Raw genomic sequence first — 56,367 nt, forward strand, 5'->3', positions numbered from 1 at the left:
TCCTCGACCAGTACGAACGTCATCGGCACTACCTGCACGTCGTCCGCTAAGGCTTTCGCCGCTCTGCCGGGCAGCGCTGCCCGGCACTTCTCCCTGCTCTTCGCCCAACGGCTCTGCGCCGCGCCATGCCAGGCACGACGCAGGGTTCAGGCACGTCTCACCACCCCTCGTTTGGCTCCAGCATCCGTGACCGTTTGGTCCTAACTCTGACCAGATCACAGGACTACGTTCGCCGGGCAGCATATTCCGAATAAAAACAATTAAGGGGGATGCATGTCCATGCACGCACTATCCAAAGCGGCCGCAGACGACAACCTCGCCGAGTACGTTACGGCGATGATGCACAAGGCCAGACAGGCCATGGAGGTATTCGCCGATGCCGATCAGGCGCGCGTCGACGAAGCGGTCACCGCAGTCGCCTGGGCCTTGTACAAGCCCGAAAACGCCCAGCACCTCGCCCGTCGCGCCGTCGAAACCACCGGCATCGGCCGGGTCGACAGCAAGATCATCAAGAACCAGCGCAAGACCTTCGGCGCCCTGCGCGATCTGCTCAGGGTGAAATCCGTCGGCGTCATCGAGGAGCTGCCCGAACGCGGCCTGGTGAAGTACGCCAAGCCGGTTGGCGTGGTCGTCGCCATCACCCCCTCCACCAACCCGTCCGCGACCCCGGTGAACAAGACCATGTTCGCCATCAAGGGGCGCAACGCGATCATCATCTCGCCTTCGCCGTCCGGCGACGATGTCACCGTTGAGACGGTGGACCTGGTGCGCGCCGAGTTGCGCAAGATCGGCCTGCCGGAAGATCTGGTGCAGGTGCCGGACATGCCGCCGTCCAAGGCACTCACCGCCGAGCTGATGCGCCAGGCCGACCTGATCGTCGCCACGGGTTCGCAGAACAACGTGCGCCAGGCCTACAGCAGCGGTACGCCGGCGATCGGCGTCGGGGCTGGCAACGTGCCGGTGATCATCGACGAGAGCGCCCGAATGGACGAGGCGGCGGAAAAGATCTGCGCCTCGAAGACCTTCGACAACTCCACCTCCTGCTCCTCGGAAAACGCGCTGGTGATCCTCGACGCCGTCTACGACCAGGCGATGGCGGCGCTGCACAAGGCCGGTGGCTACCTGGCCAGCGCCTCCGAAGCCGAGGCGATCCAGGAAAACCTCTGGCAGCACGGCAAACTCAACCGCGACCTGATCGCCCGCGACGCAGATGTCTTCGCCACCCGCATCGGGCTGCCGGACGCGGCACGGGGTTCGAAGTTTTTCATGGTCGAGCAGCAGGGCATCGGCCCCGGCTACCCGTTCTCCGGAGAAAAGCTTTCGCTGGTACTGAGCGTCTATCGCGCCCGCGATTTCGATGACGCCTGCCGCCTGGTGCAAACCCTGCTCGCCCACCAGGGCCGTGGCCATTCCTGCGGCATCCACACCCAGGACCTCGACCGGGCGCGCCAGCTCGCCGAGCAGACCGACGTGGTGCGGGTGCTCGTCAACCAGGCGCACACCTTCGGCAATGGCGGAAGTTTCGACAACGGGCTGAATTTCACCCTGAGCATGGGCTGCGGCACCTGGGCCGGAAACAGCATCAGCGAGAACCTCAACTACCGGAACTTCATCAACGTCACCCACCTGGTCCAGACCATTCCCAAAGACGAGCCGACGGCGGAGGAACTGTTCGGTTCCTATTGGTCCCGGTACGGCAAATAGGAGCGAATCATGGATTTCGTCGAATACGCGGGTAAGCAGATCCTGGCCGACGCGGGGCTCGCCATACCCCGAGGCATTCACTGCACGACGGCCGAGGACGTGGTGGATGCGGTGCGCATCCTCGGCCCCAGCGCGATCAAGGCACAGGTGCCGATCGGCAAGCGCGGCAAGGCCGGCGGCATCAAGCTGGTCGGCGATGAGACCGAGGCGCGCAGCGCCGCCGGACAGATACTCGGCATGAGCATCGGTGGGTACAGGGTTCCCAGCGTGCTGGTCGAGCAGAAGGCGGCGATCAGCCGCGAGTTCTATGCCGCGGTGATGAACGACACCGCCGCGCGCCAGCCGCTGGTCCTGTTCTCCGCCGAGGGCGGGATGGACATCGAGGAGCTGGCGGAGAGTCGGCCGGAGGCGATCTGCCGGATCGCCGTGGATATCGAGAAGGGCCTGGATGCCCGCCAGGTCGGCGCCGCGCTGGCGGCGGTCGACCTCGGTACGCAGCGCGACGCGGTCGCGGAGCTGCTGGTGCGCCTCTATGAGGTCTATCTGCAGCGCGATGCCGAACTGGTTGAAATCAACCCGCTGGCGGTATTGGCCGATGGTTCCCTGGTGGCGCTGGACTGCAAGTTCCGTATCGACGATTCGGCCGGCTTTCGCCAGACCGAGCAGCTGGCGCAGGGCACGCCGGAGCCGCGCAGCGCACTGGAGCAGCGCGGCGCAGAACTGGGCTTCAAGTACATCGAGCTGGACGGCGAGGTCGGCCTGCTGGCCAACGGTGCCGGGTTGACCATGACCACCATGGACGTTATCGCCCACTGCGGAGGCCGTGCGGCGAACTTCCTGGAAATCGGCGGCGACGCCTACACCAAGGCGACGCCGGCCCTGGAACTGGTGCTGGCCAATCCGAAGGTGAAGAGCCTGGTGGTGAACTTCTGCGGGGCCTTCGCGCGCACCGACGTGATGACCCAGGGCGTGGTGGACGCCTGGGCGACGCTGCGGCCGACGGTGCCGGTGTTCTTCTCGATCCACGGCACCGGCGAGGAGGAAGCGGTGGCGATCCTTCAGCAGCACCTGGGTATCGAGCCCTATGACCGGATGGAAGACGCGGTACAGGCCGCGGTGGAGGCTGCCCGATGATTCTGAGAAAACAGCATAGCGTTCTGATCCAGGGGATCACGGGCCGTCAGGGCCGTTTCTGGAGCGCCAAGATGCAGGAGTACGGCACCCGTATCGTCGGCGGGGTCAATCCCAAGCAGGCCGGTGAGACCTGCTGCGACGTACCTGTGTTCGCGTCGGCCAGAGAGGCAGCCGATGAACTGGGCGGCATCGACATGTCGGTGATGTTCATTCCACCAGTGTCGGCCAGGGACGCCGCCATCGATGCCATCGAGGCCGGGGTTCGCCAGCTGGTGGTGCTCACCGAGCACATTCCCTCGCAGGACGTGATGCGCATCCATGCCGCCGCGCGTCACCACGGCACACGCATCGTCGGGCCGAACACCGCGGGCATCGTCACGCCCGGCGAGGCGTTCGCCGGGATCATGCCGGCCTTCAATCGGCGCGTATTCATGCCCGGCGACATCGGCGTGATCTCGCGCTCCGGCAGCCTTGGCACGCTGATTTGCCTGAACCTGGTGAATGCCGGTTTCGGCCAGTCCGCGTTTCTCGGCATCGGCGGGGACCCGATGCTTGGCACGACCACCGTCGAGGCGCTGCGTGCGCTGCAGGCCGACGAGCGCACTCGGGCCATCGTCATCGTCGGCGAGATCGGCGGCGCGATGGAGGAGGAGGCTGCCGACGCGCTGCGCGAGGTCGGCAAGCCGGTGGTCCCCTTCATTGCCGGCCGCGCCTCGCCACCGGGCAAGAAGATGGGGCACGCCGGCGCCATCGTGATGGGCAACCAGGGCAGCTACCGCTCCAAGCGCGAACGCCTGGAAGCCGGCGGGGCGCAGGTGGTCGATACCCCCGGCCAGATCGCCGACGCGCTGCGGCAGGCGCTGGCCAGCGCATGAACCAACGTCTGCAAGGAGATCGTTGAACGGAGTCAGCAACCGGGGAAACCCTCGCCCCGATCGGCCTGAAGATCAATAACAAGACAGGCGGGACCGTGCATGCGGTTCCCGCGCAGGAGAATACCGATGCCCGCTGAAAGCAACCGCTTCACCGTCATTCCACGTCCTGCCTCCTCTTCCCCGCAACGAACGCCATTGCCCCGTCGCCTGCGTCTGCTATGGGCGACGTTCGCGGCCGCACTGATCGGCGCGTCCAGCCATGCGCTGCTGCCGCCACCCTTGCAGGACAGTCCCTCGCACCAGCCTTGAGTTGTAACCCGGCGCCTGCGCGCGCCGGGTGTTCCCGGCTTTTTCTTTCGGCACTCACAGGTGAAAACAACAATGAACACCACACCTACCTCGGCGGCCGTAGGGCCGCGCGTGAAGAATCCTGCTACCCACACCGGCCTCGACGGCTTCCGCGGTCGCGTGCGCGGGCGGGTCCTGCTGCTGCTCTGCGCGATGTACTTCATTACCTACGTCGACCGGGTGAACATCGCCACCGCGGCGCCGTTCATCAAACATGACCTGGGGCTTTCCAACAGCGAGCTGGGCATGGTGCTCTCGGCCTTCGCCATCCCCTATGCGTTCTTCCAGATCTTCGGCGGCCTGCTCGGCGACCGTTTCGGCCCGCGCAAGGTGCTCACGGTGGTCGGCATCATCTGGGCGATCGCCACCGCCGCCACCGGCTTCTCGATCGGCCTCGCCTCGCTGTTCGCCGCGCGCCTGGCGCTGGGCTTCGGCGAGGGAGCGACCTTCCCGACCGCCACCCACGCCATGGCGAAATGGATGCCGCCGGATCGTCGCGGCTTCGCCCAGGGCATCACCCACGCCGCGTCGCGCTTGGGTAACGCCGTCACGCCGCTGCTGGTCGCCGGCTGCATCGCGCTCTACGACTGGCGCCTGAGCTTTTGGCTGTTCGGCGCCATCAGCCTGATCTGGGTGTTCTTCTGGAACCGCGAATTCCGCGATTCGCCCTCGGACCACCCCAAGATGACCCAGGCGGAGCTGGATGAACTGCCGCGTGAGCAGTGGAAGCACGAACACAAGCGTGTGCCCTGGCGGATGCTGCTCAAACGCATTCTGCCGGTGACCTTCGTCGACTTCTGCTACGGCTGGTCGCTGTGGGTGTTCCTCACCTGGATTCCGTCGTTCTTCGAGAAGAGTTACGGGCTGGACCTGAAGAATTTCGCGCTGTTCACCACCCTGGTGCTGTGCGCCGGAGTGGTCGGTGACACCCTCGGCGGCATGCTCTCCGACAGCCTCCTGCGCCGCACCAACAACCTCAAGCTCGCGCGCCGCACCAACCTGGTAGTCGGCCTGCTCGGTTCGCTGGTGTTCATCATGCCGGTGCTGTTCATCCACGACCTGTGGGTCGCGGCGATCTGCCTGTCGCTGTCGTTCTTCTTCCTGGAACTGACCAACGCGGTGCTTTGGGCCATACCTATGGATATCGCGCCGCGGCATTCGGGTGTCGGCGGCGGGCTGATGAACACCGGCTTCGGCATCGCCGGAATCCTCTCGCCGATGCTCTTCGGTTTCATGCTCGATCTCACCAGCAGCTGGACGATTCCGTTCGCGGTGTCCGCCACGCTGCTGTTCATTGGCGCCATGGTGTCGCTGGGGATCGATCCGCGACCGATGGCCGAGGAGCCGCAGCAGGCGCCCGCCTGATTCTCGCCCGGCGTCGGCGAGCGTGCCGGCGCCGGGCGTTTCCCGATAACCCGAACAAGGAGAAACAGATGGAACATGACCAGGCCGCACCGGCCCCGGACGCCTCGCGTCGACGCCTGCTGAAAGTCCTCGGAGTGGCGGGCGCCGGCGCGCTGGCCGGAGCCCCGGCATTGTCTGCGCTGGCCGCCGGCGCCAAGGTGGCGCTGCCCTTCGATAACGGAGAGCGCGATCTGCTCAGCTTTCCGCAGAAGCGTCCGCTGATTGTGCTGACCAGCCGGCCGCCGCAACTGGAAACACCGTTCTCGGTGTTCAATCAGGGGCTGATCACGCCCAACGACGCCTTCTTCGTGCGCTACCACTGGGCCGCGCTGCCGACATCCATCGACCCGCAGGCCTACCGGCTGAAGGTCGGCGGCAAGGTCGAGACGCCGCTCGAGCTGTCCCTGGACGAGATAAAGAAGCTGGTTGATCCGGTCGAGGTGGTGGCGGTGAACCAGTGCTCGGGCAACAGCCGCGGGCACTTCCAGCCACGGGTGAATGGCGGACAGCTGTCCAATGGCGCGATGGGCAACGCGCGCTGGACCGGCGTGCCGCTCAAGGCGCTGCTGGACAAGGCGGGCGTACAGGCCGGCGCGCGGCAGGTGGCGTTCAACGGCATGGACAAGCCGCCGCTGGGCAACGGGCCGGACTTCATCAAGGCGCTGGACCTGGACCACGCGCTGGACGGCGAGGTAATGCTCGCCTGGGCGATGAACGGGGAGGATTTGCCACTGCTCAACGGTTACCCGCTGCGCCTGGTGGTGCCCGGCTATTACGGCACCTACTGGGTGAAGCACCTCGACGATATCCAGGTGATCGACGGGGTGTTCGATGGGTTCTGGATGAGCAAGGCCTATCGTATTCCCGACAATGCCTGTGGTTGCGTGCCGCCCGGCACCGCGCCGGAAAAGACCATTCCGATCAACCGCTTCTCCATCCGCTCGTTCATCACCAGCCTTCAGGACGGAGAGAGGGTGCCGGTCGGACGCGCGACCGAGGTTCGCGGCATCGCCTTCGACGGCGGCTATGGCATCACCGAGGTGGCGTTTTCCGCCGACGGCGGCGCGTCCTGGCAGAAAGCCCGGCTGGGCAAGGACCTCGGTCGCTATTCGTTCCGCGAATGGACGGCTAGCTTCACGCCGCCCAGGCAGGGCGACTATGCGCTGAAAGTGCGCGCGCTCAACCGGATAGGCCAGCAGCAGCCGCTGGAAGCGCAGTGGAACCCCGCCGGCTACCTGCGCAACATGGTGGAAACCACCCGGGTGGTGGCCGCATGAGGAGTACCGCCATGAGTTCACGATTCCTCGTCGCGCTGGCATTCGTATCCGCCTGCACGCCGCTGACCGCTACCGCGTTACAGGTCGAGCTGCCGGCGGAAACCGCCAGTTACGTGGCCAGCGATTTGCCGGGCTATCAACTGGTGCAACAGAACTGCCTGATCTGTCATTCGGCGCAGTACGTCCTGACGCAGCCGCGAACGTTGCCACGCAGCTACTGGGAGGCCACCGTCGGCAAGATGAGCAAGGTCTTCGGGGCCCCCTTTCCCGAGCAGGACACCGCCGCCATGGTGGATTACCTGAGCAAGACCTACGGCGCGGAACGCCCGACACCTGCAGCACCCTAGAGCGGTGGCAGTAGCGTAGGCCGACATGCGGCATCGGCGCGCAGAGGGCGTCTGCCAATAGGAGCGGCGCCCCGAGCCCGAGCGGCCAGACGTCCTGCCGACCGCCGCGGGCCCCGCGTTTGGCGCAGATGAGGTCTTGCGTACGGCCGCGCGCAATGGACAAAAAAACCGTAACTCTTGTTGCGAATCAAGTGCAGTTGCCAGTGGCATGCCCGTATAATTCTGCCGCGAATCTTCGACGACGAGAGGAACGGCTAGATGACGGTACGGTTTTCCACGGCACTGACACGGCTTTGCAGCGCAAGCGTCCTGAGCATCGGCCTGTCCGCCGCCACGGGCGCCTGGGCCGACGATCCGGTCACGCTGACGCTCTATAACGGCCAGCATGAAGCGACCGGCGTCGCCGTCGCCGAGGCCTTCGAGAAGAAGACCGGAATCAAGGTTCAGATTCGCAAGGGTGGCGGTGGCCAGTTGGCCAACCAGATCGCGGAAGAGGGTTCCCGCTCGCCCGCCGACCTCATCTACACCGAGGAAGCGCCGCCGCTGATCAAGCTGGCCAATCAGGGGCTGCTGGCGAAAGTCGACGACGCCACCCTGGCGCAGATCGACCCGCAATTCTCCGACAAGAATGGCAACTGGCTGGGCATCACCGCCCGCGTCCGCGTCATGGCTTACAACCCCAAGGAAATCAGCGAGCAGGACCTGCCCGCCAGCGTGCTGGACGTCGCCGGCCCCGAGTGGAGCGGCAAGATCGGCTTCGTGCCGAGCAGCGGCGAGTTCCTCGGTCAGGTCGCGGCGATCATCAAGCTCAACGGCCGCGAAGCTGCCGAGGATTGGTTGACCGGCCTCAAGGCGTTCGGCGCCACCTACACCAACAACGTGGTGGCGATGAAGGCGGTGGAGAACGGCGAAATCTCCGCGGCGCTGATCAACAGTTATTACTGGGCGGCGCTGAAGAAGGAAAAGGGCGAGCTCAACACCAAGCTCTACTACTTCGACAACGGCGATGCGGGCGGGCTGGTCAGCGTGTCCGGCGCGGCCGTGGTGAAAGCCAGCAAGCATCCGAAGGAGGCCCAGCAGTTCCTCGAATTCATGGTCAGCGAGGAAGGCCAGAAGGCCATCCTCAGCAAGTCGGCAGAGTACCCGATGAACAGCAACGTGCCGGTCGATCCGCTGCTCAAGCCGTATAGCGAACTGCGCCCGCCGAAACTGACCGCTTCCGACATCGGCCTGGCCGAGGACGCCCTCGAACTCGAACGCGAAGTCGGGCTGAACTGAACATGCAGGTCGAAGCGGCGGATGGCCTGGCGACTCCCGTGAGCGTCCGCGCGGTGTCGCGCCATCGGGCGCCGCCGTTCTGGCTGCAGGTGCCGGTGCTGCTACTGGTGCTGGTGGCGGCGCTGCCGCTGTTCTACGTCGCGGTCAAAAGCTGGGAGTCCGGCTGGCACGCCGCCTGGCAACTGCTCTGGCGACCCTTCGTCTTCGGCCTGCTGGCCAACACCCTGAAACTGATGGTGCTGGTCACCGTCGGCTGTGCGCTGCTCGGTCTGCTGCTGGCCTGGTGCATCGAGCGCAGCGACCTGCGCGGCAGCCGCCAGTGGAACGTACTGCTGTGCCTGCCGTTCGCCATTCCCGCCTTCGTCAGCGGTTTCACCTGGATTTCCATCAGCCCGATGTTCGAGGGCCTGGGCGGCACCGTCCTGGTGATGATTCTGTCGAAGTACCCGCTGATCTACCTGCCGGTGGCGGCGACCCTGCGCAGCCTCGATCCGGCGCTGGAAGAATCGGCGCGGATGCTCGGCTACAGCCGCGCCCAGGTGTTCTGGCGGGTGACCCTGCCGCTGCTGCGGCCGACCCTGTTCGGCACCAGCCTGCTGGTGGCGCTGCACATGCTGGTGGAGTTCGGCGCGCCGTCGATCATGCGCTACCAGACCTTCACCACGGCGATCTATCAGCAGTTCGAGCTGGAGTTCAGCAACACCAACGCGGCGATGCTGTCGGCGCTGCTGCTGGCGTTGTGCATGGTCCTGCTGTGGCTGGAGTTCCGCCTGCGCGGTCGCGGCTACGCGCGGACCGGGCAGGGCGTGGCGCGGCGTTCGACGCCGGTGCTCCTGGGTCGTTGGGGCCTGCCGGTGCAGGCGATGATGCTGGGGCTGGTGGTGATCGGTTGTGGAACGCCGCTGGTGATGCTGGGTTTCTGGATCATCGAGGGCAGCTCGGCCAGTTTCCCGCTCATGAAAATTCTCGAAACGCTCGGCTCGTCGCTCTCGCTGGCTTTCGGTGGGGCGCTGATCAGCGTGCTGCTGGCGGTGCCGATCGGCCTGCTGGTGGTGCGTTATCGCGGCCGCCTGGCGACGCTCGGCGAGCGCCTGCCGGTGCTGCTGCACGCGCTGCCCGGCCTGGTCATCGCGCTGTCGCTGGTGTTCTTCTCGCTGCGCTACCTGCCGGCGTTGTACCAGACCACCAGCCTGCTGCTGATCGCCTACGCGCTGCTGTTCATGCCGATGGCGCAGTCGCCGATCCGGGTGGCGCTGGAGAAAGCCTCGCCGCAGCTGGAAGAGGCCGCACGTACGCTCGGCTACACGCAATTGCTGGCCTTCCTCAAGGTGACCCTGCCGATCATCTTCCCGGCCATCGCTGCCGGCTTCGTGCTGGTCTTCCTCGATACCATGAAGGAGCTGACCGCCACGCTGGTGCTCGGCCCCACCGGGCTGGACACGCTGGCGACGGCCGTCTGGTCGCACACCGGCAACCTCGAGTACGCGGCGGCGGCGCCTTACGCGGCGCTGATCGTGCTCTGCTCGGGCCTGCCGGTCTATCTGATGACCACCCGCGCCTATCGCGGGCGGAGCAGCGATGCGCGCTGAGTCGGCGTTCGCTGTCGATCCCCGTTTTTCCGCCGATCGCCACTTGGCGCCGGCCTGCGAAGCCTGCCCGGACGCCGCGGCGGGTCGCCTGCATCCACGCCTCCGTCAGAGTGGCGGCCACGGCAATCGCTCCCGCGACTGCTGCATGCCCGGTGTGTCAGCGACGTCCTTCTGACTGGAGTTTCGAACATGTCCTTCACCCGTAGACAGATTCTTGGCGGCCTCGTCGGCCTTGGTGTGGTCGGTCTCGGCGCCGGTGGCGTGCGCTACTGGCTGGGCAAGCCGATGTTCGCCGACACCCACGATTACGAGCTGATCGCCGCGCCGGTCGACCTCGAGCTGGTCGCCGGGCACAGCACACCTGCCTGGGGCTACAACGGCCAGGCGCCGGGCATGGAGCTGCGCGTGCGCCAGGGCGACTGGCTGCGGGTGCGCTTCATCAACCAGCTGGAGCAGGACACCACCATTCACTGGCATGGCATGAGAATCCCGCTGGAGATGGACGGCGTGCCCTACCTGTCGCAGCTGCCGGTGAAGAAGGGCGAGTACTTCGACTACCGCTTCCTGGTCAAGGACGCCGGCAGCTACTGGTATCACCCGCACACCAGCAGCAGCGAGCAGCTCGGCCGCGGGCTGGTCGGCCCGCTGATCGTCGAGGAGCGCCAGCCGAGCGGTTTCCAGCACGACCACACCCTGGTGCTGAAAACCTGGCACATCGACGAGGAGGGCGCGTTCACCTCCTTCAGCGTGCCGCGCGAGGCGGCCCGCGAGGGCACCCGCGGACGCCTGACGACGATCAACGGCAAGCCGGCGCCGACCCTCGAGCTGCCTTCCGGCCAGGTGGTGCGCCTGCGCCTGCTGAACCTCGACAATACCGTCACCTACCGGCTGAACATGCCGGAGGCCGACGTGCGTATCTATGCGCTGGACGGCCACCCGGTCGAGCCGCGCCCGCTGGGAAAGGAGTACTGGCTCGGGCCTGGCATGCGTATCGACCTGGCACTGAAGGTGCCGGAGGCCGGCGTCGAGTTGCCGCTGCGCAACGGCCCACTGCGCCTCGCCACCTTCAAGGGGCTGGCCAGCGAGCAGCCGGCCGGCGAATGGCCCGCGGCGCTGCCGGCCAACCCGGTTCCGGAGCCGGACCTGGAAAAGGCCGAGACCATCGGCTTCAACTTCGAGTGGTCGGCGACGCTGGCCAAGCCCAACGACAAGGGTCCGGCGAAGTACTGGCAGATCAACGGCCAGGCCTGGGACATCAGCGACAAGACCTGCACCGACCGGCCGATCGCCACGTTGAAAAAGGACGGGCACTACATCTTCGAGCTGCGCAACATGGCCCAGTACCAGCACCCGATCCACCTGCACGGCATGGCCTTCAAGGTGATCTCGTCGAACCGGCGCAAGATCATCCCGTACTTCACTGACACCTTCCTGCTGGGCAAGAACGAGACGGCGCGCGTGGCGCTGGTGGCCGATAATCCGGGAACCTGGATGTTCCATTGCCATGTCATCGATCACATGGAAACCGGCCTGATGGCCGCCATCGCCGTGGTGTGAGCCGCCCATGAAGAACCCGATCATCGTCGACCGCAGCCAGGACCAGCGCTTCATGGGCGAGGCCCTGGCGCTCGCCGCACAGGGCGCGGCCCTCGGCGAGGTGCCGGTGGGCGCGTTGCTGGTGCGGGACGGCGAGGTGATCGGCAGCGGTTTCAATTGCCCGATTTCCCGTCACGACCCCAGCGCCCACGCCGAGATGGTGGCCATCCGCGCCGCCGCCGAGGCCGCGCAGAACTACCGGCTGCCCGGCAGCACGCTGTATGTGACGCTGGAGCCGTGCAGCATGTGCGCCGGGTTGATCGTGCACGCCCGCATCCAGCGCGTGGTGTTCGGCGCCAGCGAACCCCGCGCAGGCATGGTAGTGAGCCGCGGCCAGTTCTTCGACCAGGCCTTCCTCAACCACCGTGTGCTGGTCGAGGGCGGGGTGCTGGCCGAGGAGTGTGGCGAGGTGCTGAAGGCGTTTTTCAAGGCGCGGCGCAAGTAGCAGGCGGATACTTCGGATGGCTCGCCCCAGGGGACAAGCGAATCCGCGTTTTACAGGCCAGCCAGTACAGGCTCAGCAGTCATGCCATTGATAAAAACAGGGATGTTTGCGGTAGGAGCACTGCTGAGCGCGTCCGCTCAGGCGGCGGAGCGCCAGATTTACCTGGTGGCCACGGCGCAACTGGACGGCTCCAGTCTGGCGCAGAGCATTTTCCTGCATGAGCCGCAGATCACCGAGTTGCAGGGCTGTCTCGATGCCGTGCGCAAGGGGCAGCGCGAGCGCGACTGGCAGCAGTATCACCATATCTTCCGGCGCGATGTGTTCAAGGGCTTCACCGGCCATATGCGTTACCGCTGCGTTTACAGCGATCTGCAGATCAGTGGCTGGTACGACAAGATGCGTTACAACCAGCCCTATCTGATCAGCATCGATGATGATTCGGTGCTGAGCGTCAGCCGCTCTCCGAGCCAGGCGCAATGCTCCACGCAACTGCGCGCCCTACCTGCCGAGCAACAGGTGCAGAGCTTCTGCGCCATGGGCAACCAGACCGTCGCCCGTTGAGTCGTTTGTCAGCGAGCGCGCTGGAAAACCAGGCTGACTTTGGCGCCACCAGGGCGCTGGAAGCGTTCGATCATGCGCTCGCCTTCTACCTCCATGCGCAGTTCCCGGGTGGTGCGCACGTCGCCGGTCCAGTTCGGGAAGGAGGAGCCTTCCACGGTGTTGCCACTGAAGTTGCCCAGGGCATCGACGGTGTAGCGTCCGTACAGCGCGAGGCTACCGGCCATCACGGCGCGGTTCTCCGCGTCGGTACCGCCGCCCCGCTCATTGGATTGAAAGCGTGGGATGCGCGGGTCGTGCAGAAACTCCACAAAGTACAGATCCGGCGTAAATACCAACCGGCCCTGCGGTTCGGGGCCGTAGGGATAGGACGTCACGCCGTCGTTCTCCACCGTGGCGGCGATCAGGTTCCAGGTGCCGGCCACCTTGTTCGGCACCCCGGCTGCCAGGCTGCTCGCCGCGCCCAGCAGCAGCGCCGCGGCGGCCAGGCGTATCGAGGGCGGGCTCATGTCAGCTCCCGTCGGCCGAGAAGGCCACATCACGCTGTGCTTCGAGCGATTCGAGTCGCTGGTTCAGGGCGGCGTGGATGTTTTCATAGGCGGTGCTGCCCAGGGGCAAACGTAGCGGTGGGTGAGGCATGTCGGCCGCCTGGATGATCGCCCCGACCGTGTTGGCAGCGTCGCCGCGAATCTCGAATTCGCCGCTGGCGATCATCGCGTGAACCTGGCCGGCCGGCGTGTCTCGGTAAGCGCCGGAAGGTGGCGCCAGGTCGATAGCGGCGGCGAAGTTGGTACGGGTCGGGCCCGGCTCGGCGAGGATGAAGTCGATTCCGAAGGGCGCGACCTCCTGGGCCACGGCTTCGACGAAGCCTTCGATCCCCCATTTGCTGGCGTGGTAGAGGCTGAAGCCGGGGTAGACGATCTGCCCACCCTCGGAAGACACCTGAACGATGCGCCCGCCGCCCTGGGCACGCAGGTGGGCCAGGCTGCGGCGGATCAGCTGGATCGAGCCCGTCAGGTTGGTGGCCAGCACCCGCTCGATCTGCGCGTCGCTTACCTCCTCGGCAGGGCCGACCAGGCCGTAGCCGGCGTTGCTGACGATCACGTCGATGCGGCCGAAGTGCTCGAAGGCATGGTCGATCACGCGGCCTATCTGCGCGGTTTCGGTGACGTCCAAAGCGAGCACCTGCAGGCGGTCGCCATATTGGTGTGCCAGTTCCCGCAGTGTTTCCTGGCGGCGTGCCGTGGCGATCACCCGATCACCGCGCTCCAGCAATCGGGCCGTCATGATCTTGCCGAGCCCGGACGATGCCCCCGTGATAAGCCAGGTCTTGTTCATGCTGTGCTCCTCGATCATTGCTTGAGGCATTCACTCTAATCAGATTTTTTGTTGTGATAATCGGCTTTAATTCGCATGAGCTGGTGAATGGAGATGAACAATGGGCAGGCCAACGTTAAGCGATCTCAGTGCCCTGATGGCGGTGGCGCAGCACCGCAGCTTTAGAAAAGCTGCGGATGAGCTGGGGATGTCCCGCTCCGCACTTAGCCACGCGATCGCCGCGCTGGAGCGCCAGCTGGGTGTGCGCCTGCTCCACCGCACCACGCGCAGCGTGGCGCCGACCGAGGCCGGCGAGCACTTCTTGCTGCGCCTGGCGCCGGTGCTGCAGGGCCTCGATCAGGCTATCGATGCGTTGACCGAAGAGGGCGGCCATCCCACCGGGACCCTGCGCATCAATGGTGGCGAGGAGGCCATGCGTGTGTTGCTCAGGCGCGTGGTGCCGGCCTTTCTGGAGCGCCACCCGCAGGTTTCGCTGGACCTGGTCAGTGACGGCCATCTGGTGGATATCGTGGCCGACGGTTTCGATGCCGGCATCCGGCTGGCCGAAGCCGTGCCCCAGGACATGATCGCCGTGGCTCTGAGCGGGGATTTCCGTTTTCTAGCCGTGGCATCGCCCGAGTACCTGGCCCACGCTGGACGGCCCGTCATGCCGGAGGATCTGCGAGCCCATCGCTGCATCCGCCAGCGCCTGCCCAGCGGCAAACTCTACCGCTGGGAATTCGAGCAGCGCGGGCAGGAAGTCACCGTCGATGTGCCGGGCAGCATGACCCTCAACCATACGCAATTGATGATCGAGGCGGCCGTGGCCGGGATGGGCATCGTCTATGTGCCGGACATGGCGGCGCAGCGCTGGCTGGAGGAGGGCAAGCTGGTCGCGGTCCTGGAGGACTGGTCACCGCCGGTGGGTGGATTGCGGCTGTATTACCCCAGTCACTGCCACGTTTCTGCGGCGCTGCGTGCGTTTATCGAAGTGATCAGGAGCGTTCGCTGACACGCGGATACTGTGGCTGGATGGGACCTTTAGAGCGGCGCCTTTTCCTGCTGAGCGGGCTGATCCTCGGCTATGCCCGGCACGTGCAGGCCGCTTTCGACGATCTGGTTGGATTCCATCTGCGGCTGGGTCACCCAGGTGAGGATGTCGTAGTAGCGGCGGATGTTGGCGACGAACTGCACCGCCTCGCCGCCGCGGGCGTAGCCGTAGCGGGTCTTGCTGTACCACTGCTTCTGCGCCAGGCGCGGCAGCATCTTCTTCACGTCCAGCCACTTGTTCGGGTCCAGCCCCTCGGCCTCGGCGAGCTTGCGCGCGTCGGACAGGTGGGCGATGCCGACGTTGTACGCGGCGAGCGCGAACCAGGTACGGTCGGGTTCGGTAAGGTCGTCGGCGAGGCCCTCGTGGATCTGCGCGAAGTACTTGCTGCCGCCGATGATGCTCTGCCGCGGGTCCAGGCGGTTGGCGACGCCCATCGCCTGGGCGGTGCCGAGGGTCAGCATCATCAGGCCACGCACGCCGGTCTTGGAGGTGGCATCGGGCTGCCACAGCGACTCCTGGTAACCAATCGCCGCCAGCAATCGCCAGTCGACCTTTTCCGTCTGCGCCGCCTTGCGAAAATGCTGCTCGTAGCGCGGCAGGCGCTGCTGCAGGTGCGTGGCGAAGGTGTAGGCGCCGACGTAGCCGAGCACGTCGACATGGCCGTAGTAGCGCTCCTTCAGGCGTTGTAGGGTGCCGTTCTTCTCTACCCGGCCGATGAACTGGTCCACCTCGTCGAGCAGGCTACGGTCGCCGCCGCCGGCCACCGCCCAGGCCAGGCTGCGCGCATCGCCGAGGTCGAAGGCCACGCGCACGTTGGAGAAATACACCTGGTTCATCGCCAGCTCGTTGGAATCGACCAGGGTCAGGTCGATCTGCCCCTCGTCGACCATCCGCAGCAGGTCGACCACCTCCACCGCGTCGGAGACCTCGTAGTTCAGCTCCGGATACTGCAGCTTCAGCTCGCCGAGCTGCTCGGCGTGGCTGCTGCCCTTGAGCACCAGGATCCGTTTGCCGATCAGGTCCTCGGGGCGGGTAGGGCGTTGCTGGCCGTTGCGGTAGATGACCTGCGGGGTGACGGCGAGGTAGGGCACGGAAAAGCTGGCCTGGCCCCGGCGGCCCTCGGTGGCGACCAGGCCGGCGGCGGCCAGCTCGGGGCCGGCGGGGTTGTTCAGGCGGATGAACAGGTCGTCGAGGTTGTCGGCGGTCTCGATCTGCAGCTTGACGCCGAGGTCCTCGGCGAAGCGCTTGACCAGCTCGTACTCGAAGCCGGTCTCGCCGTTGCGGTCTTCGAAGTAGGTGGCCGGGCTGTTGCGGGTGACCACCCGCAGCACGCCTTCATCCTTTATACGCTCGAGCGTCGACGGCCTGGGAGCCGGCGTGTCGTCGTCGCTGCAGCCCGTCAGCGACAGGACGATACCCGCCGCCAGGAGCCCGATGAGACAGCGTGTGCGCAACGCCAGGAATGAAAACATCGGCGCAGTATACGCAATGGCGTAGCGCCGCCATATCTGGACAGGCAGCAGGCGCTCTGCTAGGCGCAAGTGCCGGTCGCCGGCGGCTTTGCGAGCGCCGGCTTTGGCCTCATGCGGCTGGTATAGGGTAGAATGCGCGCCTCCCAACGCTCCCCCTTCCGAGGCTGTCCCGACGATGTTGATTCTGCGCGGCGCTCCCGCCCTTTCTGCCTTTCGCCACGGCAAATTGCTCGAGCAACTGACCTCCAGGGTCCCCGCCGTGACCGGGTTGTATGCCGAATTCGCGCATTTCGCCGAAGTGTCCGGCGCATTGACCGCGGACGAGGAGCAGGTTCTGGCGCGCCTGCTCAAGTACGGGCCGAGCGTGCCGGTGCAGGAGCCCAGCGGGCGGCTGTTCCTCTGCGTACCGCGCTTCGGCACCATTTCGCCCTGGTCGAGCAAGGCCAGCGACATCGCCCGCAACTGCGGCCTGGTGAAGATCGAGCGCCTCGAGCGCGGCATCGCCTACTACGTCACCGGCGAGCTTGGCGAGGCCGAGATCGAGCAGGTCGCCGCGCTGCTGCACGACCGCATGACCCAGTTGGTGCTGGGCCGCATGGAAGACGCCAGCAACCTGTTCAGCCACGCCGAACCCAAGCCGCTGACCGCCGTGGACATCCTCGGGGGCGGCCGCGCGGCGCTGGAGAAGGCCAACGTCGAGCTGGGCCTGGCCCTGGCCGAGGACGAGATCGATTACCTGGTCAACGCCTTCCAGAACCTTGCGCGCAACCCGCACGACATAGAACTGATGATGTTCGCCCAGGCCAACTCCGAGCACTGCCGCCACAAGATCTTCAATGCCAGCTGGGACATCGACGGCGAGAGCCAGGAAAAGTCGCTGTTCGGCATGATCAAGAACACCTACCAGATGCACCGCGAGAACGTGCTGTCGGCCTACAAGGACAACGCCTCGGTGATCGTCGGCCACACTGCCGGGCGCTTCTTCCCGAACCCTGAAACCCGCCAGTACAGCGCGGTGCAGGAGCCGGTGCACATCCTGATGAAGGTGGAAACCCACAACCACCCGACCGCCATTTCGCCGTTCTCCGGCGCGTCCACCGGTTCCGGTGGCGAGATTCGCGACGAGGGCGCCACCGGTCGCGGCGCCAAGCCGAAGGCCGGCCTGACCGGCTTCACCGTTTCCAACCTGAACATCCCGGGTTTCGAGCAGCCCTGGGAAGTGCCCTACGGCAAGCCCGAGCGCATCGTCACGCCGCTGGACATCATGATCGAAGGCCCGCTGGGCGGCGCCGCGTTCAACAACGAGTTCGGCCGTCCGGCGCTGACCGGCTACTTCCGTACCTTCGAGCAGTCGATTACTACGCCCCACGGCGACGAAGTTCGCGGCTACCACAAGCCGATCATGCTCGCCGGCGGCATGGGCAACATCCGCGAAGACCACGTGCAGAAGGGCGAGATCACCGTCGGCGCCAAGCTGATCGTGCTCGGCGGCCCGGCCATGCTGATCGGCCTGGGCGGCGGCGCTGCCTCGTCGGTCGCCACCGGCGCCAGCTCGGCGGACCTGGATTTCGCCTCGGTGCAGCGCGAGAACCCAGAAATGGAACGCCGCTGCCAGGAGGTCATCGACCGCTGCTGGCAGCTGGGCGACGCCAACCCGATCGCCTTCATCCATGACGTCGGCGCCGGCGGCATCTCCAACGCCTTCCCGGAACTGGTAAACGATGGCGGCCGCGGTGGCCGTTTCGAACTGCGCAACGTGCCCAACGACGAGCCGGGCATGGCGCCGCACGAAATCTGGAGCAACGAGTCCCAGGAGCGTTACGTGCTGGCCGTCAGCGCCGAGAACTTCGAACGCTTCCAGGCCATCTGCGAGCGCGAGCGCTGCCCGTTCGCGGTGGTCGGCGAGGCCACCGAGGCGCCGCACCTGACCGTCACCGACCGCCATTTCGGCAACACCCCGGTGGACATGCCGCTGGAAGTGCTGCTCGGCAAGCCGCCGCGCATGCACCGTTCGGTCACCCGTGAAGCCGAGCTGGGCGATGACTTCTCCGCCGCCAGCGTCGCCCTCGAGGACGCCGTCAGCCGTGTGCTGCACCACCCTGCGGTGGCCAGCAAGAGCTTCCTGATCACCATCGGCGACCGCAGCATCACCGGCCTCGTCGCCCGCGACCAGATGGTCGGCCCGTGGCAGGTGCCGGTGGCCGACGTCGCCGTGACCGCTACCAGTTTCGACGTCTATACCGGCGAAGCCATGGCGATGGGCGAGCGCACCCCGCTGGCGCTGCTCGACGCCGCCGCCTCCGGGCGCATGGCGATCGGCGAGACGCTGACCAACATCGCCGCCTCGCGCATCGAGAAGATTTCCGACATCAAGCTGTCCGCCAACTGGATGGCCGCCGCCGGTCATCCCGGCGAGGACGCGCGTCTGTACGACACCGTGAAAGCGGTGGGCATGGAGCTGTGCCCGGCCCTCGGCATCACCATTCCGGTGGGCAAGGACTCCATGTCGATGAAGACCAGGTGGCAGGATGAGGGCGCCGAGAAGAGCGTGACCTCGCCGCTGTCGCTGATCGTCACCGGCTTCGCCCCGGTCACCGACATTCGCCAGACCCTGACCCCGCAACTGCGCCTGGACAAGGGCGAGACCGACCTGATCCTGATCGACCTCGGCCGCGGCCAGAACCGTATGGGCGCCTCCATTCTCGCCCAGGTCTACGGCAAGATCGGCCGCCAGGCGCCCGACGTCGACGACGCCGAGGACCTCAAGGCGTTCTTCGCGGTGATCCAGGGCCTCAACGCCGATGGCCACCTGCTGGCCTACCACGACCGCTCCGACGGCGGCCTGCTGGCCACCGCGCTGGAAATGGCCTTCGCCGGCCACTGCGGCCTGCAACTTACCCTCGATGCCCTCGCCGACAGCGCCGATGGCCTCGCTGCCGTGCTCTTCAACGAAGAACTCGGAGCCCTGATCCAGGTTCGCCAGGACGCCACTCCGGACGTGCTGGCGCAGTTCAGCGCGGCTGGCCTGGGCGACTGCGTGGCGGTGATCGGCCAGCCGGTCAACGGCAGCAGCGACGTGACCTTCACCTACGACGGCGAGCCGGTCTACAGCGGCGACCGTCGCCTGCTGCAGCGCGAGTGGAGCGAGACCAGTTACCGCATCCAGCGCCTGCGCGACAACGCCGACTGCGCCGAGCAGGAGTTCGACAGCCTGCTCGAGGAGGAGAACCCCGGCCTCACGGTAAAGCTCGCCTTCGACGTCAACGACGACATCGCCGCGCCCTACATCAAGAAGGGCGTGCGGCCAAAGGTGGCGGTGCTGCGCGAGCAGGGGGTCAACGGCCAGGTGGAAATGGCCGCGGCGTTCGACCGTGCCGGCTTCGCCGCCCTCGACGTGCACATGAGCGACATCCTCGCCGGTCGCGTTGACCTCGAGGAGTTCAAGGGCTTGGTGGCCTGCGGCGGCTTCTCTTACGGCGACGTCCTCGGCGCCGGCGAGGGCTGGGCCAAGTCGGTGCTGTTCAACAACCGCGCGCGCGACGCCTTCCAGGGCTTCTTCGAGCGCAAGGACAGCTTCGCCCTGGGCGTCTGTAACGGCTGCCAGATGATGTCGAACCTGCATGAGCTGATCCCCGGAACCGAGTTCTGGCCGCACTTCGTGCGCAACCGCTCTGAGCAGTTCGAGGCGCGTGTGGCGATGGTGCAGATCCAGGAGTCGGCGTCGATCCTGCTACGCGGCATGGCCGGTTCGCGGATGCCCATCGCCATCGCCCACGGCGAAGGTCATGCGGAGTTCGAGAGCGAGGAAGCGCTGCTCGAGGCCGACCTGTCCGGGTGCGTGTCGATGCGTTTCGTCGACAACCACGGCAAGGTCACCGAGCGCTATCCGGCCAACCCGAACGGCTCGCCGCGCGGGATCACCGGCCTGACCAGCCGCGACGGCCGCGTCACCATCCTCATGCCGCACCCGGAGCGGGTTTTCCGTGCCGTGCAGAACTCCTGGCGCCCAGACGACTGGCAGGAAGACGGCGGCTGGCTGCGCCTGTTCCGCAACGCGCGGGTCTGGGTCGACTGACACTGGCAGGGGGAGTACCGCGTACTCCTTCCGTTCCACCACGGCGACGACGGTATCCGGCATGTACAAGCTGTGCTTTTACGTTCCAGACACTCACCTGGAGAGCGTCAAGCAGGCGGTTTTCCAGGCCGGCGGTGGACGTATCGGCGATTACGACCAGTGCTGCTGGCAGGTGCTGGGCGAGGGGCAGTTCCGTGCCTTGCCGGGCAGCGCGCCGTTCATCGGCGAGGTCGACCGGCTCCAGCGGCTCCCCGAATGGAAGGTCGAACTGGTGGTGGCCGATGCCTCGATCCGCGCCGTGGTCGACGCGCTGAAAAGGGCGCATCCCTACGAAACGCCGGCGTTCGATGTCTGGCGCCTGGAAACCCTGGATTAGACGCCCTGACGTCGGACCTGCATGCCGTGGTGGCATAATGGCCATCTCAGCATTCGCGTGTCGGTAGTTACGATGCCCCAACTGCTCAGCCCCAGCGAAGCTCGCGCCGAGATCCGCCGTCTGCGCGAGATGATCGCCCACAACACGGACTGGCTCTGGGAAGTCGACGCCCAGGGTCGCTACACGTTCAGCTCCGAACATTGCCGCACGCTGCTCGGCTACACGCCGGAGCAGATGCTCGGGCGCACGCCCTTCGATTTCATGCCGGCCGACGAAGCGGCGCGGGTCGGCCAGATGTTCCTCGAAATCGTTGCCGAGCGGCGGCCGTTCTCCGGCCTGGTGAACCGCAACCTGTGCGCCGATGGCAGCCTGGTGGTGCTGGAAACCAGCGGCATTCCGCTGTTCGACGAGCACGGCGAATTCCGTGGCTACCGTGGCATCGACCGCGACATCACCCAGGGCATCGGCCTGCTCGGCCAGCGCAGCGTGCAGCTGGAGGCGCTGTATGCCGCGGCCCCGGTCGCGCTCGGCCTGATCGACCGGCAAGCCCATGTGGTGATCGCCAACCGTGCGCTGGCCGCGCTGCTGGGCGATTCGCTGAATCGGCTGGTGGGCCGGCCGATCGCCGATTTCCTCCCGGAGGATCAGCTGGATGTCGCGCGCTGCTTCGTTCGCCTGGATGCCGGCGAGACGCTGGCGGACCTCGAGCTGGACTGGCGCGAGCGTCATCATCAGGTCGGCCTGCAGGGCGTGCGCGACCCGGCGGGGCAGGTAATCGGCCTAACCCTGGCGCTCACCGACGTCACCGAGCAGTACCGGATGCGCGAGCAACTGGCGGCGGCCAACGCGCGGCTGAGCGAGGTCGCCGAGAAGGATTACCTCACCGGCCTGCCCAACCGCCGTCGCTTCGACGAGGCGCTGACGCAGGAGATCGCCCGCGCGCGCCGCGCCGGCCTGCCGTTGTCGCTGCTGATGCTCGATGTCGACCTGTTCAAGCCGTTCAACGATCACTACGGCCATCCTGCCGGGGACGAATGCCTGCGCCGGCTGGCCGAGCTGTTTCGTCAGGTGGTGCGTCCGGGCGATCTGGTCTGCCGGTACGGCGGCGAGGAATTCAGCGTGATCCTGCCGGGCACCTTGGCCGAGGAGGCGCGGCGGGTCGCCGAGCGCTTGCGTGAGCGGGTCGAGCAGGCCGAGCTGGAGCACGCCTACGCACCGCTCGGCCGGGTCACCGTGAGCCTCGGCGGCGCCTGCCTGCCGGCAGGTGGGGAGTGGCCCGCGGCGACGCTCACCGATGCCGCCGACCGCGCGCTCTACGCGGCGAAGGAGGGCGGACGCAACCGCGTGTGCATCGTCGCCTGCACAGGCGACGACTAAGCCCGGCGTTCGGCCAGCCAGATTTCCAGCTGCGCGGCGGGCAGCGGGCAGGAGAACAGATAGCCCTGGGCGACGTGGTAGCCCTGCTGCCTGAGAATCTCGAACTGGCTGACGCTCTCGATGCCCTCGGCGACCACCGTAAGCTCCAGACTCTGGCCGATGTTGATCACTGCATCGCTGAGGGCGCGACTGGACGCGTCGTTGTCGAGGTCGTCGACGAAGCTCTTGTCCAGCTTCAATTCGCTGATCGGCAGCCGGCGCAGGTAGCTCAGGCTGGAATAGCCGGTGCCGAAGTCGTCCATCGCCAGGCGCACGCCGAGGCTGTAGATGTCGTCGAGGGTCTGCAGAATGCCCGGGTTCACGTCCACCAGCACGCCCTCGGTGATCTCCACGGTGAGGTCGCGCGGCACCAGCCCGTGCCGGCGCAGCGCATCGGCGATGGTCTGCGGCAGGGTCAGGTTGTGGAAATTGGTCGGCGACAGATTTACTGCGATCGACGGAATCGACAGTCCCTTGCCGCGCCAGTCGGCCAGCTGGCGGCAGGCCTCGTTCAGCGCCCAGTCGCCCAGCGCATCGATCAGCCCGCATTCTTCGGCCAGCGGAATGAAGTGCGCCGGCGATACCTCGCCGAGCTGCGGATGGCACCAGCGTGCCAGGGCTTCGACGCCATGCAGGTTGCCATCGGCGAAGCTCACCTGCGGCTGATAGTGCAGGTGTAGCTCGCCGGCCAGCAGCGCGGCCTTCAGCGCCGCTTCCAGCGCCATGCGTTCCTGGGCGAGGCGGTTCATCTCGTGGCTGAAGAAGCTGAAACAGCCGCGCCCGGCCGCTTTCGCGTGGCCCATGGCGAGGTCGGCATGCTGCAGCAACTGCTCCATGTCGCGGCCGTCCTCGGGATACAGGGCGATGCCGATGCTCGCCGAGGGGGTCAGGCTGCCGCCGCCGACCAGGCAGGGCTCGGCGAGGCGTTGCTGCAGGTCCTCGGCCAGGTCGGTGGCCTGCGCGAGGTCGTGGAAGGGGCAGACCAGGACGAATTCGTCGCCGGACAGGCGACCGACGATGTCGCCGCTGCGGCGCTCCTGCTTCAAGCGCTCGGCGATGATCCGCAGCAGCTCGTCGCCGCAGGGATGGCCGAGGCTGTCGTTGATCTGCTTGAAGCGATCCAGGTCGATGAACAGCACCGCCAGCGACCCACGTGCCTGCGCAACGCCATCGATGGCGTGTTCGGCCTTGGCTTGCAGCAGGCTGCGATTCGGCAGGCCGGTGAGGCTGTCGTAGGAGGTGATCTGGCGGATTCGCGAGCGGGTTTCCTCGCGCTCCAGGGCCAGCGCGCAGAGGTGCGTGCTGACCTCTACCAGGCGCCGGTGCAGCGCGCTCGGCTCGCGGGATTCGCGGTAGTAGAAGGCGAAGGTGCCGATCACCCGGTCGTCGCTGGACATGATCGGCGTCGACCAGCAGGCGTGCAGCTCCGCTGGCACCATATGCCGGTAGTCGGCCCACAACGGATCGCTGCCGATGTCCCTCACCAGCACGGGCTGGCGGCGAAACGCTGCGGTGCCGCAGGACCCTGCGAACGGCCCTATGGCGGCGCCTTCCAGCGCCTGCGAGTAGGCGGCGGGCAGGCTCGGCGCGGCCAGCGGGTGCAGTTTGCCGTGCTCGTCGACCTGCTGGATCGAGGCGACCACCTGCGGCGCGATGTGCTCCACCTCGCGGCAGACCAGCGCCATCAGCTCGCCCAGCGGCATCTCGCGGACCATCGCCTCGAGCACCTGATGCTGCAGCACCTGATGGATCTTCGAGTCGGTGATGTCGGTCAGCAGGCTCACGCTGTTGATCAGCCGGCCGTTCTCATCGAACACCGGGTTGCTGGTCACGCTGCACCAGATGCGCTGGCCGTGGCGGTCGTGCACCAACTCCTCGGCGTGATAGGACAACCCGCTGGAAAGGCGCTCGCGCAATGCCTCGATCATCGTCTGCAACTGGTGCGTAGCGATCAGCGGTGCCGGCGTGCGGCCGAGGCTTTCCGCCTGCGAATAGCCGAACAGGGTGCTGAAGCCGTTGTTCACGTAAAGGATGCGCCACTGGCCGTCGGTGATGATCACCGCGCTGTCGGTGCGGTCGGCGGCGAGCGAAAGCAGGTGGGTGCGCTCGACCTCGCGGCGCTGTTCGGTGATGTCCCTGATGAAGGCGGTGTAGAACACGTTCTCGGCGATCTCGAGGCGGGCGCAGTTCATCGATCCCCAGCGCCGGCTGCCGTCGTGGCGTTCGATCAGTACGTCCTGGGTAAGTGGCGCGGAACCCTCCGCGCGGCGTTGCAACAGGTGCGGCAGCAGGCCGCTCACCGGCCGCCCGAGCACCGTCTCGCGCGGCCGGCCCCAGAGCTGCTCGGCGGCAGCGTTGAACATCACGATGCACCCTTCGGGGTCGATGGTGAGCACCGCGTCGGGACCGCGTTCGAGGGTCTGGGTGCGAATTTCCGCAAGGTGCCGGTCAGTCATCACGGCTCTCGTCGTCGGGCGGAACCTCGGTCATGGCGTGCCCCTAAGGCGGGCGTTTTCCCAGGCTTCCACGCAGGATTAGCAAGGATAGACGGCGACGGCCTGCCGGTCAGGTTTTGAAGTGCAGGACCATCCCATTGAGTTCTACGGCCAGGCGCGACAGTTCGTGGCTCGCCGCCGCGGTCTGGTTGGCGCCGGCCGAGGCCTGGGTGGAGAGGTCGCGGATGTTCACCAGATTGCGGTCGACTTCACGGGCGACCTGCGCCTGCTGCTCGGCGGCGCTGGCGATCACCAGGTTGCGCTCGGTGATCTGGTTCACCGCGGCGAAGATCTCCTCCAGCGTGCGGCTGGTCGCCTGGGTGTTGTGCAGGGTCGAATGGGCGCGCCTGCTGTTCTGCTCCATCGAATTCACCGCGGTATCGGTGTTCGCCTGGATGCCGCCGATCATCTCCTCGATCTCGCGGGTCGACTGCTGGGTGCGGTGGGCGAGGCCGCGCACCTCGTCGGCTACCACCGCGAAACCGCGCCCGGCCTCGCCGGCGCGGGCGGCCTCGATGGCGGCGTTGAGCGCCAGCAGGTTGGTCTGCTCGGAAATCGCGCGGATCACCTCGAGCACCTTGCCGATGTGTCGGGTCTGTTCGGACAGCTCGCGGATCAGCTGCGAAGTCGCCTGCACGTCCTGCGACATGCCGTTGATCTCGTCGATGGTGCACTGCACCTGGTCGCGGCTATGCCGGGCCAACTGGTTCGAGGCATTCGTCGCCTCCGAGGTGGCGACCGCGTTGCGCGCGACTTCCTCCACCGCGGTGGTCATCTGGTTGACCGCGGTGGCCGCCTGCTCCAGCTCCTGATGCTGCTGGTGCAGGCCGCGATTGCTTTCCTCGGTCACCGCGCTGAGCTCTTCCGCCGCCGAGGCCAGCTGGTTGGCCGAACTGGTGATCTGGCCGATGGTTTCACGCTGGCTGTGCTGCATGTGTTGCAGCGAGCGGAACAGCACACCGATCTCGTTGTTCGAGCCGGTGGCGATGTGGGTGGTCAGGTCACCGTCGGCGATGTGCTCGAAATGCCGGCTGGCTTCGCGCAGCGGCTGGAGAATCTGCCGGGCGATGAACAGCCAGCAGCCGATGGCGAGCAGCAGGCCCAGGCCGATCAGCACGACGGCCTGGATGCGCGCGACTTCGTAGCGCCCGCTGGCGGTCTGCATGATGGCCGCGGTGCGTTTGCCGACGTGCTCGCTGAAGGTGGAGATCGCCTTGTCGAACGCGCCGTTCGCCTCGCGGGCCTTGAGGTTGACCTCGACGTAGCGCGTCGCCGAGCCGCCGCTGAGCGCCTCGAGCTGCTCATCCAGTGCCGCGCTGTAGGTGCTGAAGCTCTGCTCGATGGCCCTGGCCAGTTGCTCGCCTTTCGGGCTCTTTTCCATGCCGATGAATTGGCCGAAGGCTTCGCGCGCCTTGGCCGACAGGCTTTTGGTCAGTTCCAGGCTCTGTTTCGCCCTGTCGGTTTCGCCCGCCTGCATTTCCAGGAAGGCGCCCGCCATCGCCAGGCGAGTGCGCAGGAAACCAACGTAGGTTGCGTCGATCAGACCGAGCTGGCGGATGCCGACATCCTCCAGCTCCTGGATCTGCCGGCTGCTGTTGTGCGCATCGTTCCAGGCTGTGGCGGTGGAAACCAGCAGTGCGGTCAGCAGGGCCGTGAGTACCAGCAGCATGCCCGTGCGGACCTTCAGATTCTTCAGCATGCGATTCCTCCCTGAATGTGCCATTTAGTTGGCATCCAATTGCTGCCGCCATACGGCTATTCTTTAAATCGCTATCGAGAAAAGTCAATCTTTAATAACGTAATGCGTCATTTCTTAATGCCTTCCACGTCATTCGCTTGAACCCCTGGCGCCTTGAAAATGTCCGGTTAATAGGGACTGATGCGTCGAGGTAGCAAATTTGAAAGACAAGGGAATCGCATCGGAAGTGGGCGCGGCCATCGCGGCGCTGCGCAAGCAGCAGCGCCTGACGCAGGCGCAGGTCGCCGAGTCGATCAACGTGGAGAAGGAGACGGTCAGTCGCATCGAAACCGGGGTGATTTCCCCGAGCCTGGCGCGCCTTCGGCAGATTGCCGACGTGCTCGGCTGTACGCCGGCGGACCTGTTCCGCCCCGGCTCGCCGGATGCGCTGGATCAGGCGCATAAGATCGTAGAGCTGCTGCAGGGGTTGAACGAAAACGAGCGGGCGATGGTGGTGAGGGTGGTGGGTGAGGTGGCCGGGGCGCTCAGGCAGCGCCCGTGCAAGGAGGCCTGAGCGAAGCGTGGCTCAGGGGCGGATTTCGATCAGCGTGCCGTCCTTGACCAGCGTCCAGATCTCGCGCATGTCATCGTTGGTCAGGGCGATGCAGCCCTCGGTCCAGTCGAGGCTGTTGAAGTACCACTCGGGGTATTCCTCGTCGATCGGCGTTCCGTGCAGCATGATCATGCCGCCGGGTTTGACCTTGAGCTCGGAGGCGCGGTCCTTGTCGCGGGCGTTGGGGTAGGAGATGTGCATCGCCAGGTTGTAGCGGCCGCTGGGTTTGCGCCAGTCGATCCAGTAGAAGCCTTCCGGGGTGCGCTTGTCGCCTTCCTGGATCTTCGGGCCGGTGGGTTTCTTGCCCAGCGAGATGCGATAGGACTTGAGGGTCTCGCCCTTGCTGATCAGGTGCAGCCGGTGTTCGGACTTGAGCACCAGCACCTTGTCTACCTGCTTGCCGTCCAGCGTCGAGGTGACGTTGCCCAGGGCGAGGGTGGCGAAGGACAGACAGACAAAGGTGAGCAACCAGCGCATCGACGACGAGACCTAGAGAAAGGGGTATTCAAGCTTTTCGGAAGCGCGCCAGCAAGGGTTCCAGCGGCTCGTTACGTACCGGAAACAGGGCGTTCGGGCGGTCCGCGAAGAACCATTCTAAGGTACGCCCGATGGTCGGAAAAGCCAGCTCCGACCAGGGGATTTCCGCTTCGTGGAAGAGTTTGACCTCGAGGCTTTCGTCGCCGGCGGCAAAATCCAGATCGACCAGTTCCGCGCGGAACAGCATGTACACCTGGCTGATGTGCGGCAGGTCGAACACGGTATAGAGCTGCAGGCCGCTGACCCGCGCGCAGGCTTCCTCCAGGGTTTCCCGGGACGCCGCCTGTTCAGTGGTTTCGCCGTTCTCCATGAAGCCTGCCGGCAATGTCCAGAAGCCACGGCGCGGCTCGATCGCGCGACGGCAGAGGAGCACCTGTTCGCCCCACACCGGCAGGCAGCCGGCGACTATTCGCGGGTTCTGGTAATGCACGAGCTGGCATTGGTCACAGACGAAACGTGGGCGGTTGTCGCCGGCGGGAATCCGCTCGCTGACCGTACCGCCGCACTGGTTGCAGAATTTCATCCGGTCTCCGGCGTGTTGTTGTGGTGATGCATGGCATCAGGCCCGGAGGGAAAAAGCAACGCCCGCCCGGCGTGGCGTCGCCCGGGTCTTGGGCCGATGCGACAGTTCGTGCCATGATGCCGTCAAACGAAAAAACCGAGAGCGCCCATGCAGGACGAACTGCTCCAGAAGGTAAGGAGCTATACCCCGCTTATTCTGCCCCCTGAGCAGAATTTCCCCGAAGCGGCGGTATTGCTGCCGATCACCCGCAGCGACGAGCCCGAACTGGTGCTCACCTTGCGCGCCAGCGGGTTGTCCACCCACGGCGGCGAAGTCGCCTTTCCCGGCGGTCGTCGCGACCCCGAGGACCAGGACCTGGTCGCCACCGCGCTGCGCGAGGCCGAGGAGGAAATCGGCCTGCCGCCTGGCCTGGTGGAGGTCGTCGGCCCGCTGAGCACGCTGGTCTCGCGCCACCGCATCAAGGTCACGCCATACGTCGCGGTGGTTCCGGATTACGTCGAGTATGTCGCCAACGACGGCGAGATCGCCGCGGTGTTCAGCGTGCCGCTGAGCTTTTTCCGCGAAGACCCGCGCGAGTTCACCCACCGCATCGACTACCTCGGGCAGAGCTGGTACGTGCCCAGTTATCGCTTCGGCGAGTTCCGCATCTGGGGGCTCACCGCGATCATGATCGTCGAGCTGATGAACCTTCTGTACGACGCCGGTATCGACCTTCACGAGCCGCCGGACACCTTCCTCACCTTGCGCTGAGCCTGGAGAACAATGATGAAGTACCGCCTGGGAGATTCCCGCGTCGACGCTCACCCGCAAAGCTGGGTCGCGCCGAACGCCTCGCTGATCGGCAAGGTCCGCCTGGATGCCGGCGCCAGCGTCTGGTTCGGCGCCGTGCTGCGCGGCGACAACGAGCTGATCCACATTGGCGAGAACAGCAACGTGCAGGACGGCACCGTGATGCACACCGACGCCGGCGTGCCGCTGAACATCGGCAAGGGCGTCACCATCGGCCACAACGCCATGCTGCACGGCTGCACGGTCGGCGATTTCAGCCTGATCGGCATCAACGCGGTGCTGCTCAACGGCGCCAGGATCGGCCGTCACTGCATCATCGGCGCCAACGCGCTGATCCCCGAGGGCAAGGAAATCCCCGACGGTTCGCTGGTCATGGGCTCGCCCGGCAAGGTGGTGCGCGAGCTCAGCGAGCAGCAGATGAAGATGCTCGAAGCCAGCGCCGCGCACTACGTGCACAACGCCCAGCGCTACGCGCGCGACCTGGTCGAGCAGGACGACTGATGCAGGAGCGCCCGCTGAAGTCGCCCTGCGTGAACATCTGCGCGCTCGACGAAGACGACCTCTGCAGCGGCTGCCAGCGCTCGGCGGCGGAAATCACCCGCTGGTCGCGGATGGACAACGACGAGCGCCGCCAGGTGCTCGCTCGCACCGTCGAACGCGCACGAGCCAAAGGCCTGCTGATCTCGTAAAATCCGCCTCCTTTTTTTCACTCCACGCGCCGCTGGCGCCTGCCTGCAAGGAAATCGACATGCCCCGTCTCGGAACCCCGCTCTCGCCGAGCGCCACCCGCGTCCTGCTCTGTGGCTCCGGCGAGCTCGGCAAGGAAGTCGCCATCGAACTGCAGCGTCTGGGCGTCGAGGTGATTGCCGTCGACCGTTATGCCAACGCCCCGGCGATGCAGGTCGCGCACCGCAGCCACGTCATCGACATGCTCGACGGCGCGGCCCTGCGCGCGCTGATCGAGCAAGAGAAGCCGCACTACATCGTTCCCGAGATCGAAGCCATCGCCACCGCGACCCTGGTCGAGCTGGAGGCCGAGGGCTTCACCGTGATCCCCACCGCGCGCGCCGCGCAGCTGACCATGAACCGCGAAGGCATCCGTCGCCTGGCCGCCGAGGAACTTGGCCTGCCGACCTCGCCGTACCGTTTCGCCGACAGTTTCGAGGAATTCCGTGACGCCACCGTGGCGCTCGGCTTCCCGTGCCTGATCAAGCCGATCATGAGTTCCTCGGGCAAGGGCCAGAGCGTGCTGAAGAGCGCCGATGACCTGCAGACCGCCTGGGACTACGCCCAGGCCGGCGGCCGCGCCGGCAAGGGTCGGGTGATCGTCGAGGGTTTCATCGATTTCGACTACGAGATCACCCTGCTTACCGTGCGCCACGCCAACGGTGTGACCTTCTGCGATCCGGTCGGCCATCGCCAGGCCAAGGGCGACTATCAGGAATCCTGGCAGCCCCAGGCGATGAGCGAGGCCGCGCGCGCCGAAGCCGAGCGTATCGCCCTGGCGGTGACCGGCTCGCTGGGCGGCCGCGGGCTATTCGGTGTCGAGCTGTTCGTGAAGGGCGACATGGTCTGGTTCTGCGAGATTTCCCCGCGCCCGCACGACACCGGCCTGGTCACGCTGATCTCCCAGGACCTCTCCGAATTCGCCCTGCATGCGCGGGCGATCCTCGGCCTGCCGATTCCGGCGATCCGCCAGTTCGGCCCGTCCGCCTCGGCGGTGATCCTGGTGGCCGGCGAGTCGCGCGAGATGAGCTTCGGCAACCTCGGCGCCGCGCTGAGCGAGCCGGACACCGCGTTGCGCCTGTTCGGCAAGCCGGAAGTCTCCGGCCAGCGCCGTCTCGGCGTGGCATTGGCGCGCGACGAGTCGATCGAGGCCGCCCGCGCCAAGGCGACCCGTGTCGCACAGGCGGTCGACGTCACGCTCTGAGTCCACCGGCCACAAAAAATGGCCTGGAGCCATTTTTGACATCGCCCTGCGACTGCCCGGAGGGTAGTGGCCATGGAGGGCAAACCACAAAAAAAGCCGGCGCTTTTGGCGCCGGCTTTTTCATGTTCGTCAGTGGGGCGACTGCGGGCCAAGGCTCTTGACACCTCGTAGGGTGGGCTGAAGCCCACCCTGTGCGACCGCTTACAGATCCGTTTCGCGCGTTTCGCGCATCAGCAGCACCGCCAGCAGGCTCAGCCCGGCCGCCACCGAAACATAGCCGCCGACCCAGCCCAGCCCGCCGGCGGCCACCAGTTTCTGCGCCACGTAGGGGGCCAGCGAGGCGCCGAGGATGCCGCCCAGGTTGTACGCCGCGGACGCACCGGTATAGCGCACGCGGGTCGGGAAGAGTTCCGGCAGCAGTGCGCCCATCGGGGCGAAGGTGACGCCCATCAGGAACAGCTCCAGCGACAGGAAGATCGCTACGTCCACCACCGAGCCGCTGCTCAGTAAGGGTTGCATGGTGAAGCCGGACGCCACCGCGGCCAGGCAGCCGACGATCAGAACCGGGCGGCGCCCGAAGCGGTCACAGGCGAGCGCCGATACCGGCGTGGCGGCGCCCATGAACAGCACGGCGAAGCACAGCAGGCCGAGGAATTCCTCGCGGGTGAAACCCAGCGAGCTGACGCCGTAGCTCAGCGAGAAGACCGCCGAGATGTAGAACAGTGCATAGCACACCACCATCGCCAGCGAGCCGAGCACCACGTTGCGCCAGTGCCGGGAGAACATCTCGGCGATCGGCAGGCGTGCGCGATCGTGCTGCTGCAGCGCCTTGGCGAACACCGGGGTTTCGTGAAGCTTGAGGCGCACGTAGAGGCCGACGATCACCAGCAGCGCGCTGAAGAGGAACGGGATACGCCAGCCCCAGGCGCGGAACTGCTCTTCGCTGAGGGTCATCGCCAGAGTCAGGAACAGCCCGTTGGCGGCGAGGAAGCCGATCGACGGGCCCATCTGTGGGAACATGCCGAACCAGGCGCGGCGGTGCTTGGGTGCATTCTCCGTGGCCAGCAGCGCAGCGCCGCCCCATTCGCCGCCCAGGCCGAGGCCCTGGCCGAAACGCAGCACGCAGAGCAGGATCGGAGCCCAGGCACCGATGGCGTCGTAGCCCGGCAACAGGCCGATCAGCGTGGTGGACAGGCCCATCAGCAGCAGCGACGCGACCAGCGTCGACTTGCGCCCGATGCGGTCGCCGAAGTGGCCGAACAGCGCCGAACCCAGCGGTCGGGCGAGGAAGGCGATGCCGAAGGTGATGAAGGCGGAGAGCGCCTGGGCGGTGCCGGAGGTCTGCGGGAAGAACACCGGGCCGATCACCAGCGCGGCGGCGGTGGCGTAGATGTAAAAGTCGTAGAACTCGATGGCGGTGCCGATGAGGCTGGCGACGGCGACGCGCGCGGTCGAGTTGGCCTGCACGGGGGCGTCGGCATCGGCCTCGCGCGCAGCGGTATAGGTGGCGGTATTCATGCACGGATCCCGTTATTGTTTGGCCGGCCTTGGCGGTGGCCGGTTGGCTTTCGTCGTGCCGCCTGGGAAGCGGGCGCCCGGGTCGGGCGAGGAGGGCGCTGTCGCGGCAGGGTTGGCGCGGCAGCGAGAACTTCGGTGCACCGGCGGACCGGGCGGGAAGCGGCAGTGGCGGGCCTGCGTCGGCATCGCGGATGGCAAGCGGACGAAGGCAGGGGCTGGGTAAGCTGACGGCGATTATACGGGGGACGAAGGGGCGCCGGGCAACCCCTCCGATCGTCTCAGCCCTGGTTCGGGCGCGGCGCGAGCCAGACACGCACGCGGGTCGCGCGGTTCTCCGCGGCCTGCAGGATCTCCAGGCGATAGCGACCGATCTTCAGGCACACGCCGCTGTCGGGGATGCCTTCCAGCGCCTCGGTGATCAGGCCGTTCAGCGTGCGCGGGCCTTCCACCGGCAGTTGCCAGCCAAGGGCGCGGTTGATGTCGCGGACATGGGCCGCACCGTCGATCACCTGGGTGCCGTCCGGCTGGGTCTGGATGTCGGCATCCTGGCTGTCGTCGCTGCTGTGGAACTGCCCGACGATCTCTTCCAGGAGGTCTTCCAGCGCGCAGATGCCAAGCACTTCGCCGTACTCGTCGACGACGATGCCGATGCGCCGCTTGTGCTTCTGGAAGTTCATCAGCTGCACCGACAGCGGCGTGTTTTCCGGCACGAAGTACGGCTCGTGGCACACACCACGCAGGGCGTCCTTGGTCAACTGGTCGTGGGTCAGCAGGCGGGCGATCCGGCGCATGTGCAGGATGCCTTCGATCTGGTTGATGTCGCCGCGGAATACCGGCAGGCGGGTATGCGAGGTGCTGCGCAACTGGGCGACGATCCGCTCGATGTCGTCGTTCAGGTCGATTCCCTCGACCTCGTTGCGCGGAATCATGATGTCATCGACGGTCATCTTGTCGAGGATGCCAAGCAGCAGGTGCTGGCGCTGCTCCGGCAGGACCTCGTCGATTTCCTCGGGCGGACTTTCTTCGCCGGACAGGTTCTCGCCCTGTGGCGGTGGCCGGATGCCAACCAGCCGCAGCAGCGCGCCGGCGATGCGGTCGAGCAGCCAGAAAGGCGGGTAGAGCAGCTTGACGGCAATCTTCAGCGGCCCGGCGCAGGCGAATGCCAGTGCCTGCGGGTGGCGGGCGGCGATGCTGCGCGGCAGCAGGGTGGCGACGATCAGCCAGGCGATTAGCAGGGCGGCCACCGCGCCGAACAGGCCGGGCTCGCCGCGCAGACGCAGACCGAGCAGTCCGGCTACCGCCGCGCCGAACATCAGCGCCAGGCTGTTGCCGAGCAGCAGGCTGCCGAACAGGCGTTGCGGACGTTTGAGCAGGGCGTTGATGCGCTTGGCGCCGAGCGAGCCCTGGCTGGCCAGCTCGCGCAGTTGCTGCCGGTCGAGCCCGAGGACGGCGCTCTTGCTCGCCGAGAAGAACGCCGAGGCCAGCGCGAGAAAAACCAGCAGGCCAATCAGCGAGCCTTGATCGAGAGTGTCCACGGCAACCTAGGGTCAGATGTGCAGGATGAATTCGCGGACCAGCTTGCTGCCGAAGTAGGCCAGCATCAGCAGGCAGAAACCCGCCAGGGTCCAGCGGATCGCCTTGTGCCCGCGCCAGCCGAGCTGGTGGCGGCCCCAGAGCAGCACGCCGAAGACCACCCAGGCCAGGCACGAGAGCAGGGTCTTGTGCACCAGGTGCTGGGCGAACAGGTCCTCGAAGAACAGCCAGCCGGAGAACAGCGACAGCGAGAGCAGGACCCAGCCCGCCCAGAGAAAGCCGAACAGCAGGCTTTCCATGGTTTGCAACGGCGGGAAGTTCTTGATCAGTCCGGAAGGGTGCTTGTGTTTCAGTTGGTGGTCCTGGAGCAGCAGCAGCAGCGCCTGCAGCACGGCGATGGTGAGCAGGCCGTAGGCGACGATGGACAGCAGGATGTGCGCGAGAATCCCCGGCTCCTCGTCGATCGGCTGCACCGTACCGGCCGGCATCAGCTGCGCCAGCATGGCGGTCAGCGCGCCCAGCGGCATCAGCAGCAACAGCAGGTTCTCCACCGGAATGCGCAGGCAGGCGAGCAGGGTAATAAGGATCACCGCGAAGGCGATCAGGCTGGACGCATTGAAGAAGTCCAGCGCCAGGCCCTGGGTCGCGTGCAACTGCATGAACAGGCTGCCGCCATGGAAGAACAGCGCGAGCGCGCCGAATACACCGATCAGCAGCTTGTTCGGCTTGACGCGCTGGTGAACGCGCAGGCCTTGGTAAGCGGTGACACCAAGATAGAGGAGGGCGGCGGCGAGGCTGGGCAGCAGAGGGTGCATAGATCCTTGAGGCATGGGCCCGAAAGGGCGTGAGTGTGGCATACAAGCAGGCGTCCACGAAAGTATCGGCCCCGCCGGGAGGCGCTCCGCCACGGGGTCGACGCTCATTTCGCGGGCGGCGATCGGCTGTTGCTATGCTGTGGCGCCGGTCAGGAGTCCGCCATGTCCGCAAGCGTTGTATTGATGGTGCTGTTCGCCGCGCTGCTGCATGCCGGCTGGAACACGGCGGTGAAGTCCGGTCACGACAAGTCGCTGAATGCCGTACTGGTCAGTGCCGGCGCCGGCGCCATCGCGGCGCTCGGGCTGTGCTTCGTCGAGGCGCCCTCGCCGGCGAGCTGGCCGTACCTGGCGTGCTCGGTCTGTGCGCAGGTCATCTACTACCGGCTGGTCGCGGCGGCCTATCGGCACGGCGACCTGAGCCAGGCCTACCCCTTGATGCGCGGCACTGCGCCGCTGCTGGTGGCCCTGGCGAGCGCACCCCTGCTCGGCGAATCGCTGTCGCTCACCGGCTGGGGCGGTGTGCTGCTGATCTGCTCGGGCGTCCTCGGCCTGGCGGTGGATGCCTGGCTGCGTGATGGCGTGAGCGCGAGAGCCACCGGGCTGGCGCTGCTGAATGCCTGCGTGATCGCCAGCTACACGCTGATCGACGGGGTGGGCGTGCGTCTGTCGCAGGCGCCGGTCGGCTACACGCTGTGGATCTTCTTCCTGACCGCCATTCCGTTGCTCGGCTGGACGCTGTTTCGCCGGCCGCGCGAGCTGCTGCGCTACGCCCGGTCGCGGCCGGCGTTGCCGCTGGTGGGCGGCAGCGGCACCCTCGGCTCCTATGGCATCGCGCTGTATGCGATGACGCTGGCGCCGGTGGCGAGTGTCGCGGCCTTGCGGGAAACCTCGATCCTGTTCGCCACGCTGCTCTCGGTGCTGCTGCTCGGCGAACGCATCGGCCCGCGACGTGGCGTGGCGACGGCCTTCATCGCGGCGGGCGCGATGGTGATCCGTCTGGCCTGAGAAGCCATTCGCCAATGCTGTTGATATACTCCCCGGCCTTGCCGCCAGCCCGCATTTTTCAAAGGAACGCGCATGTTCGAAAACTTGACCGACCGTTTGTCCCAGACGCTTCGCCATGTCACCGGCAAGGCCAAGCTGACCGAGGACAACATCAAGGACACCCTGCGCGAAGTGCGCATGGCGCTGCTCGAGGCTGACGTCGCACTGCCGGTGGTGAAGGACTTCGTCAACAAGGTCAAGGACCGCGCGGTCGGTACCGAGGTGTCGAAGAGCCTGACGCCCGGCCAGGCGTTCGTGAAGGTGGTGCGCGCCGAGCTGGAAGAGCTGATGGGCGCGGCCAACGAGGACCTGGTCCTCAACGTCACACCGCCCGCGGTGGTGCTGATGGCGGGTCTGCAGGGCGCGGGCAAGACCACCACAGTCGGCAAACTGGCGCGCTTCCTCAAGGAGCGCAAGAAGAAGTCCGTGATGGTGGTGTCGGTCGACGTCTACCGCCCTGCGGCGATCAAGCAGCTGGAAACCCTGGCGGGGGAAGTCGGCGTCACCTTCTTCCCGTCCGACATCGGCCAGCAGCCGGTGGCGATCGCCGAAGCGGCGATCCGCGAAGCCAAATTGAAATTCATCGACGTGGTGCTGGTGGATACCGCCGGCCGACTGCACGTCGATGCCGAGATGATGGCCGAGATCCAGGCCGTGCACGCGGCGGTGAAACCGGCCGAGACGCTGTTCGTGGTCGATGCCATGACCGGCCAGGACGCCGCCAACACCGCCAAGGCCTTCGGCGAGGCGCTGCCGCTCACCGGCGTGGTGCTGACCAAGGTCGACGGTGACGCCCGCGGCGGCGCGGCGCTGTCCGTGCGCCACGTGACCGGCAAGCCGATCAAGTTCCTCGGCATGGGCGAGAAGAGCGATGCGCTCGAGCCGTTCCACCCGGACCGTATCGCCTCGCGCATCCTCGGCATGGGCGATGTGCTCAGCCTGATCGAACAGGCTGAGCAGACCCTGGATCGCGAGAAGGCCGAGAAACTCACCAAGAAACTGAAGAAGGGCAAGGGCTTCGACCTCGAAGACTTCCGCGACCAGTTGCAACAGATGAAGAACATGGGTGGCCTCGGCGGCCTGATGGACAAGCTTCCGCAGATGGGCGGGGTGAACCTGGCGCAGATGGGTAACGCCCAGGGCGCGGCAGAGAAGCAGTTCAAGCAGATGGAAGCGATCATCAACTCGATGACCCCGCACGAGCGCCGCGATCCGGACATCATCAGCGGCTCGCGCAAGCGCCGCATCGCCATGGGTTCGGGGACCCAGGTGCAGGACATCGGTCGGCTGATCAAGCAGCACAAGCAGATGCAGAAGATGATGAAGAAGTTCACCGCCAAGGGCGGCATGGCCAAGATGATGCGCGGGATGGGCGGTATGCTTCCCGGCGGCGGCATGCCCAAGCTCTGAGAGACTGCCCGCGATGGCCCGCTGGGTAAGTCGTGAGCGGGTTTCGAGGCGGCGAGTCGGGTGGCGCGAGCAATTCGTGCCGTCCGGCCGTTACAGCCGCCCATTTTGAAAAAGCCATTTGCAAATATCCGGATAATCCTTAGAATATGCGGCCTTTCGGGCCCCTATGGCCCATTGCTTGTTTTGATTTGAAGCACCGACTACAGGAACGAAGTTCAATGGTAACCATCCGTCTTGCCCGTGGCGGCTCCAAGAAGCGCCCCTTCTACCACCTGACCGTGACCAACAGCCGCAATGCGCGCGACGGTCGCTTCGTCGAGCGTATCGGCTTCTTCAACCCGGTTGCTTCCGGCGCTGAAGTCAAGCTGTCGGTCGATCAGGAACGCGCCAGCTACTGGCTGAGCCAGGGCGCACAGCCGTCCGAGCGCGTTGCACAACTGCTCAAGGAAGCTGCCAAGGCTGCGGCCTAAGCCTCCATGAATACGTTGCCGGCGCCCGCCGAGGATCTGATCGTTCTCGGCAAGATTTTCTCGGTGCACGGCATTCGCGGCGAAGTGAAGGTGTATTCCTTTACCGACCCGGTCGACAACGTGCTGGACTATCGCCGTTGGACGCTCAGGCGTGACAACGAGGTCAGGCAGGTTGAGCTGATTGGCGGACGGCCACAGGGCAAGTTCCTGGTGGCGAAGCTGAAGGGGCTCGATGATCGCGATGTCGCTCTGACCTTCGCGGGCTTCGAAATCTGCGTTCCCCGCAGCGAGTTGCCGGCACTCGGCACCGACGAGTACTACTGGCACCAACTGGAAGGCTTGAGGGTCATCGATCAGCTCGGACAACTGTTCGGCGTGATCGACCACTTGCTGGAGACCGGTGCCAACGACGTGATGGTGGTCAAGCCCTGCACCGGCAGCCTCGATGATCGCGAACGCCTGCTGCCCTACACGGAGCAGTGCGTGCAGTCGATCGATCTGGTCGCCGGAGAGATGCGGGTCGACTGGGATGCGGACTTCTGATTTGCGTGAATGCCATGCGGGTTGAAGTCATCAGCATTTTCCCGGAGATGTTTTCCGCCATCAGTGGATACGGCATCACCAGCCGTGCGGTGAAACAGGGTCTGCTCGCGCTGACCTGCTGGAACCCGCGGAGCTTCACCGAAGATCGCCACCAGACGGTGGACGACCGACCGTTCGGTGGCGGCCCAGGCATGGTGATGAAGATCGAGCCTCTGGAACGGGCGCTGGCAGCTGCCAGGCAAGCCGCCGGAGAGCGGGCGAAGGTGATCTACCTGTCGCCCCAGGGTCGCCAGCTGAAACAGGCGGTCGTACAGCAACTGGCGCAGGAAGAGTCGTTGATCCTCATCGCCGGACGCTATGAAGGTATCGACGAACGCTTCATCGAAGCGCACGTGGATGAAGAATGGTCGATTGGCGATTACGTGTTGTCCGGCGGTGAGCTGCCGGCGATGGTGCTGATCGATGCGGTGACCCGCTTGTTGCCCGGTGCATTGGGGCATGCGGATTCCGCCGAGGAGGACTCGTTCACCGACGGCCTGCTCGATTGTCCGCACTACACTCGACCCGAAGTGTATGCGGATAAAAGTGTTCCGCAGGTGCTGCTCAGCGGCAACCACGAACACATCCGGCGTTGGCGTTTGCAGCAGGCCCTAGGGCGGACCTTCGAACGACGTGCCGATCTTCTGGATAGCCGCTCGCTTTCTGGAGAAGAGCAAAAGCTGTTGGCGGAATACCTTCGCCAGCGGGACGATAGTTAACGTATCGATGGCAGGCCCAGAGGGTTTGTCTTAGGAGCGCACGACATGACCAACAAGATCATCCAGCAGATCGAAGCCGAACAGATGGGCAAAGAAATTCCGCCCTTCGCCCCGGGCGACACCGTTATCGTTCAAGTCAAGGTGAAGGAAGGCGACCGTCAGCGTCTGCAGGCCTTCGAAGGCGTAGTGATCGGCAAGCGTAACCGCGGCCTGAACAGCGCGTTCACCGTTCGCAAAATCTCCAACGGCGTTGGCGTCGAGCGTACTTTCCAGACCTACTCGCCGCTGGTCGACAGCCTGAGCGTGAAGCGTCGTGGTGACGTTCGCAAAGCCAAGCTGTACTACCTCCGCGAACTGTCCGGCAAGGCAGCGCGCATCAAGGAAAAACTGGTCTAAGACCGGTCGCCTTGACGAAAAAAAGCAGCCCGCGGGCTGCTTTTTTATTGCCTGCGATTCGTCCACGGTGGAAGCCCTTTTTGCTGCGAGCCGTGATCGTCCGTCTCTTCGGTTTCCCGCCGTGCAAGCGCGGCCTCATTCCGCCGCCGAGCGATCCTGCCCCGTGCTTTGCGCCAGCCCGCCGCTGTGAAAGACTGCCGGTCCGTTCCCGTCGTGTTCGCCCCATGCCCGCCAAAGACCATCCGCTAATCGATCGTTTCCTTGATGCCCTGTGGCTGGAGAAGGGCCTGTCGCCGCACACCCGTTCGGCGTACCTAAGCGATCTGACGCATTTCAACGGCTGGCTCGATGAGCGTGGCGTCGAGCTGCAGCTTGCCGGCCGCGAGGCGGTTCTTGATCATCTGGCCTGGCGTCTGGGCGGGGGCTACAAGGCCCGCTCGACGGCACGCTTTCTCTCCAGCGCGCGGGGCTTCTACCGCTATCTGTTGCGCGAGGGGTTGATCGACAGCGACCCGACCCTGCTGGTGGAGCTTCCGCAACTGGGCCGGCCGCTGCCCAAGTCGCTGTCCGAAGCGGATGTCGAGGCGCTGCTGGCGGCGCCAGACCTGGAAACGACGATCGGCCTGCGCGACCGCGCCATGCTCGAAGTGCTCTACGCCTGCGGCTTGCGGGTCAGCGAGCTAATCGGCCTGACGCTGGAACAGGTCAACCTGCGCCAGGGCGTGGTGCGGGTGTTCGGCAAGGGCAGCAAGGAGCGCCTTGTACCGCTGGGAGAGGAGGCGATGCTGTGGATCGAGCGCTACGTGCGCGAGGCGCGCGGGGCGCTGCTCGATGGCCGGCCAAGCGATGTGCTGTTTCCCAGTTCGCGCGGTGAACAGATGACCCGGCAGACCTTCTGGCACCGGATCAAGCTGCAGGCGAAAGTCGCCGGAATCGCCAAATCGCTGTCGCCGCACACCCTGCGGCACGCCTTCGCTACCCATCTGCTGAACCACGGCGCCGACCTTCGGGTGGTGCAGATGTTGCTAGGCCACAGCGACCTTTCCACCACGCAGATCTATACCCACATCGCCCGTGCGCGTCTCCAGGAGCTGCACGCCCAGCATCATCCACGCGGCTGACGGCCGGCGTCTCTCACGGCAAACGGCGAAGGAAGGCGCCGGCGTGCCTGTGGTAGTCTTTTCGCACCCATTCAGGAGTGTTCCATGCGCAGTATTCGTTTTCTCATCGGGGCCTGTTTCGCCCTCGTCATCGGTGCCGTACACGCGGACGATGCGGAAAAAACCATTCGCCAGTCCCTCGGCGGTCTGGGTCAGGACCTGCCCATCGAGAGCATCGCCAAGAGCCCGCTCAACGGTCTGTATGAAGTCCAGCTCAAGGGCGGTCGTGTGCTCTACGCCAGCGCCGACGGCAAGTACCTGATGCAGGGTTACCTCTATCAGATGCAGGCCGGCGCCGACCCGGTCAACCTGACCGAGCAGGCCGAGAGCCGTGGCATCGCCAAGGTGATCGCGGCGGTGCCGCTGGAACAGATGGTGGTCTACCCGGCCAAGGGCGAGACCAAGGGCCACATCACGGTGTTCACCGACACCACCTGCCCGTACTGCCACAAGCTGCACGGCGAAGTGGCCGAGCTGAACCGGCAGGGCATCGAAGTGCGCTACCTGGCGTTCCCCCGGCAGGGCCTGGATTCTCCCGGCGACCAGCAGCTGCAGGCGGTCTGGTGCTCCAGCGATCGTCGTGCGGCGATGGATCAGATGGTCAGCGGCAAGAAGGTCAGCGCCGCCAAATGCGCCAACCCGGTGTCCGAGCAGTTCGCCCTCGGTCAGTCGATCGGGGTCAATGGCACACCGGCCATCGTGCTCGGCAACGGTCAACTGATCCCTGGCTATCAGCCGGCGCCAGAGCTGATCAAGCAGGCGCTCGCGGCCCAGTGAGGGCTGACGGACGGCGCGAGCGATAGCGTTCCAGTCGGGTCACATGCAGACATGACCCGACCTGGAGCGAGCGATGAAACTCGAAGGTTCCTGCCATTGCGGCAGCGTGCGTTTTTCCGTCGAATCGGCACAACCCTATCCCTTCATGCGCTGCTACTGCTCGATCTGTCGCAAGACGGCGGGCGGGGGCGGCTTCGCCATCAACCTCGGCGCCGACAACCGCACGCTTGAGGTCCAGGGCAGGCAGCACCTCGGCGTCTATCGGGCGAAGATGGAGGGCGGCCAGGTAAGTTCCGGCGAGCGCAATTTCTGCCGCGAATGCGGCAGCGCGCTCTGGCTCTGGGACCCCAGCTGGCCGGACCTGATCCACCCTCACGCCTCGGCCATCGACACCGAGCTGCCGGTGCCGCCGCAGCACACCCACCTGATGCTCGGCTCGAAGGCCAGCTGGGTCGAGGTGCAGCAGGGCGCCGGCGACCGGCTGTACGACGAGTACCCCGAGGAATCCCTCGCGCAGTGGCACGAGCGGCTCGGTCTGACCCGATAGTCTCCTTTCGCCCCCGCGCCACGCCGGCAGCGGTTTTCCGCTCGCCGGGCGCGATTGACTAAAGCCCCCTCGGTTTCTAAAGTGCGACTCTTTTTATGCGCCCGTCAGCCGGGCGCGGTCGCGGTAATGGGGAGTACAGCGTGAAACCGGTGAAAGTGGGAATCTGTGGGCTGGGGACCGTCGGCGGCGGCACCTTCAACGTACTCAAACGCAATGCCGATGAGATTTCCCGCCGTGCCGGGCGGGGAATCGAGGTCGCCCAGATTGCCGCGCGTCGCCCCAACCCGAAAGTCGATACCGGTAGTACCCCCATTACCGCCGATATCTTCGAGGTCGCCAGCAACCCGGACATCGACATCGTCATCGAACTGATCGGCGGCTACACGCTGGCGCGCGACCTGGTGCTCAAGGCCATCGAGAACGGCAAGCACGTGATCACCGCGAACAAGGCGCTGATCGCCGTGCACGGCAACGAGCTCTTCGCCAAGGCGCGCGAGAAGGGCGTGATCATCGCCTTCGAAGCGGCGGTGGCCGGTGGCATTCCGGTCATCAAGGCGATCCGCGAGGGCCTCGCCGGCAACCAGATCAACTGGCTCGCCGGGATCATCAACGGCACCGGGAATTTCATCCTCAGCGAGATGCGCGAGAAGGGGCGTACCTTCGAGGACGTGCTCCAGGAAGCCCAGGCGCTGGGTTACGCCGAAGCCGACCCGACCTTCGACGTCGAGGGCATCGACGCCGCGCACAAGCTGACCATCCTCGCGTCCATCGCCTTCGGCATCCCGCTGCAGTTCGACAAGGCCTACACCGAAGGCATCACCAGGCTGACCACGGCCGACGTCAACTATGCCGAAGCGCTGGGCTATCGCATCAAGCACCTCGGCGTGGCGCGTCGCACTGCGGCCGGCATCGAGCTGCGCGTGCACCCGACGCTGATCCCGGGCGATCGCCTGATCGCCAACGTCAACGGCGTGATGAACGCGGTGATGGTCAACGGCGATGCCGTCGGAAGCACCCTCTATTACGGTGCCGGCGCCGGCATGGAACCGACCGCTTCGGCGGTGGTGGCCGATGTCGTCGACGTGGTTCGCGCGCTGACCACCGACCCGCACAACCGCGTGCCGCACCTGGCCTTCCAGCCAGATTCGCTGTCCGATCACCCGATCCTGCCGATCGCCGAATGCGAGAGCGCCTACTACCTGCGCATCCAGGCGAAGGACCTGCCCGGCGTGCTGGCACAGGTGGCGAGCATCCTTTCCGATCGCGGCATCAACATCGAATCGATCATGCAGAAGGAAGCCGAGGAGCAGGACGGCCTGGTGCCGATGATCCTGGTGACCCACCGCGTGCAGGAAGCGCGTATCGACGACGCCATCACCGCCCTCGAGGCGCTGGAAGGCGTTTCCGGCGACGTCGTACGGATTCGCGTCGAGCAACTGAATTAATCCAGCCACGCGCCTGGGGCCAGACGCACCGGGACGCGGCTCACAGTGAAGGTTTGTCGAAATGCGCTATATCAGCACCCGCGGCCACGCACCTGCCCTGAACTTCGAAGACGTCCTGCTCGCCGGCCTGGCCAGCGATGGCGGCCTCTACGTACCGGAAAACCTGCCGCGCTTCACCCAGGAGGAAATCGCTTCCTGGGCCGGCCTGCCTTACCACGAGCTGGCCTTCCGGGTGATGCGCCCGTTCGTGGCCGGCAGCATCGAGGATGCCGACTTCAAGCGCATCCTCGAAGACACCTACGGCGTGTTCGCCCATAGCGCCATCGCGCCGCTGCGTCAGCTGAACGGCAACGAGTGGGTGCTCGAGCTGTTCCATGGCCCGACGCTGGCGTTCAAGGATTTCGCCCTGCAACTGCTCGGCCGGCTGCTCGACCATGTGCTGGCCAAGCGCAACGAGCGCGTGGTGATCATGGGCGCCACCTCCGGCGATACCGGCTCGGCGGCGATCGAGGGCTGCAAGGCCTGCGACAACGTCGATATCTTCATCATGCACCCGCACAACCGCGTGTCAGAAGTGCAGCGCCGGCAGATGACCACCATCTTCGGCGAAAACATCCACAACATCGCCATCGAAGGCAACTTCGACGACTGCCAGGAAATGGTCAAGGCCAGCTTCGCCGACCAGGGCTTCCTCAAGGGCACGCGCCTGGTGGCGGTCAACTCGATCAACTGGGCGCGGATCATGGCCCAGATCGTCTATTACTTTTACGCCGCGTTGCAGCTCGGCGCGCCGGCGCGTTCCATCGCCTTCTCGGTGCCGACCGGCAACTTCGGCGACATCTTCGCCGGCTACCTGGCGCGCAACATGGGCCTGCCGGTCAGCCAGCTGATCGTCGCCACCAACCGCAACGACATCCTCCACCGCTTCATGAGCGGCAACAGTTACGCCAAGGACACCCTGCATCCGACTCTCTCGCCGTCGATGGACATCATGGTTTCGTCCAACTTCGAGCGCCTGCTGTTCGACCTGCACGGGCGCAACGGCGCGGCCATCGCCGGGCTGATGGACACTTTCAAGCGGGGCGGCGGTTTCAGCGTCGACGAGGACCGCTGGAGCGAGGCGCGCAAGCTCTTCGACTCGCTGGCGGTGGATGACGAGCAGACCTGCGAGACCATCGCCGCGGTATTCGCCGAAACCGGCGAGGTGCTCGACCCGCACACCGCCATCGGCGTGCGTGCCGGTCGTGAATGCCGTCGCAGCCTGAGCACGCCCATGGTGGTGCTGGGCACCGCGCACCCGGTGAAATTCCCCGAAGCGGTGGAGAAGGCCGGCATCGCCAAGGCCATCGAACTGCCGGCGCACCTGGCCGACCTGTTCGTCCGCGAGGAGCGCTACAGCGTGCTCGCGAACGACCTGAAGGCCGTGCAGGCCTTCGTCGCCGGGCACGGTAACCGCGGCAAACCTCTCTGAGCGAACGCCTCGCCGGCTTGCCGGCGCGTTTTCGCCCCTCCGTTCAGGCCGGCCTCGTTGTGCCGGCCTGTTCGCATCCGCGTCACGCCACTGCAACGAACCCTGCTTACCCTGAGGTTGCCCTCGCGCCGGCGTTTCTCCACGCGGGGCGATCACGAACTTTCCTTGCGCTTATCGAGTCTTTGCTACACCTCCTTTATTTTCAGAACCTTAAGTGGAGATGGACATGGAAAGCACAACGGAATTGCTGGAAGGCGCCCTGGCGCCGTACAAGGTGGTGTTGGGGCCTGACCGTGCCGACGGTAGCAGGTTGATGACCCTGACCAACGAGGCGGGAGAACCCGTCCTCCAGCGCACGCTGAGCAAGGGGCAGCTGAGCGACCGCTTCACCCTGACCGATGTGGTGGATGGCATCCTGCGCGACCTCTTGCTGATCGAAGGCCGTATCGCACCCGAGGTGATTGCCCATCTGCACGGCAATAGCCGGGTGAAAAACTACGCCTCGCTGTGATCCGCGCCTGCCCGACGACCGGTTGAACGATTGGGCTTTTTCGCCGGTCAGTAGTTACACGGCACATGAAACCTTACCGCTCCCAGGTCCATGTGCCGGCCGCCTGGCCCTCGTGGCTGGCGTTGAACCCCGAGCATCTCCCCCAAGGCTCGGGGTTTCTTTTTTTCGGCGTATGGCAGCCGCTGCCGTCGGACCACTGGTCCACCCGAGGAACCCGGTTAGCCCCCCCCGCGCGGCGCCGGTACAGCGCCTTCGCCGCGTTCCTTTTCCGAACAGGAGGACTTCATGAAGCCCAATCTTCGTCCGCTCGCCCAGCAGGTCATCGTCATCACCGGCGCGTCCAGCGGCATCGGCCTCGCCACCGCGCGCGCCGCCGTCGCCAAGGGCGCCCGCCTGGTACTGGTGGCCCGCAACGAACAGGCGCTGGAGCAGATCGCCGGCGAACTCGGCGGCAGCGCCCAGGTGGTCACGATGGCCGCCGACGTTGGTGACCGCCAGGCCATGCAGCGGGTCGCCGACCTCGCCATCGAGAAGTTCGGCCGTTTCGATACCTGGGTGAACAATGCCGGCATCGCGGTGATCGGCAAGATCGAGGACGCCAGCGACGCCGATCATCGCCGTCTGTTCGAAACCAATTTCTGGGGCACCTACTACGGCTCGACCATCGCGGCCAAATACCTGCGCGAGCACGGCGGGGCGATCATCAACCTGGGCAGTTCCGAATCGGCCGCGCCGATTCCGGTGCACGGCATGTACGCGGCGTCCAAGCATGCGGTGAAGGCCATGACCGATGTGTTGCGGGTCGAGCTGCGCAAGGATGCCGCGCCGGTATCGGTAACGTTGATCCGGCCAGCCGCCACCGACACGCTGTTCACCGACCACGCCCGGGATTACACCGCCAGCGCGCCGGTCCTGCCGCCGCCGCTGTATGCGCCGGAAGAGGTCGCCGAGGCGATCCTCCATGCGGCGGTGCATCCCACCCGCGACATCTACATCGGCGCCTCCAAGGCCTTCACGGTGATCGCGCAGAACTTCCCGCGCTTCTACGACTGGCTCAGCGAGAAGGTCATCTACGACCGCCTGCAGAATGGTCAGCCGGACGCCAACTGGCAGGGTGCCCTGCACGGCCCGAACGGTGGCCGCCTGACCGGTCGTACCCGTGGCTACTATCCGGGGCGCGTGCTGCGCCACAGCCTCTACACCCACGCCAGTCTGCACCCGGTCGCCACCGTGGCGTTGCTCGGTCTCGGCGCCGTGGCCATTGGCGCGCTGCTCTGCAAGGGCTGCGCACGCTAGAGGCCGCGGCGCTTCCCATGTCCCTCGCGCACGCCGCCAGGCTCCCGGCGGTGGTCGTGCCGCGAGGGCATTCGCGCTAGACTTGCCGGCTTCCATTCCGCCAGGAAGCCGTACATGGCCCTGCAAGCGACAACCTACAAAGTCGAAATAAACCTCACCGACCTCGACCGTTCGGTCTACGACACCGCGCGCTTCACCGTCGCCCGCCACCCCTCGGAAACCGAGGAGCGCCTGGTGGTGCGGCTGATCGCCTACCTGCTGTGGTACGGCGAGCTGCTGTCCTTCGGCCGTGGGCTGTCCGACGTCGACGAGCCGGCGCTGTGGGAAAAGAGCCTCGACGACCGGGTGCTGCACTGGATCGAAGTCGGCCAGCCGGATGCCGAGCGCATCACCTGGTGTTCGCGCCGCGCCGAGCGCTTCAGCCTGGTCGCCTACGGCAACCTGCGCGTGTGGCAGAGCAAGGTGCTCGATGGCGTCAGGAGCCTGAAGAACATCAACGTCGTCGCCGTGCCGCAGGAAGCGCTGGAAACCGTGGCGCGCGACCTGCCGCGCTCGATCAACTGGGCGGTGATGATCAGCGAAGGCACGCTGTTCATCACCGACGAGAACGGCCAGCACGAACTGCAACTGGAATGGCTGGCCGGCGAACGCTGAGCATCTTCGCCAGCGTTCCGATGGCGTGCCATCAGGGCCTCCAATGAACGTTGACCGCCTTGGGCTGCCTGCTCAGGCTGTCGATTCGCACGAGAAGGAGCGCCCCATGTCCACCCTGAATCCCAGCGCCGAACAACTGGCCGAGTTTGTCCGCAGCATGCCCTCCGCCCAACCGATCCTGATGCTCAACCTGCTGCGTTACCGCGAGCAGGCCAACTACCCGGCCGGTAGCGGCGAAAGCCCCTGCACCGGGCGTAAGGCCTACGCCCGCTATAGTCGTACCGCACTTGCCAAGGTGCAGGGCGCCGGCGGCGCGGTGGAGATACTGGTGCAGGCCCACGCGGCGTTGATCGCGCCGCCCGGCGAGCGTTGGGACGACGTGCTGCTGGTGCGTTATCCGAGCAAGGAGGCGTTCCTCGGCATGCTCGCCGATGCCGAGTACCAGGCAGCGACCGTGCATCGCAGCGCGGCCCTGGCCGATTCGCGGCTGATCGGCTGCAGCGCACCCGGTTGAAGGTGTGCGGACCGTCCGCCGCCTTCGTTCATCTTTCGTTTCAGTAGACCAGAATCCCATGCGCATCGAACCCCGCCCGCTACCCGAAACCCTGCCCGACCTCGGCGAGCTGCCGCCGCTGCTGCGCCGCCTGTATGCCGCGCGCGGCGTGCGCTCCCCGGCGGAGCTGGACAAGGGCCTGGCACGCCTGATTCCGTATGGGCAACTGAAGGGTATCGAGCGCGCCGTCGAACTGCTGGAGGTCGCCCTGGAGCGGCGCCAGCGGATTCTCTTCGTCGGCGACTTCGACGCCGATGGCGCCACCGCCAGCGCGGTGGGCGTGCTGGGTTTGCGTCTGCTCGGCGCAAGCCACGTCGACTACCTGGTACCCAATCGCTTCGACTACGGCTACGGGCTGACCCCGGAAATCGTCGCCGTGGCGCTGCAGCGCAACCCCGACCTGCTGGTGACCGTGGACAACGGCATCTCCAGCGTCGAGGGCGTGGCGGCGGCGAAGGCGGCCGGGCTCGGCGTGGTGATCACCGATCACCACCTGCCGGGCCAGGAATTGCCGGTGGCGGACGCCATCGTCAACCCGAACCAGCCCGAGTGCAGCTTCCCGAGCAAGTGCATCGCCGGCGTCGGGGTGATCTTCTACGTGTTGCTGGCGCTGCGCGCCAGACTGCGCGAGAACGGCTGGTTCGCCCGCCAGTCGCTGGCCGAGCCCAACCTCGCCGAGCTGCTCGACCTGGTGGCGCTGGGTAGCGTCGCCGACGTGGTGCCGCTAGACGCCAACAACCGCATCCTGGTCCACCAGGGCCTGGCACGCATCCGCGCCGGTCGCGCGCGGCCCGGGTTGCGCGCGATCCTGGAGGTCGCCGGTCGCGATGCGCGCAAGATCACCTCCACCGACCTGGGCTTCATCATCGGCCCGCGGCTGAACGCGGCGGGGCGGCTGGACGACATGAGCCTGGGCATCGAATGCCTGCTCTGCGACGACGAAGCGCTGGCCCGCGACATGGCGGTGCAGCTCGACCAGCTCAACCAGGACCGCAAGTCCATCGAGCAGGGCATGCAGCGCGAAGCCCTGGCGCAGCTCAAGGATCTGGCGCTGGACGACCTGCCGTTCGGCCTCTGCCTGTTCGATGCGGACTGGCACCAGGGCGTGATCGGCATTCTCGCCTCGCGTCTGAAGGAGCGTTACCACCGCCCGGCGATCGCCTTCGCCGACGCCGGCGACGGCCTGCTCAAGGGGTCGGCGCGCTCGGTGCAGGGCTTCCACATCCGCGATGCGCTGGACGCCGTGGCGGCGCGCCATCCGGGGCTGATCAGCAAGTTCGGCGGCCATGCCATGGCGGCCGGGCTGTCGTTGCCGCAGGCCAACCTCGGGGCGTTCGCCGCGGCCTTCGACGCCGAGGTGCGCAAGCAGCTGGACGAGGACGACCTGACCGGACGGATGCTCTCCGACGGCCAGCTGGGCATCGAGGAGTTCCATCTGGAGCTGGCCAAGGCACTGCGCCAGGCCGGGCCCTGGGGCCAGCAGTTCCCCGAGCCGATGTTCCACGGCGTGTTCCAGGTGGTTCAGCAGCGCATCGTCGGCGAGAAGCACCTCAAGCTGGTGCTGAAGACCGAGTGCGGCGGTCGCACCCTGGACGGCATCGCCTTCAACGTCGACAGCGAGCTGCTGGCCAATCCGAAGCTGGGCTGGGTCGACGTGGCCTACAAGCTCGACGTCAACGAGTTCCGCGGCCAGGAAAGCGTGCAACTGCTGGTGGCCCACCTCGCGCCACGCTGAGGCGGCGCGTCAGGCGTGGCGGGTGGCCGGAAAGCGATCCAGCAGGCTGTGCAGGACGAATACCACCAGCAGGGTGACGAACACCGACAGGCACACCGAGCTGAGCCGGTAGAGCACGCTGTACATCATGTCGTGGGTCGGCGTGAGGTACTGGCCGAGGACTATGGCCAGTGTGGTGAGGGCGCCGAAGCCCTGGCCCGGCATGCCGTTCTCCAGCATGTGGATGCGCGCGCAGTGCATCGCCGCGATCCACAGCAGGATCGCCACGAAGGGCAGGATGTCGTAGTGGTCGTAGAGCACCAGTTGCAGCGCCAGCGCCATCAGGCAGCCGCGCAGCGTGCCCAGGGCGCGCACCCGGCCAGCGAAGCGCACGCCGTTCCAGTGCATCGGGAACAGCACCAGGATCGAGGCGATCTGCGCCGACAGCGAGTCGCGCAGATCGAAACACTGGAACACGATGAACGACAGCGTCGCCACGCTGGCGCCGAGCAGCGTCTCGTGGCGCTGGCTGGCCGCGTCCTTGGGCGTGGGCGTGCGGGGCGCACGCGGCTCGGCGTCGGGGAGCAGAAGGAACATCAGGCAGGCGATGGCCACCGTCACCCAGGTCGCCACCAGGTTGCTGGTGAGCATGTCGTAGAGGTTCACGTCCGGGTAGCTGCCGAAGTGCAGCAGCATCGAGAGAAACACCGAACTCAGCGCGCCGAAGAAGAACATCGGCCCCTGCGCCATCAGCGCGAAGCGGAACACGAAAAGCCCGAACACCAGCGGAATCATCAGGGCCGGACGGTCACCGAAGAGCCCCTGGATCAACAGCGTCTCGACGCTGACCAGCGCCGAGCAGGCGAGGAACTGGCGGATCACGTGGGGCGTGATGGTCGGCACCAGGCCGAGCAGCAACATCGGGTAGACGCCGAAGAAGGCGCCGTAGTCCCAGTTCATCAGCTTGCAGATGAAGAACCCCAGGGCGCCGCCGCTGGCGATGCGCAGGCACTGGCGCAGGTCGTTCTTCGACAGCTCGCGCTTCATCATCAGTAGATGTAGTGCAGCAGGCTGATGAAGCCGATCTGCGCGTTGCCCAGCAGCCGGCTCAGGCGATTGCCGGGGAACAGCTGCACGGTGGCCTTGGCGCCGCTGGGCAGGGGCACGTCCGGCGCGGTATCGAGTTGCACGTGCAGGCGCTGGCGTTGCGCGTCGCGCACCCAGCGGTCGGACATCACCGGCGCGGCGAGGTCGCCATTGGCTTCCAGCTGACCTTCCCTGACCCCCGCATCGATGGCGATCACCCGTGCGTCGAAACGCTCGCCCGGCCGCGCATCGAAGACCACCACCGCCTCGTCGCCGGGCTGCACGTAGCGCAGCGATTTCTCGCGGAAATCGGCGGTGATGTCGATGCGGTCGTCGACCAGCGCGGCGACCGGCTGGCCGGCGGCGACATAGGCGCCAGGCGTCAGCTGCAGGTTGCTCAGGGTGCCGGCGCGGTCGGCGCGCACCGCGCTGTAGCTGAGCTGCAACTGCGCCTGTTCCAGCGCATTGCGCGCCTGGCGCAGGCGCAGGTTGTCCTCGCCGGTGGCGCCGCGGCGCGACACCAGCTCACGCAGTTGCGCCTGCGCCGCCGCCACCTGGGCGCGCGCGGCCTGCGCGCGGGACAGGGTCTGGTCGTGCTGCTGGCGGGAGACGTTGGCGCGCTCCACCAGCACCTTCATGCGGCGCCCTTCGCTGTCCAGTTCGTCGGCGGTGCTGCGCGCGGCGAGCAGGCCGGCCTCGGCCGAAGCGATCGCCGCATCCAGTTCGAGGTTGGTGCGGCGGGCTTCTTCCAGCGCCAGCTCGGCCTGGCGAACGGCCAGTGCGAAGGGCTGCGGGTCGAGGCGGAAGATCAGGTCGCCGGGTTGCACGTGCGCGTTGTTCCGCACCGCCACTTCCAGCACCTGGCCGCCGACGCGCGGCGCCAGGCGCACCACCGGGCGGGTCAGTTGCGCCTGCGGCGTCAGCGGCATCCACAGGTCGGCGATCAGGAAGTAGACGAACAGCGCGACGAACAGGGCGATGGCGCAGCGCACCGCGCGGGCGAAGCGTTGATCGGGGGTCATTGGGGCATTTCCTCGGCACGGCAGGCAAAGCGGCGGATTTTACTGGCAGAGAAGGCGGGCGATTGGCGGTGTTTCGGCAATAAACCGTTCCGCCAGCGTGACGATGGGCGCCTCGATCCCTGATTCGAAGAACCCGGCCTAAGCTAAGGGGGTCGATAACAACAATGTCGCCATTGGGAGTTCCGCCATGAGTCATCTCTTCGAACCCTTGCAGCTGCGCCAGCTCAGCCTGCCCAACCGCATCGCCGTGTCGCCCATGTGCCAGTACTCGGCGAAGGAAGGCCTGGCCAACGACTGGCATCTGGTGCACCTGGGCAGCCGCGCCGTGGGCGGCGCCGGCCTGGTGCTGATCGAGGCCACCGCGGTGACCGCCGACGGCCGTATCACCCCCGAGGACCTGGGCATCTGGTCCGACGAGCACATCGAACCCTTGCAGCGCATCACCCGTTTCATTGAGTCCCAGGGCGCCTTCGCCGGCATCCAGCTGGCCCATGCCGGGCGCAAGGCGAGCACCTGGGCGCCGTGGCTGAACAAGCACGGCAGCGTGCCGGTGGCGGCCGGAGGCTGGGCGCCGAGCGGTCCCTCGGCGATCGCCTTCAGCCCCGAGCACGCGGTGCCGACGGCGCTCGACGAGGCGCAGATCGGCGAGGTGATCCAGGCCTTCGTGCGCGCCGCCGAACGCGCGCTGGCGGCCGGCTTCAAGGTGGTCGAGGTCCACGCGGCGCATGGCTACCTGTTGCATCAGTTCCTCTCGCCGCTCTCCAACCAGCGTCGCGACGGCTACGGGGGCTCGTTCGAGAACCGCATCCGCCTGCTCCTGCAGGTGACCGAGTCGGTGCGCGAAGTCTGGCCGCAGGAACTGCCGCTGTTCGTCCGCGTCTCGGCGACCGACTGGGTGCAGGATGGTTGGAACCCTGACGAAACGGTGGAATTGGCGCGGCGCCTGAAACCCCTGGGGGTCGATCTGATCGACGTATCTTCCGGCGGCACCGCGGCGAACGCGGAAATCCCCACCGGGCCGGGCTACCAGACCGAGTTCGCCGAGCGCGTGCGCAAGGAGGCCGGCATCGCCAGCGGCACGGTGGGGATGATCACCGAGGCGGTGCAGGCCGAGCACATCCTGCGCACCGGCCAGGCAGACCTGATCCTGCTCGCCCGCGAACTGCTGCGCGACCCGTACTGGCCCCTGCACGCTGCGGAATACCTCAACGAGCGCTCGCAGCCCTGGCCGGCGCAATACCTGCGCGCCGCGCACCGCGACACGCCGATGCGCAAACCGGTCTGACCGCGAGCGCACCCACCGCCGGGCTCACCCTTCAGTGGTTCCCCGCATGCGTGGACGCGGCTCTTGGTCGAAACAGGCATGAAAAAAGCCCCGCCGGCTGAAACCGGCGGGGCTTTTTCATGCTCGTGTCAGAGCGGTGTCAGTTCGTTGAGCACGGTGTTCAGTGCGACGCGGGTGTCGTCGAGCTGGACGATCGAGGCCTGTTGCGCGGCGAGGGCGTCGCGGTTCTTGATCGCGGTGAGGATCGCCTTGTGGCGGGGCAGGGTGAGGGCCTGCAGGTTGGGCCGGTGGCTGGAGAACTTGATCGATTCGCGCAGGGCGATCGAGAGCATGTTGCTCAGGTACACCAGCAGGTCGTTGTGCGTGGCTTCGGCGATGCGGCGGTGGAAGTCGAGGTCCGGCTGGAGCATTTCGGCACGGCTGGTGGCGGCTTCCATGCGCGTGTAGGCCTCCTCGATGGCGGCGATGTCCTCGGCGTTGGCGGTGCTTGCCGCCATCGCGCAGACCGCCGGTTCGATGATGCAGCGCACCCCGACCAGCGTGCTGAAGAACTCGCTTTGCGGGGTACTTTCGACCAGCCAGTAGAGCACGTCGGGGTCGAGCATGTGCCAGTCGCGGCGCGGCTTCACCAGGGTGCCGACGCGCGGCTTGGAGGCTACCAGCCCTTTTGCCACCAGCACGCGGATGGCCTCGCGGACCACCGGCCGGCTGACCGCGTATTCCTCGCAGAGCACGGCTTCCTGGGGCAGTTTCTCGTCCGGCTGGAGCTGGCCGGAGACGATCCGCATGCCCAGTTCCTGAACGATGTTGGCGTGGCGACTCTTGCGGGGTTTTGGCTGTTTGTAATCCATGGGGGCGCTTGGCGTCCGACCTGACTTGAGCGCGACAGCATAGCATCGGCAAGCTTTCGCCAGGCCGTCGCCCGCCGCTGCGGCGGGCGTTTCGCCGGTTCAGTGCGAGTGGCGCGGTACCTCGGAGCCGCGGCAGCCGACCAGGAAGTCGAAGTCGCAGCCTTCGTCGGCCTGCAGCACGTGGTCGATGTACAGTCGGCGATAGCCGCCGTCCCAGAGCAGCGGTGCCGGCGGTGGGATATCGGCCAGGCGCGCCTGCAGTTCCTCGTCGCTGATGTCCAGGTGCAGGCGCCCGGCGTAGGCGTCCAGCTCGATCATGTCGCCGTTGCGCACCGCTGCCAGCGGGCCGCCCGCGGCCGCTTCCGGGGCCACGTGAAGCACTACGGTGCCGTAGGCGGTGCCGCTCATGCGCGCGTCGGAGATGCGCACCATGTCGGTGATGCCCTTGGCCAGCACCTTCGGCGGCAGGCCCATGTTGCCGACTTCGGCCATGCCCGGATAACCCTTGGGCCCGGCGTTCTTGAGCACCAGCACGCAGGTTTCGTCGACATCCAGTTCCGGGTCGGCGATGCGCGCCTTGTAGTCGTCGAAGTTCTCGAAGACCACCGCGCGACCGCGATGCTGCATCAACTCGGCGGTGGCGGCGGAGGGCTTGAGCACCGCGCCCTTGGGCGCCAGGTTGCCGCGCAGCACGCAGATGCCGCCGTCGGCGCGAATCGGGTTGTCCAGCGTGCGGATCACCTCGTTCTCGCCGTAGATCGGTGCTTCGCTGCAGTTTTCCCATAGTGAGCGGCCGTTCACCGTCAGCGCATCCGGGTTCGGCAGGATGCCGCCTTCGCCCATCCGCCGGATCACCGCCGGCAGGCCGCCGTCGTAGTAGAACTCTTCCATCAGGAAGCGCCCGGAGGGTTGCAGGTCGACGATGGTCGGCGTGCCGCGGCCGACGCGGGTCCAGTCGTCCAGTTCGAGGTCGACGCCCATGCGCCCGGCGATGGCCTTGAGGTGGATGACCGCGTTGGTCGAGCCGCCGATGGCGGCGTTGACCTTGATCGCATTCTCGAAGGCTTCCTTGGTCAGCACCTTCGACAGGCGCAGGTCTTCCCACACCATGTCGACGATGCGCATGCCGGACAGGTGCGCGAGCACGTAGCGGCGCGAGTCCACCGCCGGGATCGCCGCGTTGTGCGGCAGCGAGGTGCCGAGGGCTTCGGCCATGCAGGCCATGGTCGAGGCCGTGCCCATGGTGTTGCAGGTGCCGGCGGAGCGGGACATGCCGGCTTCCGCGGAGAGGAACTCGTTGAGGTCGATCAGCCCGGCCTTATAGGACTCGTGCATCTGCCAGACGATGGTGCCGGCGCCGATGTCGCGACCCTTGTGCTTGCCGTTGAGCATCGGCCCGCCGGTGACCACGATGGCCGGCACGTCGCAGCTCGCGGCGCCCATCAGCAGGGCGGGGGTGGTCTTGTCGCAACCGGTGAGCAGCACCACGGCGTCCACCGGGTTGCCGCGAATCGCCTCCTCGACGTCCATGCTGGCCAGGTTGCGGGTGAGCATGGCGGTGGGGCGCAGGTTGGATTCGCCGCTGGAGAACACCGGGAACTCGACCGGGAAGCCGCCGGCTTCGAGGACGCCTTTCTTTACGTGCTCGGCGATCTTGCGGAAATGCGCGTTGCACGGGGTCAGTTCGGACCAGGTATTGCAGATGCCGATGATGGGCTTGCCCTGGAATTCATGGTCCGGGATGCCCTGGTTCTTCATCCAGCTGCGGTACATGAAGCCGTTCTTGTCGGTGGTGCCGAACCAGGAGGCGGAGCGAAGCGGGCGTTTTTGCTCGGTCATGGGGTTCTCTCTTGTTTTGTATTACTAATAGCGATGAGTTAGCCAAAAGTAGCCCTTTCAAAGAGCATTTGGAAGGCTTGTTGAGTAAATAGTAATACTATATAGTCGGTTCAACGTGAGAGGACGCCCCTTCGAGACGCCGTGCCTACTGACGTGCTGGTCCATACAAAAACAAATGGAGACCGCGACACATGAGCCCCGAGCAGCGGCTGATACGCCTCATCACCCTGAAACTGATCCCCTTCCTGATCCTCCTCTATCTGGTCGCCTACATCGATCGCTCGGCGGTTGGCTTCGCCAAGCTGCACATGGGCGCCGACGTGGGCATCGGCGATGCCGCCTACGGCTTGGGCGCGGGTCTGTTCTTCATCGGCTATTTCATCTTCGAAGTACCCAGCAACCTGCTGCTCGATCGCTTCGGCGCGCGACGCTGGTTCGCGCGCATCCTCATCACCTGGGGTGCGATCACCATGGGCATGGCGTTCATCCAGGGGCCGACGAGCTTCTACGTGATGCGCTTCCTGCTCGGTGCGGCCGAGGCCGGGTTCTTCCCCGGCGTGCTGTACTTCATCACCCAGTGGTACCCGGTTCGCCATCGCGGCAAGATCATCGGCTTCTTCATCCTGTCGCAGCCGATCGCGATGATGATCACCGGTCCGCTGGCGGGCGCGCTGCTGGGCATGGATGGGCTCTCCGGCCTGCACGGCTGGCAGTGGCTGTTCCTGATGATCGGCGCTCCGGCGGTGCTGCTCGCCTGGCCGACCCTGCGCTTCCTGCCGGACAACCTGCACAAGGTGAAATGGCTCTCCGCGGAGGAGAAGACCTGGCTCGCCGGCGAGCTG

52 protein-coding genes (1 of these 52 only partly in view) are annotated in these 56,367 nt (G+C 66.1%); 38 read left to right on the forward strand and 14 right to left on the reverse strand.

From position 1 onward, the window contains the following. Positions 1–279 precede the first annotated feature (279 nt). From QMX85_RS12345 to QMX85_RS12395, 11 genes are all read left to right on the forward strand, one after another. Entirely contained in the window at positions 280–1,704 is a 1,425-nt protein-coding gene (locus QMX85_RS12345; RefSeq protein WP_282341251.1) for an aldehyde dehydrogenase family protein, read from the forward strand. Positions 1,705–1,713: 9 nt separating this feature from the next. Then, a complete protein-coding gene (locus QMX85_RS12350; RefSeq protein WP_282341253.1) occupies positions 1,714–2,838 on the forward strand; it encodes an ATP-grasp domain-containing protein in 1,125 nt (374 codons plus the stop codon). Further along, positions 2,835–3,713 (forward strand): CoA-binding protein, encoded by an 879-nt coding sequence (locus QMX85_RS12355; RefSeq protein ID WP_282341255.1) that lies wholly within the window; start codon positions 2,835–2,837, stop codon positions 3,711–3,713. Before QMX85_RS12350 ends, QMX85_RS12355 begins: the two co-directional genes overlap by 4 nt. A gap of 381 nt (positions 3,714–4,094) precedes the next feature. Next, positions 4,095–5,426, forward strand: a complete 1,332-nt coding sequence (locus QMX85_RS12360; RefSeq protein WP_282341257.1) for an MFS transporter — start codon at positions 4,095–4,097, stop codon at positions 5,424–5,426. 68 nt (positions 5,427–5,494) lie between these two features. Continuing rightward, positions 5,495–6,742 (forward strand): molybdopterin-dependent oxidoreductase, encoded by a 1,248-nt coding sequence (locus tag QMX85_RS12365; protein ID WP_282341259.1) that lies wholly within the window; start codon positions 5,495–5,497, stop codon positions 6,740–6,742. 11 nt (positions 6,743–6,753) lie between these two features. Next, complete coding sequence (locus QMX85_RS12370) at positions 6,754–7,089, forward strand: cytochrome c (protein ID WP_282341260.1); 336 nt, start codon at positions 6,754–6,756, stop codon at positions 7,087–7,089. A 258-nt stretch (positions 7,090–7,347) separates the two neighbouring features. After that, a complete protein-coding gene (locus tag QMX85_RS12375; protein WP_282341261.1) occupies positions 7,348–8,367 on the forward strand; it encodes an iron ABC transporter substrate-binding protein in 1,020 nt (339 codons plus the stop codon). Between the two features lie 2 nt (positions 8,368–8,369). Beyond that, positions 8,370–9,956 carry an iron ABC transporter permease gene (locus QMX85_RS12380; RefSeq protein ID WP_282341262.1) on the forward strand — a complete coding sequence of 529 codons (1,587 nt, stop codon included), beginning with the start codon at positions 8,370–8,372 and terminating at the stop codon, positions 9,954–9,956. A 189-nt stretch (positions 9,957–10,145) separates the two neighbouring features. After that, on the forward strand, positions 10,146–11,513 hold the full coding sequence (locus tag QMX85_RS12385) for a multicopper oxidase family protein (protein WP_282341264.1): 1,368 nt from the start codon (positions 10,146–10,148) through the stop codon (positions 11,511–11,513). 7 nt (positions 11,514–11,520) lie between these two features. Further along, on the forward strand, positions 11,521–11,997 hold the full coding sequence (gene tadA, locus QMX85_RS12390) for a tRNA adenosine(34) deaminase TadA (protein ID WP_282341266.1): 477 nt from the start codon (positions 11,521–11,523) through the stop codon (positions 11,995–11,997). A gap of 102 nt (positions 11,998–12,099) precedes the next feature. After that, entirely contained in the window at positions 12,100–12,558 is a 459-nt protein-coding gene (locus tag QMX85_RS12395) for a hypothetical protein (RefSeq protein ID WP_282341268.1), read from the forward strand. A gap of 8 nt (positions 12,559–12,566) precedes the next feature. On the opposite strand, the gene QMX85_RS12400 is transcribed toward QMX85_RS12395, so the two are convergent. Together QMX85_RS12400 and QMX85_RS12405 are read right to left on the reverse strand one after the other, a co-directional pair. Next, positions 12,567–13,064 (reverse strand): lipocalin-like domain-containing protein, encoded by a 498-nt coding sequence (locus QMX85_RS12400; protein WP_282341270.1) that lies wholly within the window; start codon positions 13,062–13,064, stop codon positions 12,567–12,569. Position 13,065: 1 nt separating this feature from the next. Beyond that, positions 13,066–13,893 (reverse strand): SDR family oxidoreductase, encoded by an 828-nt coding sequence (locus tag QMX85_RS12405; RefSeq protein ID WP_282341272.1) that lies wholly within the window; start codon positions 13,891–13,893, stop codon positions 13,066–13,068. Positions 13,894–13,993: 100 nt separating this feature from the next. Between QMX85_RS12405 and QMX85_RS12410 the strand changes: the two genes are divergently transcribed. After that, positions 13,994–14,884: a LysR family transcriptional regulator gene (locus QMX85_RS12410; protein ID WP_282341275.1), complete on the forward strand. Its 891-nt coding sequence runs from the start codon at positions 13,994–13,996 to the stop codon at positions 14,882–14,884. Between the two features lie 29 nt (positions 14,885–14,913). Here QMX85_RS12410 and mltF read toward each other — a convergent pair whose 3' ends face one another. Then, the gene (gene mltF / locus QMX85_RS12415; protein ID WP_282341277.1) at positions 14,914–16,395 is read right to left on the reverse strand and encodes a membrane-bound lytic murein transglycosylase MltF; all 1,482 of its coding nucleotides are present in this window, start codon (positions 16,393–16,395) and stop codon (positions 14,914–14,916) included. Between the two features lie 175 nt (positions 16,396–16,570). On the opposite strand from mltF, the gene purL reads away from it, so the two are divergent. The 3 genes from purL to QMX85_RS12430 all read left to right on the forward strand — a co-directional run bounded on the left by purL (position 16,571) and on the right by QMX85_RS12430 (position 22,223). Further along, positions 16,571–20,470, forward strand: a complete 3,900-nt coding sequence (gene purL, locus QMX85_RS12420) for a phosphoribosylformylglycinamidine synthase (RefSeq protein WP_282341279.1) — start codon at positions 16,571–16,573, stop codon at positions 20,468–20,470. A gap of 61 nt (positions 20,471–20,531) precedes the next feature. Continuing rightward, on the forward strand, positions 20,532–20,846 hold the full coding sequence (locus QMX85_RS12425) for a YqfO family protein (RefSeq protein WP_090227236.1): 315 nt from the start codon (positions 20,532–20,534) through the stop codon (positions 20,844–20,846). A 72-nt stretch (positions 20,847–20,918) separates the two neighbouring features. Beyond that, positions 20,919–22,223, forward strand: a complete 1,305-nt coding sequence (locus QMX85_RS12430) for a diguanylate cyclase (RefSeq protein ID WP_282341283.1) — start codon at positions 20,919–20,921, stop codon at positions 22,221–22,223. Here the strand turns inward: QMX85_RS12430 and QMX85_RS12435 are convergent. Together QMX85_RS12435 and QMX85_RS12440 are read right to left on the reverse strand one after the other, a co-directional pair. Beyond that, on the reverse strand, positions 22,220–24,718 hold the full coding sequence (locus QMX85_RS12435; RefSeq protein ID WP_282341285.1) for an EAL domain-containing protein: 2,499 nt from the start codon (positions 24,716–24,718) through the stop codon (positions 22,220–22,222). The genes QMX85_RS12430 and QMX85_RS12435 overlap by 4 nt on opposite strands. Positions 24,719–24,827: 109 nt before the next feature. Next, positions 24,828–26,456, reverse strand: coding sequence for a methyl-accepting chemotaxis protein (locus QMX85_RS12440; RefSeq protein ID WP_282341287.1), 1,629 nt, complete (start codon positions 26,454–26,456; stop codon positions 24,828–24,830). A 199-nt stretch (positions 26,457–26,655) separates the two neighbouring features. On the opposite strand from QMX85_RS12440, the gene QMX85_RS12445 reads away from it, so the two are divergent. After that, positions 26,656–27,009 (forward strand): helix-turn-helix transcriptional regulator, encoded by a 354-nt coding sequence (locus QMX85_RS12445; RefSeq protein WP_090227247.1) that lies wholly within the window; start codon positions 26,656–26,658, stop codon positions 27,007–27,009. A 12-nt stretch (positions 27,010–27,021) separates the two neighbouring features. Here QMX85_RS12445 and QMX85_RS12450 read toward each other — a convergent pair whose 3' ends face one another. Continuing rightward, positions 27,022–27,525 (reverse strand): L,D-transpeptidase family protein, encoded by a 504-nt coding sequence (locus tag QMX85_RS12450; protein WP_282341290.1) that lies wholly within the window; start codon positions 27,523–27,525, stop codon positions 27,022–27,024. Between the two features lie 28 nt (positions 27,526–27,553). After that, positions 27,554–28,108, reverse strand: a complete 555-nt coding sequence (locus QMX85_RS12455; RefSeq protein ID WP_090227252.1) for an NUDIX hydrolase — start codon at positions 28,106–28,108, stop codon at positions 27,554–27,556. A gap of 147 nt (positions 28,109–28,255) precedes the next feature. Here QMX85_RS12455 and QMX85_RS12460 point away from each other — a divergent pair, with 147 nt between their 5' ends. The 4 genes from QMX85_RS12460 to purT are packed head-to-tail and all read left to right on the forward strand — an operon-like array spanning position 28,256 to position 30,827. Next, positions 28,256–28,858 carry a CoA pyrophosphatase gene (locus QMX85_RS12460; protein ID WP_090227255.1) on the forward strand — a complete coding sequence of 201 codons (603 nt, stop codon included), beginning with the start codon at positions 28,256–28,258 and terminating at the stop codon, positions 28,856–28,858. A 15-nt stretch (positions 28,859–28,873) separates the two neighbouring features. Then, on the forward strand, positions 28,874–29,398 hold the full coding sequence (locus QMX85_RS12465; RefSeq protein WP_282341298.1) for a gamma carbonic anhydrase family protein: 525 nt from the start codon (positions 28,874–28,876) through the stop codon (positions 29,396–29,398). Next, positions 29,398–29,586, forward strand: coding sequence for a DUF1289 domain-containing protein (locus QMX85_RS12470; RefSeq protein WP_282341300.1), 189 nt, complete (start codon positions 29,398–29,400; stop codon positions 29,584–29,586). The genes QMX85_RS12465 and QMX85_RS12470 overlap by 1 nt, the downstream gene beginning before the upstream one ends. 59 nt (positions 29,587–29,645) lie before the next feature. Next, the gene (gene purT, locus QMX85_RS12475; protein WP_282341301.1) at positions 29,646–30,827 is read left to right on the forward strand and encodes a formate-dependent phosphoribosylglycinamide formyltransferase; all 1,182 of its coding nucleotides are present in this window, start codon (positions 29,646–29,648) and stop codon (positions 30,825–30,827) included. Between the two features lie 201 nt (positions 30,828–31,028). On the opposite strand, the gene QMX85_RS12480 is transcribed toward purT, so the two are convergent. From QMX85_RS12480 to ccsA, 3 genes are all read right to left on the reverse strand, one after another. Beyond that, entirely contained in the window at positions 31,029–32,345 is a 1,317-nt protein-coding gene (locus QMX85_RS12480) for an MFS transporter (protein ID WP_273232273.1), read from the reverse strand. A 278-nt stretch (positions 32,346–32,623) separates the two neighbouring features. Continuing rightward, on the reverse strand, positions 32,624–33,880 hold the full coding sequence (locus tag QMX85_RS12485; protein WP_282341303.1) for an HlyC/CorC family transporter: 1,257 nt from the start codon (positions 33,878–33,880) through the stop codon (positions 32,624–32,626). Between the two features lie 12 nt (positions 33,881–33,892). Next, positions 33,893–34,693: a cytochrome c biogenesis protein CcsA gene (gene ccsA, locus QMX85_RS12490; RefSeq protein WP_282341304.1), complete on the reverse strand. Its 801-nt coding sequence runs from the start codon at positions 34,691–34,693 to the stop codon at positions 33,893–33,895. A gap of 162 nt (positions 34,694–34,855) precedes the next feature. Here ccsA and QMX85_RS12495 point away from each other — a divergent pair, with 162 nt between their 5' ends. The 16 genes from QMX85_RS12495 to recJ all read left to right on the forward strand — a co-directional run bounded on the left by QMX85_RS12495 (position 34,856) and on the right by recJ (position 49,463). After that, positions 34,856–35,698: a DMT family transporter gene (locus tag QMX85_RS12495; RefSeq protein WP_282341305.1), complete on the forward strand. Its 843-nt coding sequence runs from the start codon at positions 34,856–34,858 to the stop codon at positions 35,696–35,698. 72 nt (positions 35,699–35,770) lie between these two features. Beyond that, positions 35,771–37,147, forward strand: coding sequence for a signal recognition particle protein (gene ffh, locus QMX85_RS12500; RefSeq protein WP_282341307.1), 1,377 nt, complete (start codon positions 35,771–35,773; stop codon positions 37,145–37,147). 218 nt (positions 37,148–37,365) lie between these two features. Continuing rightward, positions 37,366–37,617 (forward strand): 30S ribosomal protein S16, encoded by a 252-nt coding sequence (gene rpsP / locus QMX85_RS12505; protein ID WP_090227279.1) that lies wholly within the window; start codon positions 37,366–37,368, stop codon positions 37,615–37,617. A gap of 15 nt (positions 37,618–37,632) precedes the next feature. Next, the gene (rimM, locus tag QMX85_RS12510) at positions 37,633–38,160 is read left to right on the forward strand and encodes a ribosome maturation factor RimM (RefSeq protein ID WP_282341344.1); all 528 of its coding nucleotides are present in this window, start codon (positions 37,633–37,635) and stop codon (positions 38,158–38,160) included. Between the two features lie 14 nt (positions 38,161–38,174). Further along, positions 38,175–38,918 (forward strand): tRNA (guanosine(37)-N1)-methyltransferase TrmD, encoded by a 744-nt coding sequence (gene trmD / locus QMX85_RS12515; RefSeq protein WP_282341310.1) that lies wholly within the window; start codon positions 38,175–38,177, stop codon positions 38,916–38,918. Positions 38,919–38,963: 45 nt separating this feature from the next. Next, a complete protein-coding gene (gene rplS / locus QMX85_RS12520) occupies positions 38,964–39,314 on the forward strand; it encodes a 50S ribosomal protein L19 (RefSeq protein ID WP_090227287.1) in 351 nt (116 codons plus the stop codon). A 224-nt stretch (positions 39,315–39,538) separates the two neighbouring features. Continuing rightward, positions 39,539–40,435: a site-specific tyrosine recombinase XerD gene (gene xerD / locus QMX85_RS12525; protein ID WP_282341312.1), complete on the forward strand. Its 897-nt coding sequence runs from the start codon at positions 39,539–39,541 to the stop codon at positions 40,433–40,435. A gap of 84 nt (positions 40,436–40,519) precedes the next feature. After that, the gene (gene dsbC, locus QMX85_RS12530) at positions 40,520–41,251 is read left to right on the forward strand and encodes a bifunctional protein-disulfide isomerase/oxidoreductase DsbC (RefSeq protein ID WP_282341314.1); all 732 of its coding nucleotides are present in this window, start codon (positions 40,520–40,522) and stop codon (positions 41,249–41,251) included. Positions 41,252–41,324: 73 nt separating this feature from the next. Beyond that, positions 41,325–41,798, forward strand: a complete 474-nt coding sequence (locus QMX85_RS12535) for a GFA family protein (RefSeq protein ID WP_282341317.1) — start codon at positions 41,325–41,327, stop codon at positions 41,796–41,798. A 140-nt stretch (positions 41,799–41,938) separates the two neighbouring features. Continuing rightward, complete coding sequence (locus tag QMX85_RS12540; RefSeq protein WP_282341319.1) at positions 41,939–43,243, forward strand: homoserine dehydrogenase; 1,305 nt, start codon at positions 41,939–41,941, stop codon at positions 43,241–43,243. Between the two features lie 61 nt (positions 43,244–43,304). Next, positions 43,305–44,714, forward strand: a complete 1,410-nt coding sequence (gene thrC, locus QMX85_RS12545) for a threonine synthase (RefSeq protein ID WP_282341321.1) — start codon at positions 43,305–43,307, stop codon at positions 44,712–44,714. A gap of 226 nt (positions 44,715–44,940) precedes the next feature. Further along, on the forward strand, positions 44,941–45,225 hold the full coding sequence (locus QMX85_RS12550) for a DUF3509 domain-containing protein (RefSeq protein ID WP_282341322.1): 285 nt from the start codon (positions 44,941–44,943) through the stop codon (positions 45,223–45,225). 285 nt (positions 45,226–45,510) lie between these two features. Then, entirely contained in the window at positions 45,511–46,521 is a 1,011-nt protein-coding gene (locus QMX85_RS12555; RefSeq protein WP_282341324.1) for an SDR family oxidoreductase, read from the forward strand. A 114-nt stretch (positions 46,522–46,635) separates the two neighbouring features. Next, on the forward strand, positions 46,636–47,175 hold the full coding sequence (locus QMX85_RS12560) for a YaeQ family protein (protein WP_273232298.1): 540 nt from the start codon (positions 46,636–46,638) through the stop codon (positions 47,173–47,175). Positions 47,176–47,281: 106 nt separating this feature from the next. Continuing rightward, positions 47,282–47,689 carry a DUF1330 domain-containing protein gene (locus tag QMX85_RS12565; protein WP_282341328.1) on the forward strand — a complete coding sequence of 136 codons (408 nt, stop codon included), beginning with the start codon at positions 47,282–47,284 and terminating at the stop codon, positions 47,687–47,689. Positions 47,690–47,747: 58 nt separating this feature from the next. Continuing rightward, the gene (gene recJ / locus QMX85_RS12570) at positions 47,748–49,463 is read left to right on the forward strand and encodes a single-stranded-DNA-specific exonuclease RecJ (protein WP_282341330.1); all 1,716 of its coding nucleotides are present in this window, start codon (positions 47,748–47,750) and stop codon (positions 49,461–49,463) included. 9 nt (positions 49,464–49,472) lie between these two features. Here the strand turns inward: recJ and QMX85_RS12575 are convergent, their stop codons facing one another. Together QMX85_RS12575 and QMX85_RS12580 are read right to left on the reverse strand one after the other, a co-directional pair. After that, a complete protein-coding gene (locus QMX85_RS12575) occupies positions 49,473–50,477 on the reverse strand; it encodes a DUF2955 domain-containing protein (protein ID WP_282341345.1) in 1,005 nt (334 codons plus the stop codon). Positions 50,478–50,491: 14 nt separating this feature from the next. Beyond that, complete coding sequence (locus tag QMX85_RS12580; protein ID WP_282341331.1) at positions 50,492–51,550, reverse strand: HlyD family secretion protein; 1,059 nt, start codon at positions 51,548–51,550, stop codon at positions 50,492–50,494. Positions 51,551–51,737: 187 nt separating this feature from the next. On the opposite strand from QMX85_RS12580, the gene QMX85_RS12585 reads away from it, so the two are divergent. Then, positions 51,738–52,835: an NADH:flavin oxidoreductase/NADH oxidase gene (locus tag QMX85_RS12585; RefSeq protein ID WP_282341333.1), complete on the forward strand. Its 1,098-nt coding sequence runs from the start codon at positions 51,738–51,740 to the stop codon at positions 52,833–52,835. 128 nt (positions 52,836–52,963) lie between these two features. On the opposite strand, the gene QMX85_RS12590 is transcribed toward QMX85_RS12585, so the two are convergent. Continuing rightward, on the reverse strand, positions 52,964–53,686 hold the full coding sequence (locus tag QMX85_RS12590) for a FadR/GntR family transcriptional regulator (RefSeq protein WP_090231813.1): 723 nt from the start codon (positions 53,684–53,686) through the stop codon (positions 52,964–52,966). A 99-nt stretch (positions 53,687–53,785) separates the two neighbouring features. Next, positions 53,786–55,525, reverse strand: coding sequence for an IlvD/Edd family dehydratase (locus QMX85_RS12595; protein ID WP_273235113.1), 1,740 nt, complete (start codon positions 55,523–55,525; stop codon positions 53,786–53,788). Positions 55,526–55,716: 191 nt separating this feature from the next. Between QMX85_RS12595 and QMX85_RS12600 the strand changes: the two genes are divergently transcribed. Continuing rightward, on the forward strand, positions 55,717–56,367 hold the 5' end (the start) of the coding sequence (locus QMX85_RS12600; RefSeq protein WP_282341339.1) for an MFS transporter. It continues 651 nt past the right edge of the window; the window shows 651 of its 1,302 coding nt (coding positions 1–651); it begins with the start codon at positions 55,717–55,719; its stop codon lies off the right edge, out of view.

Origin of the sequence: Pseudomonas sp. PS02288 (assembly GCF_029959715.1) — a bacterium.
Classification (GTDB): Bacteria; Pseudomonadota; Gammaproteobacteria; order Pseudomonadales; family Pseudomonadaceae; genus Pseudomonas_O; species Pseudomonas_O kuykendallii.

What these genes read in the sequence shown, in the direction of transcription:
- mltF (WP_282341277.1), bottom strand. Translation starts at nt 16,395, where the DNA reads ATGTTTTCATTCCTGGCGTTGCGCACACGCTGTCTCATCGGGCTCCTG.
- QMX85_RS12460 (WP_090227255.1), top strand. Translation starts at nt 28,256, where the DNA reads ATGCAGGACGAACTGCTCCAGAAGGTAAGGAGCTATACCCCGCTTATT.
- QMX85_RS12365 (WP_282341259.1), top strand. Translation starts at nt 5,495, where the DNA reads ATGGAACATGACCAGGCCGCACCGGCCCCGGACGCCTCGCGTCGACGC.
- QMX85_RS12360 (WP_282341257.1), top strand. Translation starts at nt 4,095, where the DNA reads ATGAACACCACACCTACCTCGGCGGCCGTAGGGCCGCGCGTGAAGAAT.
- QMX85_RS12425 (WP_090227236.1), top strand. Translation starts at nt 20,532, where the DNA reads ATGTACAAGCTGTGCTTTTACGTTCCAGACACTCACCTGGAGAGCGTC.
- QMX85_RS12345 (WP_282341251.1), top strand. Translation starts at nt 280, where the DNA reads ATGCACGCACTATCCAAAGCGGCCGCAGACGACAACCTCGCCGAGTAC.
- QMX85_RS12595 (WP_273235113.1), bottom strand. Translation starts at nt 55,525, where the DNA reads ATGACCGAGCAAAAACGCCCGCTTCGCTCCGCCTCCTGGTTCGGCACC.
- QMX85_RS12450 (WP_282341290.1), bottom strand. Translation starts at nt 27,525, where the DNA reads ATGCGCTGGTTGCTCACCTTTGTCTGTCTGTCCTTCGCCACCCTCGCC.
- QMX85_RS12560 (WP_273232298.1), top strand. Translation starts at nt 46,636, where the DNA reads ATGGCCCTGCAAGCGACAACCTACAAAGTCGAAATAAACCTCACCGAC.
- QMX85_RS12580 (WP_282341331.1), bottom strand. Translation starts at nt 51,550, where the DNA reads ATGACCCCCGATCAACGCTTCGCCCGCGCGGTGCGCTGCGCCATCGCC.
- QMX85_RS12480 (WP_273232273.1), bottom strand. Translation starts at nt 32,345, where the DNA reads ATGAATACCGCCACCTATACCGCTGCGCGCGAGGCCGATGCCGACGCC.
- QMX85_RS12555 (WP_282341324.1), top strand. Translation starts at nt 45,511, where the DNA reads ATGAAGCCCAATCTTCGTCCGCTCGCCCAGCAGGTCATCGTCATCACC.
- QMX85_RS12355 (WP_282341255.1), top strand. Translation starts at nt 2,835, where the DNA reads ATGATTCTGAGAAAACAGCATAGCGTTCTGATCCAGGGGATCACGGGC.
- ccsA (WP_282341304.1), bottom strand. Translation starts at nt 34,693, where the DNA reads ATGCACCCTCTGCTGCCCAGCCTCGCCGCCGCCCTCCTCTATCTTGGT.
- QMX85_RS12565 (WP_282341328.1), top strand. Translation starts at nt 47,282, where the DNA reads ATGTCCACCCTGAATCCCAGCGCCGAACAACTGGCCGAGTTTGTCCGC.
- QMX85_RS12400 (WP_282341270.1), bottom strand. Translation starts at nt 13,064, where the DNA reads ATGAGCCCGCCCTCGATACGCCTGGCCGCCGCGGCGCTGCTGCTGGGC.
- QMX85_RS12470 (WP_282341300.1), top strand. Translation starts at nt 29,398, where the DNA reads ATGCAGGAGCGCCCGCTGAAGTCGCCCTGCGTGAACATCTGCGCGCTC.
- QMX85_RS12405 (WP_282341272.1), bottom strand. Translation starts at nt 13,893, where the DNA reads ATGAACAAGACCTGGCTTATCACGGGGGCATCGTCCGGGCTCGGCAAG.
- purT (WP_282341301.1), top strand. Translation starts at nt 29,646, where the DNA reads ATGCCCCGTCTCGGAACCCCGCTCTCGCCGAGCGCCACCCGCGTCCTG.
- tadA (WP_282341266.1), top strand. Translation starts at nt 11,521, where the DNA reads ATGAAGAACCCGATCATCGTCGACCGCAGCCAGGACCAGCGCTTCATG.
- dsbC (WP_282341314.1), top strand. Translation starts at nt 40,520, where the DNA reads ATGCGCAGTATTCGTTTTCTCATCGGGGCCTGTTTCGCCCTCGTCATC.
- QMX85_RS12535 (WP_282341317.1), top strand. Translation starts at nt 41,325, where the DNA reads ATGAAACTCGAAGGTTCCTGCCATTGCGGCAGCGTGCGTTTTTCCGTC.
- xerD (WP_282341312.1), top strand. Translation starts at nt 39,539, where the DNA reads ATGCCCGCCAAAGACCATCCGCTAATCGATCGTTTCCTTGATGCCCTG.
- QMX85_RS12370 (WP_282341260.1), top strand. Translation starts at nt 6,754, where the DNA reads ATGAGTTCACGATTCCTCGTCGCGCTGGCATTCGTATCCGCCTGCACG.
- QMX85_RS12455 (WP_090227252.1), bottom strand. Translation starts at nt 28,108, where the DNA reads ATGAAATTCTGCAACCAGTGCGGCGGTACGGTCAGCGAGCGGATTCCC.
- QMX85_RS12385 (WP_282341264.1), top strand. Translation starts at nt 10,146, where the DNA reads ATGTCCTTCACCCGTAGACAGATTCTTGGCGGCCTCGTCGGCCTTGGT.
- QMX85_RS12465 (WP_282341298.1), top strand. Translation starts at nt 28,874, where the DNA reads ATGAAGTACCGCCTGGGAGATTCCCGCGTCGACGCTCACCCGCAAAGC.
- thrC (WP_282341321.1), top strand. Translation starts at nt 43,305, where the DNA reads ATGCGCTATATCAGCACCCGCGGCCACGCACCTGCCCTGAACTTCGAA.
- QMX85_RS12435 (WP_282341285.1), bottom strand. Translation starts at nt 24,718, where the DNA reads ATGACTGACCGGCACCTTGCGGAAATTCGCACCCAGACCCTCGAACGC.
- QMX85_RS12430 (WP_282341283.1), top strand. Translation starts at nt 20,919, where the DNA reads ATGCCCCAACTGCTCAGCCCCAGCGAAGCTCGCGCCGAGATCCGCCGT.
- QMX85_RS12550 (WP_282341322.1), top strand. Translation starts at nt 44,941, where the DNA reads ATGGAAAGCACAACGGAATTGCTGGAAGGCGCCCTGGCGCCGTACAAG.
- rplS (WP_090227287.1), top strand. Translation starts at nt 38,964, where the DNA reads ATGACCAACAAGATCATCCAGCAGATCGAAGCCGAACAGATGGGCAAA.
- QMX85_RS12410 (WP_282341275.1), top strand. Translation starts at nt 13,994, where the DNA reads ATGGGCAGGCCAACGTTAAGCGATCTCAGTGCCCTGATGGCGGTGGCG.
- purL (WP_282341279.1), top strand. Translation starts at nt 16,571, where the DNA reads ATGTTGATTCTGCGCGGCGCTCCCGCCCTTTCTGCCTTTCGCCACGGC.
- QMX85_RS12440 (WP_282341287.1), bottom strand. Translation starts at nt 26,456, where the DNA reads ATGCTGAAGAATCTGAAGGTCCGCACGGGCATGCTGCTGGTACTCACG.
- QMX85_RS12495 (WP_282341305.1), top strand. Translation starts at nt 34,856, where the DNA reads ATGTCCGCAAGCGTTGTATTGATGGTGCTGTTCGCCGCGCTGCTGCAT.
- rpsP (WP_090227279.1), top strand. Translation starts at nt 37,366, where the DNA reads ATGGTAACCATCCGTCTTGCCCGTGGCGGCTCCAAGAAGCGCCCCTTC.
- QMX85_RS12395 (WP_282341268.1), top strand. Translation starts at nt 12,100, where the DNA reads ATGTTTGCGGTAGGAGCACTGCTGAGCGCGTCCGCTCAGGCGGCGGAG.
- recJ (WP_282341330.1), top strand. Translation starts at nt 47,748, where the DNA reads ATGCGCATCGAACCCCGCCCGCTACCCGAAACCCTGCCCGACCTCGGC.
- ffh (WP_282341307.1), top strand. Translation starts at nt 35,771, where the DNA reads ATGTTCGAAAACTTGACCGACCGTTTGTCCCAGACGCTTCGCCATGTC.
- QMX85_RS12380 (WP_282341262.1), top strand. Translation starts at nt 8,370, where the DNA reads ATGCAGGTCGAAGCGGCGGATGGCCTGGCGACTCCCGTGAGCGTCCGC.
- QMX85_RS12585 (WP_282341333.1), top strand. Translation starts at nt 51,738, where the DNA reads ATGAGTCATCTCTTCGAACCCTTGCAGCTGCGCCAGCTCAGCCTGCCC.
- trmD (WP_282341310.1), top strand. Translation starts at nt 38,175, where the DNA reads ATGCGGGTTGAAGTCATCAGCATTTTCCCGGAGATGTTTTCCGCCATC.
- QMX85_RS12590 (WP_090231813.1), bottom strand. Translation starts at nt 53,686, where the DNA reads ATGGATTACAAACAGCCAAAACCCCGCAAGAGTCGCCACGCCAACATC.
- QMX85_RS12375 (WP_282341261.1), top strand. Translation starts at nt 7,348, where the DNA reads ATGACGGTACGGTTTTCCACGGCACTGACACGGCTTTGCAGCGCAAGC.
- QMX85_RS12350 (WP_282341253.1), top strand. Translation starts at nt 1,714, where the DNA reads ATGGATTTCGTCGAATACGCGGGTAAGCAGATCCTGGCCGACGCGGGG.